Here is a 43,060-nt window from a genome sequence, read left to right on the forward strand (position 1 = left end):
GACCCCACTTCCATGATCGCAACGGCGGACATCGCCGAACTCGTCATGTCGGTCACTCGGCTGTCCGCGCACGCGGTCGTCCCGGAGATCGTCGTCACCCGGCCGGGGGAGCAGCTCCACCGGGCCTGACCGGCGCCACCGGGGCGAAAGTCGCGCCGGCGGGGCCCATCGGCCGGGGCGCCCGACCGACCGATATTGAGCGCAACGGGTCACCGATCGGTCGTTCTGTGGTCAGCCGGCAGCCACCTCATCCCCTGAATCTATATAAACTATGACAGTTAGAGCGGCGTGAACACACGCCCACATTGATGGAGATCGCGCTAGCCGCGATCCGGGTTCACGGCGGCTACGGCTACTCGACGGAGTTCGACGTCGAGCGCTACTTCCGGGACGCACCGCTGATGATCGTCGGCGAGGGCGCCAACGAGATTCAGCGCAACGTCATCGCCGGGCAGCTCATCGCGCGTGATTGCCGGGCGCTCTTACAGCCGGGGACGATCTGGTGCCGGAGCCCGCTGCCGCGGTTCGGTCGGCTCCGGCACCAGGTTCGTCGGCTCGGAAACGACCGGATCAGGACTCGGGTGCAGTGATCTCCCGGCAGAACCGGAACACGGGGGGCGGGTCGAGCTGAAGCCCGACCGGGGTCGACATCGTGCCGGCCGTGATGGCTGCGCCGAGCGTCGCCTGCACAGCCTCGATATCGTCGGCATCGATCTCGTAGATCGCGATGAACGGACCGTCCTCGCCGAGTGACTCGAACCTGCGGGCCGACACGAACCCGTCGATCGCCAAAATCTCCTGCAGATGGCTCTCGTTGTACCACTTGTGGTACCCGGCCGCCTGCTCCGGCGAACTCGGTCGTGATTCGACGTAGAGAATCCCCTTGGGCACTTGCCCGACCTCCTTCTCGATGAACATCTTCTCTGGCTATGAGACAAAACGCTTGATATCACGAATGTTCGACGAACGGAAAAATGCGGGTGAAGTCGAGATCGGGGTCGGTCGTTGCGAACCGTTCCCACATCGATGCGGTGACCGCCCCGGTCGGGCATCCGGCTTCCCCACTCGCGGCCTGCGAAAACGATCTCGCAATCATCAAGATCTATAGATCTCGGATGGAACCGACCTCGTGGCAGCCTTCGTGCTTTTTGTTGCCGAGGCACAGGTGGCTGACACGCAGGCCGGGCCGGAGCACGACGGTGCCGGCGCGTCCTGGCCGCAGATCCGACCCCGAGTACAGCAGTCTCCCTATGGACCCACGCACCAGCGGGGATGAAGGCGTCGAGACGACGACGACAACGGGAGGCCACCATGGGCCACTGCGAGGTTTGCGGCAATGACTACGACATGAGCTTCGAGGTTCACGCCCAGGGCTCAGTACACACGTTCGACAGTTTCGAATGCGCGATCCATTCGATGGCACCGATCTGTGACCACTGCGGAGTGAAGATCTCCGGGCATGGTGCCCAGACCAACGGACAGTTCTTCTGCTGTGCCCACTGCGCCCGGGCGGCAGGCAGAACAGAAATCCGCGACCACGCCTGAAGAATTTCGGAGTCGGGGGCGTGCGACCAGATTCATGATCGCACGCCCCCGATGGGTCCAACCGGCTGTTAGAGCGCCCGGCAACAGGGGCGTGGATCAAGGAGCGCCGGCCCGCACGAGCCGGCGCGGATCTCGTCCCGGAACGACAACGGTCCGGAAGGCGCCATCCCGGTTTCGGGGAACCTCCCGGACCTACCGACGGGGTCGTGTCACGGCGCGAGCAGCGTGGAAACGCTGATCATCCCAGGGACAAGAGAGCACGTTCTGCAGCCCTGCGGTGGTGGAGATCTTCGACTGGCAGACCGCCTCGCCTTCCAGTCGAAGATCCTAAAGACGCCTGGACGTACCAGGGCGCCCCCACCGTCAGCGGCCTTGACACATCGGAAGAACAACTGTTGCCCACACTTGAGACAACCGCCGTACCGACATCCCCCTCGGTCCTAGCCTGATCACATCTCAAGTAGCCGGAGATCCCCGAACAACCAACAACTCGTGAATTCCAGAACTTATCGACCAAAACGGCAGGGCAAGGAGAATCCGATGCATCCGATCGCACCGGCGTGGAGCTATACCTCGCTTCCCACGGATGGGACCCCCTTGAGGAGCGCGCGGACCTCCGCCTCCCGATAGCGGCGGTGGCCGCCAAGGGTGCGTATCGAAGTGAGCTTGCCCGCCTTGGCCCACCTGGTCACGGTCTTCGGGTCAACTCGGAACATGGTTGCCACTTCGGCGGGCGTCAGCAGCGGCTCAGCGTCCGGTGTTCTCGTCGTCATTGTGTTGGCCTCCCGTCACAGAGCGTTGCTCCGTCCCATACAGATCGTGCATCCTTCGGGGGCATTTCGGACATGGCACGTCAGGACCATCTGCTGACTAGTCACACGACGTCCGAAGCGAGCAACCACGCTCAGTTAGTGGTTGCAAACCATCAGCTTGCCGACTCCCGTGCCTGAACCGGTCTCCACCGGTTCAGGACCCGTTCATAGGCCACGACCGCCACATCTGTTCGCCCTAGGCGTAATGCGCTGAGGGCCTCATCAAGGTCTTCGACCGACGTGTCGTCACGCAGAGCGTCGTCATCGAGCAGATCCACGAGTCCGCCGTAGTCGAGTTCGATCCGGCTGTGTGGGTGGAAGTCCGCCAGCCACTGTCTGATCTCGGCCAGACCGTCGACGCCCGGTGAGTCCGGAGCGACGCGACGCAGCATCTCCAATGCCTCCAGCGCCTGTCCGACCCGCCGCTGGGCAAGGCTCAGCGACGTCCGGTAGGACAGCGACCGGTCGGCGCTGTCACCGGTGACCAACAGGCGCTCCGAGGGATCGAACAGGACGAACCACGGTGGCGGCACCATCCAGGTGCAGGTCTGGACGTAGACCTTGAGATCCGGGCGGCGGGTCCGCCAACGGTCGAGCTCGGTCTCGGCCGGGTCCGCGAGCCGTCGCGGGATGAACGCCTCCGCCACCCGATCCGGCAACCCACCGCGAAACTCCATCGCCGCCTGCCACACCCGCAGCTGGGTGTACCAGGGGCAGACGAACATCAGCCCGTCCGCCACCTGGATGAAGGCCGACTCGTCGGCGACGTCCAGCGACGGCCGGATGGTTGCGACGAGGGCCACGACCCGCTCCTGGCGGGCGCCGGCACGGCGGCTCGGAACACGGCCCTTGGCGGCATACCGCTCCCAACGAAGCCGATCGGCCTGCGGGAACGCCGCCAGCGGCTCGTACACCCGCAGATAGGCCGCTGGACTGACCACAGGAGCCACAGACAGATCCTGGCATGCCCGCAGCCTCAGTGGGTTGTCGCGGGCCCGTCAGCGGCATCTGAGCGGCACGGGAGCGGCATGGGAGCGGCCCGCATTGTCGATCTTCACTCGTACCGGTACCGCGACTGGATAGGTTGCGGGCACCGGTCGCGCCCGTCGAAACAGTGTCTGACCCATGCTTCCGCCCGCGTTCCCGGCAGACCACGTACCGGCCAGACCACGTTCCGGCCAGACCACGTACCCGGCGAAGGGAGCCCTCACGGTGCCGTCCGTCTTCACCGTCGGTGCGCAGCACGAACAGGTGGTGTTCTGTGTGGACGCCGCCAGTGGACTGCGTGCGATCATCGCGATCTACTCCACGGCACTCGGCCCGGCCCTCGGCGGGACCAGGTTCCACCCCTACGTCGACGAGGACGCGGCGCTGCTCGACGCCCTGGCGCTGTCCAGGGCAATGGCTTACAAGGCCGCCTGCGCCGGCCTCGACTTCGGCGGCGGCAAAGCTGTGATCATCGGTGATCCGAGCCGGGACAAGTCCGAGCTGCTGCTGCGCGCATACGGACGCTTTGTCGCCTCGCTCGGGGGCCGTTACATCACCGCTTGTGACGTCGGAACCTACGTCGAGGACATGGACGTGGTCGCCCACGAGTCCCGATGGGTCACCGGACGGTCGCCTGCGCAGGGTGGCTCCGGCGATTCCGGCGTCCTGACCGCCTACGGCGTGTTCGAGGGCATGCGTGCCTGCGCCGAGTACCTGTGGGGCACGCCGTCGCTTGTCGGTCGCCGGGTTGCCGTGGCCGGACTCGGGAAGGTCGGCCGGCGTCTGGTCGGTCGGCTGCTCGCCGACGGCGCCGCCGTGGTCGCCGCGGACGTCGACCAGGCCGCGCTCGATCGGGTCCACGCGCAGTATCCCGACGCCGAGCTGCGGACCGATCCCGACGCGCTGATCACCGCCGACGTCGACGTGTACTCGCCGTGCGCGCTGGGCGGAGCGCTCACCGCGGAGGTGGCGAGCGCCCTGCACGCACGGGTCGTCTGTGGCGGAGCTAACAACCAGCTCGCCGATGCCGGCGTGGACGAACGGTTGGCCGCCGCGGGCGTCCTCTACGCACCCGACTTCGTGGTCAACGCCGGCGGTCTGATCCAGGTGGCCGACGAGGTCGAGGGCTACTCGCACGAGCGGGCGCAGGCCGGGGTCAGCCGTATCTTCGCGTCAACGCTGGACGTTCTCGGCCATGCCGAGCAGGCCGGGGTGACCTCCACCGTGGCCGCCACCCAGCTCGCGGAGCGCCGGATGACCGGGATCGGACAACTGCGTAGGATCCTCATCCCATGACTCTAAGCAACCAGCTTGGGATGTCGATCAGTGATCCACGTCACACGTCGTTCATCGCAATCGTCGTGCGGCCCGACAACTGTCGGGTTGGCGTGCCCATGAGCCCGCGATCCCTGTAGTCTCGGGAGGCACGAGATAATGAGAGCACCGGGGCGGGTCCCCGTCGTCATGTTCGAGGGGGTCGAGCCATGGGGCGCGGCCGAGCAAAGGCCAAGCAGACGAAAGTCGCCCGCGAGCTCAAGTACAACTCGCCCAACATGGACCTTGATCGCCTAAAAGCCGATCTGGGTGCCGGTAGCGCGCGAGAAGACACCGCGGACGATCAGCACTCGTCGGATGATTCCAACGAGTACGACTACGCCGACGAGGACGAGGACACCGGTCGGCGGTAAGTGACACAAGCATGGTTGCGGGTCTCCGGATCCCGGGCTCCCATGTGACCGAGGGCAACGCGATGGTGATCTTTATCGCGTTGGCGGCGGCCCAAGGAGCCCATGCGGCTAGGCCCACGCAGGCCGCAGCGGTGGCTGCGCGGGCGTCCTGTGCCGGCGTTCGCGGGATCCGGTGCCGCATCCATGGGCGAGAACCGCCACATGCCTCAGGCCATCAGGCCACGACGTGCTGGCATGGTCGACCCACGTCTCGGTCGCGGACGGTCGCTCTAACGTGGATGTTCGCCGACCATCTCCGCCGGCTGACCAACGCGATCACGATCATCATCCGCATCGCCGACGCCGTCAGCCGGGCTGTTCGCGGGGCCGTCGGCATCGCTACGGACGACCTCGCCGATGATCCACGCTGGTATCCCGCGCGCGGCGAGCAGGTCGAGGGCGGCGCAGGCGTCCTGCGCAGGCAGCACCGCGACCATCCCCACCCCGAGGTTGAACGTCCGTTCCATTTCTACCGCTGGAACACCACCACGCTCGGCGAGCAGGCTGAACACGGGTGGCGGGGTCCACGTGGACCGGTCCAGCCGGGCGGTCAATTCGGCGGGGATCACCCGGGCCAGATTGGCCGCGAGCCCACCACCGGTGATGTGCGCGAACGCGTGGACGTCCACGGCCGCGGCCAGCGCCAGGCAGTCACGGGCGTAGATCCGGGTAGGGACGAGCAGGGCATCACCGAGAGTGGTCCCCAGGCTGTCCTCATGACGGGCCAGGGCGGCGAGACCCGTGGGCGAGACCCCGCCCGGGCCGTCGGGGTCGACCGGGCCGAGCAGCACATGACGCACCAGGGAGTAGCCGTTGGAATGCAGACCGGAGGAGGCCATCGCCACCACCACGTCCCCCGGTCGCACCCGCTGCGGGCCAAGGAGCGCGTCCGTCTCCACCACACCGACACCGGTGGCCGCGAGATCGTAGTCGTCGGGGCCCATGAGCCCGGGATGCTCAGCGGTCTCACCGCCGACAAGGGCGGCGCCGGCCTGTTGGCAGCCGAGCGCGATCCCCGCGACGATTGTGGCGATACGCTCGGGAACAACGACTCCGCAGGCGATGTAGTCGAGCAGGAAAAGCGGTTCGGCGCCGCAGACCACCAGGTCGTCCACGACCATCGCAACCAGGTCGACACCGATGGTGTCATGCCGGCCGACGGCCCGCGCAACAGCAATCTTCGTGCCCACACCGTCGGTCGACGAGGCGAGCAGGGGACGCCGGTAGCGGGTGACGTCGAGCGCGAACAGCCCGGCGAAGCCCCCGAGCGATCCGACGACCTCCGGGCGGGTGGCCCGCGCGACATGCGCGCGCATGAGCGCCACGGCGCGGTCACCGGCGTCGATATCCACGCCCGCGTCCCGGTAGGACACGTTCGTCACAGGCTGATCAGGCGGCGGCGCGCTCACCGTCGCCGTGCCACCGGGCTGGCGCCGTCCATGCCCGCGCCGTCCATGCCCGCGCCGTCCAAGGCAGCGCCGCCCACGAGCGCGGGGTCGTGGCCGGCACCATCCCCGTCCGCGGCGTCTTCCAGCAGGTACTTGCCGAGGTGGTCGGCATGCGGCAACGGCACCGGGTACACCCCGTCGAAACAGGCTCGGCACAGCTGCGCCACCGGCTGGCGGGACGCCGCGACCAGGCCGGCCAGTGACACGTAGGCCAAGGAGTCGGCTCCCAGCGACTCGCGGATCTCATCGACGTGGGCGTTGTGCGCGATCAGTTCGGAGCGGGTGGCGAAGTCGATGCCGTAGAAGCACGGCCAGCGCACCGGCGGCGAGGAGATCCGCACATGTACCTCGGTGGCGCCGGCCTCGCGCAGCATCCGCACCAGGGCGCGTTGGGTGTTACCCCGCACGATCGAGTCGTCGACGACGACAAGGCGGCGGCCGTCGATGACATCACGCAGCGGATTGAGCTTCAGCCGGATCCCACGCTGGCGGATCGTCTGCGACGGTTGGATGAACGTCCGTCCCACATAGGAGTTCTTCACCAGCCCGTCGCCGTACGGGATGTGGCTGGCCTCGGCAAAGCCGACCGCTGCGGGCACGCCCGACTGCGGCACCCCGATCACGAGATCGGCGTCCGCCGGCGCCTCGTGGGCGAGTGTCCGCCCGACCTCGACCCGGGTCGCGTGCACGGAACGGCCCGCGATCGTGGTGTCGGGACGGGCGAGGTAGACGTACTCGAACAGGCATCCGTGCGGTGTCGCTGGCGCAAACCGGTGCGAGCGCGGCCCGTCGGCGTCAATGACGATCAGTTCACCGGGTTCGACCTCGCGGACGAAACCGGCGCCGACGATGTCGAGGGCAGCGGTCTCACTCGCCACGACCCAACCGGTGTCCGGGCCGTCCCCGCCGAGCCGACCCAGCACGAGCGGATGCACACCGTGGGTGTCCCGGGCGGCGTACAGGGTCGAGGTGTCGCAGAACACCAGCGAGAACGCGCCCGCCAGCCGGGGCAGCACGTCCATGGCCGCTTCTTCCAGCGTCAGGCCGGGATGCGCGGCCAACATCGCGGTGATCAGGTCGGAGTCCGTCGTCGCCCGGATCGGGCCCCTGACGGTGTCGGCGAGGTCCGCGGCCAGGGTCGCGGTATTGGTGAGGTTGCCGTTATGACCCAGTGCAACCGCTCCACCGCCGTGCGACGACCGGTAGGACGGCTGGGCATTGTCCCAGGTCGACGATCCGGTGGTCGAGTAACGGGTATGGCCCACGGCCAGGTGCCCGGTCAGGCTCGCCAGGGTCACATCGTCGAAGACCTGGGCGACCAGCCCCAGTTCCTTGAAGACGACGACCGTCCGGCCGTCGGCGACCGCGATACCCGCCGCTTCCTGGCCCCGATGCTGCAACGCGTACAGCCCGTAGTAGGTTAGGTTCGCAACGTCCTCATCCGGAGCCCACACCCCGAACACTCCGCAGGCATCCCGCGGACCTGGATCATCGACGTACTCACGGGCCCAGTCCCCGGCATCACGGCGCTCAGTGGTCGCCGCCGGAAGCCGGCTGTCGCTGCGGGAGACATCCGCTGGTTCGACATGCGCCGTCGGACGGGCAGAGTTGGACATCGAACAGTCACCGACGTCGGGCAACACAGCTCCTTGGGACGTCGTTCACACTGGTCCACAGCCCACGCTAGCAGCGCCAACCCGCCCGACACCTGTCGATCTCCAACTCATGCGGGACACCACGGACAGGTCCCGTCCGGGTAGTCCCTCGAGCACCCGAAGCGCATGCGCCTTACAGCAACGGAAGGTAAGGACGCAGGTCGGCGCGGGAGCCGCTGGCCCGCACGCGACCGTCCGCCACCGCGTCCACCCAGCTCAGGCGGCCCACGGCGACATCGACGAAGGTGACCGGATCGGTTTCGACCACGTTCGGCGGTGTGCCCCGGGTGTGCCGCGGACCGTCGACGACCTGCACCGCCGCGAACGGCGGCACCCGTACCTCGACGCAACGCCCCGGAGCGCGCGCCACGAGTAGACCGGTGAAGGTCCGCACGACGATCCGCACCGCGTCCCGATGCGGATCGACCCCCAGGTCAAGACCGTGGACAACACCGTCCACCGCCAGTGCGACCAGAAGGTCCCCCAGCCGCATCCCACCGGCTGCGGTCATGACCGGACGCGCCGGGTCGACGCCGGCGAGCCCGGCCACGGCGGCGGCGATGCCGTCACCCAACCGCGACCGCAGCCGGCCGCGCTCACCGGCTCCCCACCGCGTATCGGCTCCCCACCGCGTATCGGCTCCCCACCGCGTATCGGCGGCCGTCCCGTTGGGTGCGTCGTCGCGCGGGCCGAGCCCCGCCAACCCGGCCGGCGCCGCCAGGTAGGACTCCACGCTCAGAAGACGTTCCGGACGTGCGTTCGCGGCCGGCGGGGGCGGACCCGCGAGCGCCGCGGCCAGCGCAGCCGCCGACCCGGCGGTGTGGAGGACAAGGTCCGCGGCACTCCAGCCGGGCAGCCTGCTCGGCCGCGCACACTCCTGCGCTGCGAGTACGGCCGCCCGTTCGGCGATCCGCTCCCACTGGCCGACCACCGCCGACACCAGCTTACGATCATCACGACGAGCCGCGGACACCACGGTTCTGAATTATCGGCCGGCGGAAGACGGGCCGACCGGACAGGCCCTAGCTGCACCTGCTCTCCCATCTACCCGGCATTGAAGAGGAGGATGAAGCGATGGACGCGCAGCCGTACGGAAACGTGATCGTGGACGCTGACAGCGGCGACGCCCAGGCCGACCCGCTGGACCACCCGCGCCGCGACGACCGACATGATCAGCTCGCCGTCGGCGAGCTGAACGACCCTTTCGGGACGGCCGCGATCCAACGCCGGGTCCTCGACGCCTGGGCCGCATCCCCCGCGCGGTTCCGCGAGGACGCGAACGCCGAGGAGGACGCCGCCCGCGGCGCGTACCGCGACCGACTCGTCGTTGAACTGCTCCAGAACGCCGTGGACGCGGCCCACGCCGCGGCGGTGCCCTGCCGTGTTCTGATGACGCTGACCAGCAGCGACGACACGGCGACAGAATCTCATGCCGGGATGCTGGAGATCGCCAACACCGGGGCGGGGCTGTCCGCGGCCGGGGTCGAATCACTGTCCACTCTGCGTGCCTCCGCAAAGCGCGACACCGCGGCTCTCGGCCGATTCGGGGTCGGTTTCGCCGCGGTTCTAGCCGTCAGCGACACTCCGTCGATCGTGTCCCGACGGCCGATGGGGCCGTGGGAGGAGCGGGACCACCACAGCGGTGGTGTCGGCTGGTCGAAACAGGCGACCATCGACGCGATCAACACACTCGGTGTGCCCGCCCTCGACGCCGAACTGACCCGCCGCGACGGTGCCGTCCCCGTGCTGCGCCTGCCCTCAACGCTGGCCGACGCGCCACCACCGCCGGAGGGCTACGACACCGTCGTCCGGCTACCGCTGCGTGACGCGGGCGCGATGGCGCTGGCCCGCGCCCTGCTGGCCGGTCTCGACCCGACGCTTCCGCTGGTAATGCCCGGACTGTCCGAGATCACCGTCGTGGTCGACGGTGCTCGCACGACGCTTTCCTGTGTCTGGGTGGACCCCACCCCGGCGGGCCCGGCGGGGCCCGCCGGCCAAAGGGCGCGCGACAATGATCTTTCTGGCGCGCCCGGAGGCCTGAATGGGCATGGCCAGGAGGTCGCGCTGCTGGATGGGCGACGCTGGGTTGGCAGGGTGCGACGCGGGGTGATTCCGCCGGATCTGCTCATCGACCGGCCGGTTGAGGAACGTGCCCGTACCGGATACGAGGCCCGGGCCATGGTCTGCGAGGGCGGCTGGCCCAGCGGCGTGCCCACGCTTGTCCGGGCGCCCCAGCCGACCGACGAGCCGCTGTCGTTGCCGGTTCTGGTCAGTGTGGGTCTGCCGTTGGAACCGTCCCGCCGGCACACTGTCGCGGGTCCGCTTCGAGACTGGCTGGTGGACCGGCTCGCCGAGACGATCGTCGACCTTGCTGTCGACCTCGGCGCCGGCAGCCCGCCGGGACCGGATGCCGAGCCAGGTGTCAGCGCGCTGCCGGGCGCTGACACCAGCTCGGTGGCGCCGGCCGGACCGGACCTGTTCGCACTGATCGCCGCGGGGCAGGATCCGGGCGTCACCCCGGCAGCGCAGGCGCGCGACGCATTCGACCTGCGGGCGCTCGTGGGTACCGGCCATCCGCCGGCTCATTCGCCGCTGGCGGCGCTCGAGCTCGTCCCGACCGGACTGCCGGCCGGTGAGGTCGACGCCAGGTTGCGGGACGCCCTCGCGCGGCTGCTACCGGAGGCACCGATGTTTCCCGGCGGGCACCGCGGATCCGACTGTGTGGTCTGCGACCTCGGTCCGGCAACCGACCAGGTCACGGCGCTGCTCACGGCCCCGGCAGTGCTCCGGGGACTGCGGCCTGCGGGCGCGCGGTCTGACGATCGTCGCGCGCCCTCTGGTCCTCTGGACGACCGGCCCGAGAACGACGAATTTGGCACCGACGAACTGGGAACCGACAAACCGGACACCGACAAACCGAGCGACGACGCGGATGGCGCCGTGGACGGCCTGCTGCCGGCGGCCTACGCCGCACGGCATTGGCGGCCGGCCCTCGACGTGCTGGGAGTAGACCGCCTCGACACCGCCGATGTGGTTGAGATTCTCAGCGAGCTCCGCAGACCGCCGTCGTGGTGGGCACGTGCCTATGCGGCACTCGCGACCGCGCCCGACCGGGACGCCCTCGGCGCCCTGCCCGTTCCGCTGGCCGCATCTGCCCCGGACCGGGACCCGGCACCGGACGCTGGGACCGGCCCCGGACCGGACGACACCCGGCTCGGGGTCCGGATGGTGACCGGCCCGCGTGGTCTGCTGCTTCCCACCACCGATCTGGACGTCCTCGCGTTGGTCAGCTCAGGCCTACCGCTGCGGGTCGCGCATCCCGACGCCTGCGCCGGCGCGGCCCGCGATGTTCTGCGCACCCTCGGTGCGGTCGAGGGAACCCCCGCGAGTGTGCTGCGCGACGGGTCCGTGGCCGACGCCATCGCCGACATCGACCCCGAGGCGGATCCCGACGCGGCACGCGCGCTGGCCAACGCTGTCCTGGCGCTGGCGCGGGACGCCGGCGATATCGCCGGTGAACTGCCCTGGCTCGCAGATCTGCTGCTTCCCGACACCGATGGCGACTTCAGCCCCGCCGGCGAACTGTTGATCGAAGCTGGCCCCCTCGACCGGGTGCTCGCAAGCGACGCACCGTTCAGCGTCCTCGCCGACGACTTCGCGCGGGCATGGCCGGTGGGCGTGCTGGAAGCGGTCGGGGTACTGCGGACCTTCGCCGTGCTGCATGTCACCGACGTGGGCCTCGACCCGGATGAGCCGGTCCTGCTCGACCTGGACGACAGCGACACCTGGGTGGAGGAGTTGACCGCCCGACTCGAGTCCGCACCCGATCAGGCCAGGGCCGGTGGCGAACCGAGCGCACCGCCCACGCTGACGACCTTCTCGGCTGTGCGCGACCTCGAATTCGTCGACCCGTCCCGCTGGCCTGGGGCGCTCGCGGAGCTGGCCCGGCCGCCGCTGCGCGATGTCGTCATGCACTCCGACCGATTGCGCCGGCCGGGGTCCGGCGGCCATGCCCGCGATGCGGATGTGTCGTACACGCGTTGGTGGCTGTCCCGGCACGCGCTGCTTCCGGTCGCCGGATCAACGACCGTGCTCCCCCCGACCGAGCTGGCGCTGCCCGGCGCAGACCCGCTGCTCGACGGGCTGTTCGCCCCGGCTGCCCCGCTGCCGGGGGTGGATGTCGGCCTGCTGCGCCTCCTCGGTTGCAGGCTTACCCTCGCCGACGTCCTGAGCGATCCGGATGCGGTGCTCGACCTGCTCGACCGGCTCGGCGATGCCGATCGGGACGTGCCATGGCCGGCGGCGCGCCTGCTGTACATGGCGGCCGTTGACGCCGCCGCGGCGCTCCCCCGCGCGGAGGTACCCGACCACGATCCGGCGAGGAGCATCGACCCTCCGCTGACCGTCCGCACCCCGAACGGCGTGGTGCGGACATCCGATGCCGTGATCGTGGACGCGCCGGACCTGATGCCGCTGCTCGGGGCCGGTCGCGGTGCCCTGCGGATGCCGCTGGACCGAGCGGCCGAGGCATCCCTCGTACTCGGCGTACCGCTGCTTTCGTCCCTCGGTGACTGTGACGTCGTCTCAACGCCGCCGTCACCGACGGATACGGCGCCGGACGGTACGCCGTATCTGTCGCATGGGCGTCTGCTTGTGGCCGACGTCGACGGTGAACCAACGCCCGTCGCGTGGCGGGTGCTCGGTGGCATCGGGGGGGAGATCCACGTCGACGCGAGTGCCGGAACGAACGCGCTGGCGCGGGCCCTGGCCTGGCATGCCGGCACCTGGGACCGCCGGCACGCCATCGCCGAGGCGTTGCGCGAACCGGCCGGTGACGATCAGCGTCAGGCCGAAGCCGACCTCGACGACTCCTGAGCCGGTGTGTCACGACCCGCATCAACGTTCAGAGCCCGGCACGGAGGCGCCGGCGACGGCGTGCTAGCGACGCAGGCGGTTGCGGCGGCGGGATGTGACCGCGATACCCAGCAGGCCGAGCGCCGCGCCGACGGCCGCGGTCGCGATCCACCACAGGTGGCCGTCCGCCCGCAGGCTGTTCCAGAACGGCAGCAGCACGATCAGGGCGATCAGCCACAGAATCGTACCGACAGTCACTGACGCCACACCGTCATAGGGCAACGGTTCCAGCTCCCGGCGCCCAGCCGGCGGGGTCACGCTCATATCTGCTGACGCTACCCGCCGCTCCGCACGAACTCCCCGGGCCGCGAGCCATCCAGATCATGATCTACACGCCCGAATCATGATCTGCGCGAGTTTGTCGGCCGGTACGCTTTCGGGCCTGAAAAGCGTTCCGGGATCGATCGTGGCTGTACGAGACACACCATAGCCACCAGCGGGTTTGAGCGCAACATCCGGGCTTGCCCCGTGAGCACACAGCGCCGGGTAGCGTTAACATGCGATCGTGACCGAAGATCAGATGGGACCGCTCGCGCCCCTCATCGACTCATGGACGCTGTCCCTACGGGCCGCGGGCAAGTCCCCTAGCACCGTCAGCACCTACCTGATCGGCATTCAGGTGATCAACACACACCTTGCCGCGGCGGGGGTCCTGGCCCTCGGCGACATCACCCCCAACCACATGCGACAGTTCCTCGCCGATCACGCGTCCAGCCGGTCGGCAGGCACAGCAGCCGCCCGCTACACCATCGCGAACATCTTCTTCAAATGGTGCGTGGCTGAAGAGGAGCTGGACGACAACCCGATGGCGCGGGTCGCCCGCCCGCCCGTGCCCGAACAGCCGGTGCCGGTGCCGGCCGCGGACGACCTACGCGCCATCCTCGGCACCTGCTCCGGCCGCGACCTGGCTTCGCGGCGAGACACCGCGGTCATCAGGCTGTGGGCGGACACCGGGATGCGACGGGCCGAACTCGCCGCACTGAAGATCGACGACGTCGATCTACGCGACCAAGTCGCCCTCGTCATGGGCAAAGGTGGTCGCGCGCGGGCGTGCCCATTCGGTGCCAGGACTGCACAGGCACTCGATCGGTACCTCCGTGCCCGCCGACAGCACCCCAAGGCCAGCATCACCGATGCACTGTGGCTTGGCGATCGGGACTACGGCGCTGTGACCGGACAGGCACTGTACAAGATGCTCGTGAGGCGGGCCGCCACCGTCAACATCATCATCACACCGCACAAGCTCAGGCACTTCTTCGCGCACAACTGGCTTGCCGAGGGTGGCACCGAAGGTGACCTGATGCGCCTGGCCGGATGGCGAACCCGCGCCATGGTGGATCGCTACGCCGCATCGACAGCTGACGACCGTGCCCACGCGGCGCACAAACGCCTTTCGCTGGGAGACAAACTGTGAGTCCATGGAAGTCCACATGGACTCATATGGACTCCCCTGGACGCGCCTGGACTTTCAGGGACACGCTGCGAGTGGGCGCGAGAATCCGCGTACAAAGCAACCCCGGAGTAGACGGGCCAGCCAACCGGGGAAAACCCGTTAGCTGGTTAGGAAGCTATGTGCCCCGGGGCGATTCACGGGACGTTTGCGCAGGTCAGAGGCTCGACACGCCGAGCGAGCTATGCGCGCCCGGTGTCCGAGCCATGATTTCCGCTGTCGCGCGCGTTGTGCTAAAAAGGACGAAGCGCAGCGATCGAGTACGAACAGTCGGTCGTTCGTGGGGGGCGTGCTACCGCCAATTCCGGGTGCTACTCGGAGTCGTCAAGTACGTCCGAAGGGACACGCGTCCGTGGCACGTCGAACAACCCTCACACCCGAACAGCGCACCCTTCGCGCGCGTCTCGCGGCCTATGCCAGCCACGTCAATCACGACCCGGCCGAACGCACCCAAGCCGCGCGGAATGCCTCTCCGTCTCAGTTGTCCCACTGGGAGCGCAAGGTTCGGGCCGAACACCCGGATCTCCCCGACGCTGAGGTCACCCGTCGCGGAACGCTGCTGCATCGGCAGTACATGGTTCAGCTGGCGTTCCGATCCTCGCGCGCGGCGTCGCGCAGACGAGCGGGCAAGGCAGGGAAGGGCACCGCCGCGCCGCGTGATGCCTCTTGAACGGCGAAGGGCGCCCCGAAACCAACCGGAGCGCCCCACCACCAGCAACATCACCCGCAAACAAAATAACAGCTGACCGCGAGTCAACAACAGAAACGGGCCGACCGGGTGCGACAACACCCGACCGGCCCTCGATCCGCACACCCTCCAAACAGGGAGCTGGACCTGTGCTCGAGTTTTGCACACCGCCGGAGTCTGCGTACACGGGCAAACCGCCTGACACGCAAGGTGTACCGACCGCCACGACCGCCATCAGAGCGTCCATCCAGGTCACGGACAACGGGACCTACTGCTGGACGGCAGGCGACCCCGAGCTGATCGCGGCAATCAGGCAGATGCCCCGGCGGCAGTGGGACCGCCGCCGGGTCGCGTGGGCCGTGCCGCTCCGGGACACGGTTCAGCTGGTCGAGATGGTCGAGGACTTCGCTGCTGACGTCCGGGTGATCGACGACCGGCGCGGCGGTGCCGCGTGACCGTTGTGGACGGCACCGTTCGATTTCTCCCGCGGGCCGTCGACGAGTGCAGCAATGAGCGTGCGCGGAGCTCTACCCGCGACGCAGCCCGTGAGCTCCACGACGCCGGTCTGTGCCTCATCCCCGTGGCAGCGGACGGCACCAAGCGGCCCGATGTCGCCTGGGCGCCCTTCCTCGCCACCAGATCCACACCCGACCAGCACGACCAGTGGTTCGGTACCGGCCGACCCGTCGGCATCGGCGTCGTCTACGGCAAGGTGTCCGGCAATATTGAGATGATCGAGTTTGAGGGACGGGCCATCGCCGAAGGTGTCCTCGACGAAGTCACCAACGTCATGCACGCATCCGGGCTCGGCGACGTCTGGCAGGCCATCACCACCGGATGGGTCACCCGGTCGCCATCCGGTGGGCTCCACTTCCGCGTCCGCATTGACGGTGACTCGGTACCGGCAAATCTCAAATTGGCCGCCCGACCGGCCCGCGATGATGAGTACACCCCCGACGAGCGTCAGCGCATCGCTGGCAATCCCCACGCGCAGATCAAACGGATCCTCGTCGAAACCCGCGGCGAAGGCGGGTACGGCATCGTGGAGCCGTCCGGCGGCACCGTCCACGCCAGCGGAAAACCGTACATTCGCATCGCTGGCAGTCCGGCCGCCATTCCCACCATTGATTCCAAGCTGATGGACGCCGTTCGGGACATCTGCCGAACGGCCGATCGAATGCCTCGACCGGAGCCGGTCCGGCCGTCCCGCGAACCCCTGCCGCTCCCCAACGGTGACCTGCGTCCGGGCGATGATTACAACCTTAGGGCCGACTGGGCCGAAATCCTCGAACCGCACGGCTGGACGCTCGTCTACCACCGCGACACCCGCTACTGGCGCCGTCCCGGCAAGGATCGCGGGGTGTCGGCGACAACCGGGCATTCACCGACCGGCGACCGACTGTACGTCTTTTCAACGAGCACCGAATTCCAGGCTGAGACGCCCTACACCAAATTCGGCGCATACACGCTCCTTCACCACGGTGGCGACTACGGACACGCGGCAAAGGCCCTGGCCGACCTGGGATACGGCACGCCACGGGAAACCCGCGCTATTCGACGGGTCCCGCCGCACCATTTCCCGGTAGGCGACGGCCGGACCGTCGACACCGCCACCGGAGAAATCATGGCCGGACCGGTGGCAGTCGAGGTGGTCGAGGCAGCGACGGAGGGCAGCACATCGCGCGACATGCCAGGAGTGCTGCCCGATGCATTCTGGGAATCGCACCCCATCCTGCTGCACATCCGCCAGGCTGCGCACTCCCGCGGATGTTCGTCCACCCTCGTGCTGTACGGAATGCTCGCCCGTCTGTCCGGCATGCTGTCGCATCACATCCGCGCCGTGACGGGGATCGGAGGCCCCGCATCCCTCAACTTTTTCGCCGCACTAGTTGGCGAATCCGGTGCCGGAAAGTCGATCGCCGCCGCGCTCGTTCGAGATCTCATGCCCTGCCTCGACGAAGACTTCCGCGACGGAATGCCGCTTGGCAGCGGCGAGGGAATCGCCGAAATTTATATGGGAACCGTGGAAGAGAAGACCGACGAGATCCATACGAAAGGGCCGAAAAAGGGTGAGCCGGTCACCCGGAAGGTCCGCAAGCAGGTCCGACACAACGCATATTTCTACGCCGACGAAGGTCAGTCGTTTACGCAGCTCAGCGAACGCTCCGGGGCCATCCTCGGAGAATCGATCCGTCGGGCCGCAATTGGCGAGACTCTTGGTCAAACCAACGCCACCGAAGAGCGCACCCGGTACATCCCGGCCGGATCTTACAGCTTCGGCCTACTGATCGGGTTCCAGCCGAGTACGGCCAGACCGCTACTGGCAGACAGCAATACAGGCACACCGCAACGGTTTTTTTGGGGATGGGAGAGCGACCCGGCGATGCCGGATATCGCACCGCCGTGGCCTGGTGAGATCGATGCCCACCCTGGACGCAGACGCCCATCCGGGCCTCTCCACATCGACTTCCCCGAACGCATCAAAACGCTCCTGTGGCAGGACCGCGTCGCGCGAGTCCGCAACGAAATCAGGGTGGATCGACTCGACGCCCACGCGGGTCTGATGAAAGTCAAGGCGGCAAGCCTGTTTGCGCTTCTCTTCCATCATCCTGAGGTCACGGAGGCTGACTGGGAGCTCACCGAGATGTTGTGGCAATCCTCTTGTGCCGTCCGTGACTTCCTGCTGCGCCGGGCCGAACAGGAGGCGGAGGCGGAACGCAGTCGGGAGGAAACCGGCAGAGTCCTTCAGGCGCTTCGCATCCGAGAGGCCACCATGGGCGCTGACGTCCGCCTGGAGAGGGTGCTAGCACTCGCGTGCAAGCACGCGGCCAAAGTCGGTGGGATCACCTTCGGAGCGTTGAACAAAGCGGTGGCGAGCAGAGAACGGAAGCTCGTAAAGGACGCAGTCGCGTTGGGAGTGACCCGCGGGTTGCTCGTTGTCGAGGGTGACTCGATCACCGTGTGGACCGGTGGATGACCACGCCCCCACAGAGGTGGACACGGCGAGGTGGACAGAGGTGGACACGGCGAGGTGGACATCTGTCCACCACCCCCCCTGTCGCAAAAAAGTGCACTCTCGTAAAGCATATAAATATGTATAAAAAGGACATGTTACTGCTTTCCTGCGCGTCGCACGAGGGGGGGTGGTGGACAGATGTCCACTTGTCCACCTCGTGTCCACCTCGCCGTGTCCCCGCCTGTCCATCCGCGCGAACGATCTTCTCCAGCTGTCCTGACTACCCCATCGACCGCGAGGAACTAGCACATGCCCGACAAGATCCAGAACGTGACCCATCGAGAAAGGCCACCCGTGAACGCTGTTCATCGCCCAATGATCCACATCTGCCATCGGTGCGGCCGACAACTGACCGACCCGGTCTCCCGGTCGATCGGCATAGGCCCCGGATGCCTCCGCGCCCTGCCGCCGGAAACGCTGCGGCGCCTCGCCGACGTGCTCCAGGACGCCGCGTTCGTGCTCGATACGCGCCGCGCCGCGTGATCACAAACCAATCGAAAGGGGCCACCCCCATGGGCGAGATCACCGACTACGGCTCGATGTACGAGCGCGTATCGGACCCCAGCGCGGACGCCGTCCGGCGCGCAGCTGCGACCGTCGACCGGCTGATCGCGGACCCGTGCGAGCGAGCGGTGGTCCTGGCGATGCTCGGGCTGACGCCTCAGGCGCCTCAGACGGTCGAAACGCCCGGGGTATGCGTATGAGTACCCCGGACGCCTGTTCGTCCGTCATTTCTGAGACGCGACACCGGCGTGAGCCGGTGCAGGCGTCCTGCTCAGGCTGCACCACCCGGTGGACGCCGTCCGGCGCGGCTCACTGCCCGACGTGCCATCTCACGTTCGGATCGATCACGGGGTTCGACTGCCATCGCATCGGGGGTGGGTGTCTCGGTCCCGACGATCTCCGTGCCCGCGGCTACGAGCTGAGCGACACCGGGCTCTGGCGTCGCCCGCGGCCTGCCGAGACCCTGCCGGACGGGGAGGACCGGTGACCGTGGACACCGTTCTGGCCGCCGGGGCGTGGGCGGTGCGAGCGGCAGACCGCATGCACCAGGTTCTTTCTCGTGACCAGGTGCCCGCCTGTACGCATCTGATCAGCGACGCCGTCCGTGCGGATATCGACGCGGATCTTTCCGGTGGTGCCGGCTTGATGCGCATCCCTCCGCCGCGCCTGTGCCCGCGGCATCCGATGGTCCGATGCGTGGATTGCCACGGCGCCCATGTCGCGGCCTTCCATGCGTCGGAGAGGTACCGCCGGTGTGAGCTGTGCCGCGACGTCGGCGCCGCGCTGCGCACCGTGGACGTGGTCCTGACCTCGGTCATCACGATCGTTGACCGTTCGATCCGAGCGAGCATGGGGGGCAGGATCGTTCTTGACCCCGGACTCCGGTTGTGTGTCGATTGCGCGCCACGGATTCCGCAGGATCAGCTAGAAACGATCTACGTCTAGGCCGAATATGATCTACCTACAAGGAGGGTTTGTGATGGATAGCAAAAAGGGAATCGGGACATGCCCTGACGCATGGGCTACAGAGTTTCAACGCCAGACCGATCACCGTAGGGATGTCGATGCTGTGGTCGAGATGGCCGCGCGTTGCGACACTCGGCCGGCAGATGCGCTGACCCGCCGGACCGCCCGAGTGCGAGCGAACCGCGCGACCGTGACGGCATCGGTGACGGCATCAATAAGCCATGACCCCGGGTCGAACGCAAGCGTGATCGCGACGTTGGAGACGCTTGAAGCGTCGACGCGTGAACACGTGTTTACGTTGGTGGCCGGTGGCGCGGTCGGGTCACAGGTTGCTCGCGCCGTCCTGGCGATGAACGTCGCGTCTCGCGACGCGGAGTGCGCCCGGGTCGCCCGGTTCGAGCGCCGTCCTGATCGGGAGATGGCGCGCAGCGACGGTCAACGCGCGGTGGTTGCAGCTGCGACCGCCGGACCACCGCCGCCGGACCACCGTCGGGATGAGTGTTCGTGTCCGAGATGCGCCCGGATGCGAGTCCTGCCGGTGGTGTGAGTCGAAGAAATGAAGCCTCTTCGCGGGCGTCGTTCTGTGCGTTGATCAGTTTCGGTTGCCCAGCCGGAACAGGAACGTCAGGGTATCCCCGACCGTCGACACAGACATCAACCGGGCATCGATCGGGATGTAGGTGGCCACGATCATGAAACGTAGGCCACGAAACGTAGGCCACGATCATGAAACGTGTGCGGCAGGGGCACGCGGCACCGTGATGGAAGATCGGTAAGACTACAGGATAATGACTGTTATCCTGTAGTCATGACAGAGATCGCGGTACGGACGCCAGCCACCCTCGTCATCGCCGACGACACCGACCCCCTGACCCGCCATGCAACCGGGTGGCTACTCGGTCATCGGTCGGCCCACACCCGGACCGCCTACGCCCGTGACCTCCGCGCCTTCGCGGCCTGGTGCGAAGGTCACGACGTCGACGTGATCGCTGCGAGTCGCGCCCACGTCGACGCGTACGCCCGCGAGCTGGAAGAGATCGACGGGCGGACGCCCGCGACCGTCGCCCGCCGACTGTCCGCACTCGGGAGCTTCTACGCCTACCTGGTCGCCGAGGATGTGCTCACTCGGTCGCCGCTGACGCACGTCAAGCGCCCCCGTCTTGGCGACGATTCGCAGACCACCGGGCTCGATCGGGACGAGGTGCGCGCCCTACTCGCCACAGCCGCGACCGACAGTCCGCGTGCACACGCGCTGATCGGGTTGCTCGCCGGGAACGGCCTGCGGATCGGTGAGGCCCTGGCCGCAGACGTCGACGACCTTGATGTCGAGCGCGGACACCGGGTGCTGCGGATCGTGCGCAAAGGCGGGAAGCGGGCCACCGTCCCACTGGCACCCTCGGTCGCCGCCGTGCTCGATGTCTACCTGGACGGACGGGCCGACGGACCCCTGTTCACCACCCGGACGGGTAGGCGGATGGACGAGCCCGCCGTGTTCCGGTTGGTCCGCAGGCTTGCGCGGGATGCGGACATCGCCAGTGCAGGCAAGCTGTCCCCGCACTCACTGCGCCACTCCTTCGTGACGCTGAGTTTGGATGCTGGCGTGTCCCTCCGTGACGTCCAGGACGCCGCCGGACACTCCGACCCGCGGACCACCCGCCGGTACGACCGGGCACGGCACAACCTCGACCGGCATGCCGCCTACCAGCTCGCGGGCTACCTCGCCGGGTAGCACGATCGGGTGTGTGACGTGTGAGTACCCCGATTGCGTGGAGGATGCACCACCCGACGATGTCCTGTGCGCGGGCCATCGGGCGGACGTCGACCGTAGGCGCGAACGGGTCGCGGCGGAGCTTCGGGAACAGGCCCGGATCCGTCGGGCAGTGGAGCGCCGCGGGTGAGCCCACCCGCTCTCAGCCCTGCCCGTCTCCGCCCATGCTGAACCGGAACGCGAGGTTCCCGCCGACTTCCTGACCGACCGAGTCCAGCCGTGCCGCGCTAGGGATGTAGGTGGCCAGGATCCGGATCAGTTCGTCCGGACCGACTCCGGCGCTGACGTGGAGCTCTGCCGTCCCGTCGGTGGCGCTGACGCGCAGACGCGCGCCTCGGACGTCTCGGCTGCCGTGCTCGCCCATCTCTGCCCCCTGGTAGCGCGTGTCAGGTCCGCGCATCCGGGACGGCGCGCGACCGTCCGGGCACGGTAGCGCGTATGCGGATCCGGAGAAAGAGCGCGGACCACGGTTCCGGATCCGCACCCAGCATCCGGAACCGTGGCCAGCACCAACGAGCCGGAGAAGCGGCCTGCGACTCCGGATGACCTCATCGGCTTCGGCGAGTTACGAGAACTGCTTGGCGTCGCCCGGTCGCGAGCCCACACGATCACCCGAGATCGCGACTTCCCCGCACCCTGGTACACCGGCGAGAAAGAGCGCCTCTGGCTACGCGTCGACGTCGAGGCGTGGTTGGACACTCACCGGCCAGGTTGGCGCGGGGACGCCTGACGCGATGATCCAACGGGTAAAGAAATACCCGCTGGATCATCGCAGTCGTCCCGGTGGCTATCTGCCGTGAACCCGATCAAGTAGCGCGAAGTACTCAGGCGTCCCGAACGGCGGGCAGTCGCACGGCGCCTTCTCGCACAACGCGCACCGGACCTGGTGAGCGGGTAGATCTCCGGACGCGTAGGCGTCCAGGTCGGGTGACCACTTCACGCTGATCGGCTTCTTGCTGGTCATGGGTCCTCCAGGTCGGGTTAGCGGGTGGGTGGTAGCTCGTTCTCTTCGTCCGCAGCTGTGGATGCCTCCCACGCCTCACGCCGTGCCTGTTGTGCTGCGGCGTGCGGGCCGGCGCCCTGGTCGCGGAGCTGGCGGGCACGCGCCCTGATCTCGGCTTCGGTTGGGATCTTGGTCATGGTGTGTCCTCCGTGGGGTCGCTGTGGCCCCGATTCGTTGATCGCCTGTGACCTGGTCTAGAGGTCTAGAGCCCAGGTCACAGGCATGATCGCGGTCTAGACCCAGGTCTAGACCTAGACCTCTGCCGCTCTAGAGATCGCGGCGCGGACCGTGTCCCGGGTGACCCCGGTGGCGTTGCCCGGGGTGCCATCAACGGCCGTAGCCCACAGCTGCTTTGTGACCTCGGCACCGGCCGCGCGTAGCGCGCCACCGAGTCGCTGCGTCTGCCACGGGTCGCCGTCCAGCTGGTAGCGCTGGTCGACATCGGCCAGGCGCACGGCCAGGACCGCGAGATGCTCGCTGTCGTCCCGCATCACGGTCAGGACGTCGCCGAGGAAGCGATGGTCCGGACCGTCGTCGGTCGCCTCGACAGCCTCGCCGGCCGCCTGTCCGGTCAACAGACCCGCCGCGAGACGCAGTGCCCGTGCCCGGTCAGCCACCCGCTCCGCCGCCGGCGCGTCCACATAGGCGCTGCGGACAACAATCGGATCATCATCGAGACCGGCTAGCCAACCGATGCCCTTATCTTTGCGGCCGAATTGATACGCCTGGACACCACGGGCGGACATTCCCGTGCCGAGGATCATGTTGTTTTCTACATGACCCGCGACGCGTAGGCAGAACCGCAACCCCATGTTCGCGCTGATGTCTTTCGGCAAGGATTCCGCCGTGGGTCGCTGGGTCGCCAACGCCAGCATGATCCCCAATGCGGGACCGCGCTTGATGATGGCGACACACAACCGGGTGGCTTCGTCCTTGAATTCCTTGTGGGAGAACAATTCCTGGCATTCGTCGATCGACAGCAGGATCGGTGCCAGTCCCGACCCGGGCCGGTGCGCCAACTCTGGGGTGATCTTGTTCTCCGGACACACCGCCTTCGGGAGGCTGCGGATGAGGTCTGCGCGCCGTTCCAGTTCGGCGTAGACCTCTTCCAGGCCGTCCATCGTGGCCCGTAGCGTCGCGTCGTTCGCACCGCTGGCGTACCGGTGCGCGACCTGCTCGCCAGGTGAGGACAGGTCCCCGGTGCCCTTCAGTTCGTAGACGTACAGCACGACGTGCGGGTCCAACGCCGCACCGAGCAACAACACCCGTAGCGCCATCGTCTTCCCGTACCGGGGCATCGCACCGATCAGCACCGAGTCGAAGATCAGCGGAATTGACACCGGCCGTAGCCGCTGATCGGTCCCGAACGGCAACGGCTTGAAGATGTCCGCCTGGCCAGCTTTCAGCAGCGGCCACGCCGGTGCCTTTGCTTTCGCCAGCGTCGTTTGACCGACCCACAGCCGCATACGCCCGGGGTGCTCGTCAGATTCCGGCTCGGGCCATACCGCACCGAGTGGCCGGCGTAGACCGGACGCGAGTTTCTCGCGCTTGTCGGCGACCTCCGCCACCGTTACGCCGTACGGCAGGTCGAACTGTGCCAGCCATCCCGGACCGTCAATGGCGATCGGTGCGACCCATTCCAATCCGGTCGTGGCGATCTTCGTAGCGATCGAGGCGGGTAGGCCGCAGTTCGCCAACGCCCGTTCCACTACGTCGCTGCTGAGCTTGGGTGCACGAGACGACACGGTGGTGGGACTGTCGATGATCGGCCGGTCGCGGCGCCTTCCTACCGCACCGAGGGCCAGGACCCCGGCAACGGTCGTTGCCGTGAACAGGCCCGGTTCGGCGACGTACAGCGCGCTCTGACCAGCAAGGACAGCCGCCAGGCCCACGCCGCCGATTCGTGTCCGGCGCCGTACCCGATCGTCCCGCTGGCGCGACAACGCGAGGTAGGCGGCGGAGTCCTTCGCGTCGAGGATCGCGAGGCGATCGCGGGTCGCACCGTCGCCCGCCCATCGGATCATCGCGCTGGACGCCTTCACGGCGCCGCGGGGTGACCCGGACGCCAACCGGACGCCGTACAGCGGCCCACGCGCCGCATGGAATAGCACCGGGTGCAGCGCCTCGCCCACACTCCAGGCGATCGCCCGGCGCAGTTGGGACAGGTCCCGGACCCATGGGGCGACCACCGGACGCCGGTCGGCTGGCCGCTCCCACACCGGCCGGTCATCGTCGGCCGCTGGACTGTCGACCGGCATCGACGTGTGGTCGTCCGCCTGGTCGTCTACCTCGCGGACTCCGACAGCCGGTGCCTCGACAGTCGGTGCGACAGCCTCGACAACCGCCGGGATGGCCAGGACGTCCGGCACGAACGGTGCCAACGCGTCCAGTGCCACCGGGCCGTGTCCGTTGCCGTTCATCGCCGCGTTCATCGCCGTTCCGCCTTCGGGACGGCAGCGTGCCCGTCAACGGGCATGCTGCGCGGTGCGTGGACCCACTCGACATCCGAGTACGGGCGGGTCGAGTGGTCGACGAACCGGCTGTAGACCCATGCGCCACAGATGGCGCAAACGGCGCGGGTGCTCATGGCCGGTCCTCCGCCCGGGGGACGGCCTTGTGTCCGTCCGCGGGACGGTGCCCCCGGGCGTGCGCCCAGGTCCACTGGCTCAGCCGACCGGCAATGAACCGGTTGTTCATCGGCGCGCCACAGATGGCGCACGTCGGACGGTGGTCGATGGTCATGCCGAGACCTCCCGGCGTAGATCACTGAGATGCCGCCGGATGGTGGCGGGGGCGACCCCGACCAGTGGCGCGAGATCATCGGCCAACTGGCGGGTTGATCTCCCGTCGTCGGCCGGAATCGCGGAGATGAGCTCCGCCACCCGGTGGCGTGAGCCAGTGGTGCGCGCCAGTGGCGCGGGTCGCACCACCGGTGGCTCATCAGTGAGCGGATTCGGTGGCGCGGGTTGAACCACCCGTGGCTCATCCACTACCGGATTCGGTGGCGCGGGGTGCGCCACGGGTGGCGCGGGGTGCGCCACCACCGGCGCGGACAGGTGCCCGCCGATCTCGACCAGGCACACCGACGCGACCACGACCAGGCCGTCCACCGAGATCGGGATCAGGTGCGCGGACGTCGCCGTCTCGCCGTACCGGCTGGCCACTTCGACCATGTGCCAGTACGACACCCACGCCGCGATGGACGAGATGGCCGCCGTGGCGCCACGGCGCACCCACGCCAACTCCGGACGGTGCACCGGCACCCGAGAAATCAGTTCGATGGTCAGCAGCAGGGCGAGTGGAGACCAGGCCGCGATGACCCGACCCGGGATCGAGGGACGCGCGGCAAGGATGTTCGCCGCTACGGATGCCGCGACCCCGAGTGCCAGTACGGCGCGGACCGCCCAACGGATCCGGTGCAGCCGCTCCCCGGTCATGACGCCACCGGCGTCAACGTGACACTGATCCTGATCTCCACCGTGTAGACCCCACCGTCCGGCCCGATCACGCACGGTCCGGCGCCGGTCGGGATCACGTCGTGGTCGCCGGCGTCTCGCCACCCCGACGGCAGGTCGTGCCCGCCGACCCGGATGTCGTCCTCGCCGGCCTGTTCGATCTGCTCTTCGATCTGGCCAGCCGCCCACGCAGCCGACACCACCGGGCCGCTCATGCCGCACCGCCGCGTGCCGCCTCGACAGCGGCGCGGATGAACGCCGCGGCGCGGGTGCAGTCGCTGTCGTCCCAGTTCCAGCCGGTCAGGGCGGCCATCATGCCCGGCCGGTCCAGCCGATCGAGGACCGCCGTGATCAGGTCCGGGTCTACCTCGGCGACAGCAGGCGGCGGGGCGTCCGCGTCCTGCTCCACGTCGTCGTCGTGGCAGTCGAGGTGCTCGGGTCCGTAGCCCCAGTCGTCCGGCTCACCCTCGACCGGGTCGCCACAGGTGATGCAGCGCGGTGCGATCGCGGAGCGGATGGGGCAGGGACACCGTTGGGACTGGATCGAGTGTGCGCACCCAACGAACGAGTGATCGTCCTGAAGGTGTCCGCAGGTACGGCACAGACCATGCTGCCAACGGTCGTCGGGTACGTCGCCTACGGCCAGGGCCAGGACGGCGGCTGGCGCCGTGCGCGGACCGGGGGCAGTCCCGCGGGACGACAGGTCGCCACCGGCTGTGGACGGATGAATCTCCAGCAGGGCGAGGATCCCCACAGCTCCAACGATCAGCGCGAGTAGGTAGGCGCTCACCGGTCCGCCCTCAATTCCGCACGCACGGCCAGCAGGACCATCCGGGCGCCTTCAGCGCGGCACCCTGCCGCGAACCGGACGAGCGGGTCCGCAGCGCAATCTTCGGCAAGAACCTCGTCCGCGCGGATCTTCGCGCCGATGGCCGCGAAGGCCATGAACGCCGGAACGTTGGTCGACTGCCCGAGTTGCACGAGGTCAGGGTGATTGACGAAGGGGTCACCGCTGATGGGGCTCATGCCGCCACCGCCAACACGGGGACCTCGACACGCTGGACGCGCAGGGATGGCGCGCACGGGCGCATGGGGACGTCACCGAGTCCGGCCGCGGCGTAGGTGGCGCGGATCAGCTCCAGGTCCGCGACCAGGCGGGGCGACTCGACACGCTCGACCAGCCAGGCGCCGTACACACCGGCGGGAAGGCGGTCCAGGAACTTGCGGGCACGTCGCTTCGTGCGGTCAGCGGCGCGGGCCTGGTCGCCAGCCTGGTCGAACTCGTCCGCCGCGTGGGCGATCGTCTCCGGGTCGATGGCGTCCAGCTCGTCGGCCGAGAACACGGTTGCCGGGTCCGCGACCAGGCGCGGGACGTCGACAGCTGCGGGCACGGTCGGTGTGTCCCGGCGTGGGAGTGGGCGGACCGGTGGGGTCGGGTCCAGGTGGGCCAGGACCGCCGTAGCCGCGGCGAGGGTCAGGCGGTAGGCGGCTTCGGTGGCGCGGCTTCGAAGTTCGGTGATGATGGGGAGCACGGTTCGGGACCTCCGTTGTCTCGGATCGAGGCCCTGACGTGGAGGTTGAGACTCCCGTCAGGGCCGCTTACCGCGACCGATCCCGATGTAGATCCGTCTCAGTGCCGATAACTTGCACTCCCATGCAGGTCAGCGACCTGCGAGTACCGCTGAGAGCACATAGCTAATCGACCTATAAGGGCCTGATACGCGTACCTGGCGACAAACTCGCGCCGATCTTGTGGTAATTCAGTCCAGCAGGTCGGGCTGTTCCTCGACGATGATCTGGTACAGCGCCTCAAACGACCAGCGGGCGCCCGTCTCGCTGGAGAGCTGGCCGGCGGTGAGCCGGGCCGTCTCGTCGTCGAGAATCCGCAACGTGCCGGCGGCCGAGGCGATGAGCTGTGCCTTGGCCGCGCGTTCCGCGGCGATGAACCAGTAGGCGGCCGATTCCACCGAGGTACCAACCGACAGCAACCCGTGGTTCGCGAGGATCGCGAGTTTGCGCCCACCGAGTGTCTCGGCGATGCGACGTCCCTCGTCCGGGCTGAGCACCACGCCGTTGAAATCTGCGAAGATCACATGATCCTCGAAGAAGGCGCAGGCGTCCTGGCTGATCGGGTGCAGCGGTTCACCGATGGCCGACAGCGCCTTGCCGTACAGGGCGTGCGTGTGTGCGGCGGCGACGACGTCCGGGCGGGCCGCGTGGATCTGGGAGTGGATGGCGAACGCGGCCGTGTTCAGCGGCCCGGTCCCTTCGACGATCTCACCGACGTCGTTGACCAACAGCAGACTGGACACGGTGATCCGCCGGAAGTCGATGCCGAGACGGTTGACCCAGAAGTGGCCGGGCAGCTCCGGGTCACGTGCGGTGATGTGGCCCGGCAGCCCTTCGCCCAGACCCAGCTGACCAAAGATCCGGTAGGCGCCGGCGAGGCGCTGCTTGCGGTACAGGCGTTCCTCGACGACGGTCCGTTCCGCTTCTGGCCGCGGCCAGGGTCCACCGACCGCGGGCGCAACGATGTTCGACTGGTCCCAGCTCGATCGGTCCGACGGGCCCGCTGCCCGGGCGTCCGTGAAGATGCTGATGTTCTCGCCACTGATGTTCTCGCCACTGATGTTGTCCGTGCCGATGTTCTCGGTACTGATGCTCATCGTCTGGTCCTCTCTGCCGAACGAAGTGTGCGTTTAACGGGCCAGCAGGGCAGCGCCGGCCGCGGCGTGGACGGCATCGTCCTGCGGGGTGTGCACGCGTCCACAGAGCACGTTTCGATAATGACGCTCCAACGGGTTCGCGCGGGTCAGGCCGGGATTTCCAATCAATGCGACTGCCGCGCCGACCGCGCGGATCGCCGCATTCGTGACCGTCGACTTCACCGCGTTCGCGCGGGCGGCGGCAGCCGCATCCCCGGCATCAACCCCATTTGCGGTCGTTTCGACCAGCACCCGGGCTGTCGTCAGCGTGACGTCGATCTCGCCGACGGCGGCTTGGAAGCGTGGCAGGCTCGCCAAGGGCTTACCCAGGTTGGACGGCACCCGCTCATGCAGAAAACCGACGAGCCAGTCGCGGGCGGCCTCTGCGACGCCGAGATAGATCGTGGAGATCGCCAGGCCACCCCAGGCGACGATCGAGGGGTCGATCGTCAGGTCGCGCAACGCGCTGACCGGCCTGAGCCCCAACCCGGCGTCGGCGCTCAGACGGACCCGGTCGAAGACCACGTCATGGCTTTCGGTCGCCCGCATCCCGAGGTGGTCCCACGTACGGACGATCTCGATGCCCGCCGCGTCGGCCGGTACCAGGAAGTTTCCCACCCGTGGTTCAGCGGACGCCGGCCCGGCGGGGTCGGCGGCGGGGTCGGTCGCCGCCCACACCAGCATCCAGCGCAGCACCGGCGCACCGGTCGAATAGATCTTGTGACCGGTGAGCTCCCAGCCGTCCCCGGTCCAGCGGGCCGTCGTGGCCGGCAGCCCACCACGTGCGGGGGTACCGAGGTCGGGCTCCACCCGCAGGTGGTTCACCATCGCGCCCTCTTCGACGGTGGCACGCGCGATCCGCGCGTACGCCGGCTCGGGCCATCCCGCGCTGCGGCTCGGACGCGCGTGGGCCAGATAGGTCATGGCGAGGACCAGCGCGGTCGCCGGGTCACCCCGGGCGATCGTGCCGAGCACGTCGACCACGGTCGAAAGATCCGCGTCCTCGCCACCGTAGGCGACCGGAACGGTGAGCCCGACCAGCCCCGCCTCATGCAGCCGCACAAGGTTCGCGGCCGGGAAGGTCCCCGTCCGGTCGTGTTCGGCCGCGGTCGTGGCGAACTCCGCGGCCAGATCGGCCAACAGGTCCTGACGGGGTGGAACAACGGACGCCGATGCGCCGGGACTCGACATGGGTGATCCTCCGGAAGGAGAAGGTGGTCTGCCGGCGTCAGGTGCCGAATTTCTCGATCTCGGCGTTGAACGCCGTACTGAAGTAGTCTGCGACATTCACCTTGGACTTCAGCAACTCCGCCTTGATGAAGACGTCCGCGACATCCTGTGCCGAGGCTATGGTGGCCGGTGAGGCGGGGACGAGCCTGGTCGGCCGCTGGGCTTCGCCGTTGTTGAAGGTTTCCAACGCCTGGGCCACCGGCTGCTTCGTCTGCTCGGCGGTGGTCTTCGCCCAGTCGTCGGGGTGCGCCCGGGACCATGCGTAGGCCTTCTGCTGCCGGCCGAGGAAGTCTGCGATGGCGGCGTGCACGGCCGGGTCCGCGATCGCCTTCGGCGTGGCCTCGTAGGCGTAGTTACCAGAAAGAATCTTCTCGCCGCTACCCAACGTCGTCGCGCCGCGCTGCTTGGCGGTGATGACCGCATTGCCATAGGTGGCCAATGCGTCGACGTTGCCCGACAGAAGCGCGGTGACACCGTCGGGAACGGTGAGTTTCACCGGCTGGATGTCGTTCCAGCCCAGGCCCGCCTGCTCCAGCAGTTTGAAAAGAAAGTAGTGGGCGGTCGTGCTGGCGACGTACCCGACCTTCTTCCCCTTCAGGTCGGCGATGCTCTTCAGTGACGACCCCTTGGGGATGAGCACCTCCTGCAGCAGAGTCGTCGCCTGCATCACCGCGATGACCCTGAAGTTGCCACCACCCGCCGACTGGCTGGCGAAAATGGGCGGGATCTCGCTCGATTGCGCCAGGTCCAGATTCCCGGCGGCCATCGTCTGGAGCTGGAGGCTGCCACTGTCAAACGTGACGTACTCGACCTTGTACGGCGTGTTCGCCAGGCCCGCGCCTTCCAGATAGAGTCGCTGCCGCTGATACCCGGTCTCACCGACTCGCAGCGTCACACCACTGAGATCCGGCGTGCCCGTTGCACTCGCGGCGGCGGCGGTGACAGGCTTCTCCGAGCCCCCACCGCAGGCGGCCACGGCGGCCATCAGGGCGAGCAGGGTAACTACTGTTGAAACGGTACGGAAGCGAATTCCGTATTGTTCAGATGATATTCGCCCAGGTTTCTTATAATTCACTTTTTCGCCCCCGTTTAAGACGTAACGATATAATTCCGGATGCATTCGGTCCATAAATTCGGCTCAATGACACCGGACACTCATCGACGGCCATCGCCGGTGAGCGTCCCGTAGCGACCGTTGTGATAAATCAACGGCAGCGCGTCGTCATCCTCGACGTGGGCCTGTAACACGCGGGCCACCAGCAGACGGTGGTCGCCGGTGACGATCCGATGCTCGAGCCGCGCCCGGATCCAGGCCGTTGTCTCGGCCAGCACCGGCTCACCGGTGGGCAGGCGGGTCCAGCGGGTGGGCGGGGCGAACCGGTCGACGCCCTTGGCCGCGAAGCGCTGTGCGGTGTCGTCCTGGCCGTCGGACAGTAGGTGCACGACCACGGTGTCGGCGCGGAGCAACGCCGGCCAGCTTGACGAAACCGATGACACCGACAGTGATATCAGCGGCGGTTCGAGCGACAGCGACGCAACAGACGTCGCGGTGAAGCCGACCGGCCCGGACGGGCCTTCCAGGGTCACCACCGTGACTCCGGCCGCGTGCCGACGGAAGACCCTTCGGTAGGTGTCGCGATCGACGCCCGCGCCGACTTCATCGTTTCCGGAAGCACCTGCGGGAGGGGCAGCCAGGAGCCGGACGACCGGGGCTTGCGCCACACCGTGCTCGTCCGATCCAGGGTCGGCGGGGTGTCGGGCGGGGTGGCTCATCGCGCGAGCTCCGCTTCCGTGGCGAGCACCGCTTTGGTGGCGAGCACCGCGGCCGAGGCCCGGACCAGCCGGCTGTTCGCCGCGACCCAGCCGTCGACCTCGGCACCGAGGTCGGGCAGCTGGGCCTCGACGATCGAGAATGCCGGCGTGGGAACGGTCGCGCCGAGTTCGGCGAGGACCGGACGCAGGTGCAGCTCGGCGACGGCCTGATGCGCCGGCGCACCTGAAACAATCACCGGCACGGCGACTACTCCGGTCAGGCCACCCGAGGGCAGCAGATCGAGGAACACCTTGAGCAGACCCGTGTAGCTACCCTTGTAGACCGGCGTGGCCACCACGAGCACGCCCGCCGCCCGCGTGGACTCCAGCGCGGTGGCGGCCGAACCATGGGTGTCGGCGAACAGATCCTGGGCGATCAGGGCCAGGTCGATGTCGATGTCGATGTCGATGTCTTCGGGGCGTGCGGTCGGTCGTGCGTCGAAAGCCGGGTCGGCGGCGAGTCCGTGCGAAATCCGTTGGGCGACGGCCCGGGCGACCGCACGCGTCCGGGAGGCTGGACGTGGGTTCCCGGTCAGCACGACGATGCGCGGAAAGGTCTGCGGCATGACCAGCCTCCATGGTTTTGGTGGAGCAGGTGTGACAGGCAGTAACGACCGGTCAGGAAGTCAGCGAGCGGACGAAGTACGGGGCGACATCCAGCCTGTGATCGATCACGCCGGCTTCGGTGTACACATCCGCCGTCTCCTGCAGTTTCTTGATAATTACGTCGTCGATCGGGGGAGATTCCACCGTGCGGCGGTTGGCCACCACCGTGGCCACCGGCTCTGGCAACTTCGTCAACGAGGCGAACAACGCGGCGAAGTCCGCTTTGTTGGTATTGGACCAGTCGAACGCCTTGGTCTGGCGGGCCAGGAAGTCCGCGATGGCTGCGCGCTTGGCGCTATCTCCGGCTGCCTGGTCCGACGCGACGGTGAATCCGAGCCCGGAGCTGATGCCGACCCCGTCGCGGATGATGTGTGCGCCCTTCTGTTCCGCAAGCGCGACGTATGGGTCCCAGGTCGTCCATGCGTCGATCTGCTTGGAGTCGAACGCGGCGCTGGCGGCCTGCGGAGTCAGAAAGGAAATCGTGACGTCGTCCGGGCGCAGCCCCGCTTCCTTGAGGGCACCGAGCAACAGATAGTGCCCGACGCTGCCCTTCGTGGTCGGCGAGACGGTCTTGCCCTTGAGGTCCGCGACGGTGTGGATCGGTGAGTCCTTCGGGACAAGCACCGCGACTGCCCTGGCAGAGGTTCGGGTCACGCCGACGATCTTCAAGGGCGCGCCGGCACCGATCGCGTTGAGGGTGGGTGCATCACCCGCAGGGCCGATGTCCACGGCGTTCGCCCGCAGCGCCTGTAGCAGCGGGGCGGCTGCCGAGAAGTCCGACCATTCGATCTTATACGGAGCGTCCTTCAGAACACCGGCCGCCTCGAGAATCGCCTTGGTCTGACCGACCTGGTCGGCAACGCGAAGAGTCACCCCGGAAAGATCAACCTTGACGCTGGTCACGGCAGCCTTCGGGCTCGCGGAGTCGGACCCTCCACCGCAGGCGGCCAGCAGCGACACGGCCACGAGTGCGGTGACGCCCGCGAGCAGCCGGGGTCTGGGTCTGACATGGATGAACAAGCGTGACATCAGGCAACTCCGAGGCGCGGGTATTTCCCGTCCGGAACCGGTACGGGCTGTGACGGACGGGATAGAAATGATCAGTAGTGGATGACCGGAGCCGAGGAGCGCATCCACGCCCTCCTGATCATCAGGAATTTCAGTCACGGAAAGTCAGACGATCGATGGACAACCAATGGAGCGCCGATGAGGTAGGGGCACGAACACCCTCGCCCGGGGTCACGGGGGAACCTGGGGCGGTCATCGACAGCGGCTGCTCCAGGCCCGGGCGTAATCCACGCAGCGGCGCCGCGTCAGGATCGTCTCAGCAGGCACGAAACAGCACTCTGCGTATTAACACCTTGTTCAGTCAAGTAGTGGGAAAGTAATATGCGTCACACTACATAGCCGGTTGACGCAGGTAGAAGCCGTGTGATTCCGTTGATCTCATGTTGAAGTCGGCGTTTCTTGTTACCCGGGGTCACATCGACCTTCTCCGGGTGAAGTCCGCCGCATGTCCGGCTTACTGACCGACATGTGACGCGGAGCGCCGCACCCACCTGCACAGGTACTCCGCAAGCACGCAGTGTGATCAAAAATCACCCGAATTGACCGGGACAAACATCGGGTCCCGGCGGATCGTCCGCGACACATGCCGCCATCCCGCCCGGATGTCCGATGCCAGCCCCTGCGCCGCCGGCGGCGCACAGGAACAACGATCGCGCCGCCTTTGGCGAACACCAGCCCCTGCGCCGCCGGCGGCGCACAGGAACAACGATCGCGCCGCCTTTGGCGAACACCAGCACCAATCACCGCGGAGAACCTGTGACAACCCAGACACTTCCTGTCCAGAAGGACGCGGCGGCACGCGCGCCCGACCCGACTGCGGCCGACGTCCCGCACGCGCCAGCCACCGGCGCAGCTTCCGCATCCACCCCGACGTTGGTCACGGTCACTCCGTCAGCCGCCGGGCGGCGCGGTGTGCCCCGGTGGATCCGGCGGCCGGTGGGCCCGCTGTTTCTGCTGCTGTTGTGGCAGGTCGCGAGTTGGAGCGGCAGTACGTCCACCGAACTGCTCGCCTCCCCATGGACGGTGGTCACCACTTTCGGCGATCTCGTCAGCAACGGCGATCTTCCAAAAGCGATCGGAGTGTCGCTGCAACGGGTCGGCAGCGGCCTGCTGCTCGGCGGGTCCGTCGGGATCTTCCTGGCGCTGCTGGCCGGTTTGTTCCGGCTCGGTGAGGATCTCATCGACGCGGCGGTACAGATGATCCGAACAGTGCCGTTCATCGGTCTCATCCCGCTGTTCATCATCTGGTTCGGCATCGGTGAGACGCCGAAGATCGCTCTGATCGCCTTCGGTGTCGCCTTCCCGCTCTACCTCAACACCTACGCCGGCATTCGCAACGTCGACTCCAACCTGGTCGAGGCCGCGCGCACGGTCGGGCTGGGCAGGTTGGGCCTGATCCGACACGTCATCCTGCCGGGTGCGCTGCCCAACGTCCTGGTCGGCATCCGCTTCTCCCTGGCCATCGCATGGCTGGCGCTCATCTTCGCCGAACAGGTCAACGCCAACCGGGGCCTCGGCCAGCTCATGAACGACGCCCAGGAGTACCAGCGGACCGACATCATCGTGGTCTGCCTCGTGGTCTACGCCTTCCTCGGGCTCGCCGTCGACGCCTTCGTCCGACTTCTCGAAAGGGTGCTGCTGTCGTGGCGACCAGCCTTCAGCGGAGCGTGAGCACGCTGCTCACTCCCACCGCTCCCGCTCCGCCCCGCACGACAGCACCGGAGGGCACCCCGCTCGCGGTAGGGGTCCGCAACCTACGACGCGCCTTCGGTGCCAACACCGTGATCGAAAGCCTCGACCTGGATGTACCGGCCGGACAGTTCGTCGCGCTGCTCGGCGCGAGTGGCTGCGGGAAGAGCACGCTGCTGCGCATCCTGGCCGACCTCGACACCGAGATCAGCGGAGACGTCCGGGTGGCGTCCCGGCGAGCCGTGGCCTTCCAGGCACCGCGCCTGCTGCCCTGGAAACGCGTATGGCGCAACGTCATCCTCGGCCTGCCCGGACGACCGGACAAGGCCCGCGCGATCGCGGCGCTGGAAGAAGTGGGCCTGGCCCACCGCGCCGAGGCCTGGCCCAAGACGCTGTCCGGCGGCGAGGCACAGCGGGCGTCGCTGGCTCGGGCGTTGGTGCGTGATCCTGAGCTGATGCTGCTGGACGAGCCGTTCGGCGCTCTCGACGCCCTTACCCGGATCAAGGCCCAGAGCCTTGTCGAACAGCTCTGGCAGCGCCACAACCCGGCGATCCTGCTGGTCACGCACGATGTCGAGGAAGCGCTCCTGTTGGCCGACCGTGCGATGATCATGAAAGATGGAGTGATCGCCCACAGCATTGACGTCACCCTGCCCAGACCCCGAAGCGTCACCGACCCGGCCTTCGTCAAACTACGGGCCGAACTGCTCGCCTGGCTCGGGGTCACCCATGACCCGCATCGGGGCACGAACGAGTCATGACCGCCGAGCGTGCACCCGAATTCGGCCCACCCGGGTACGGCCCACCCGGGTACGGCCCACCCGACTTCGGCGATGTGGATCCCTTCCACCGCCGGCTCCACCAGATCACCCAGGCGAACCTGTGCCCGGACACCGCACAGACCGGCGGAATGCTCCGGTTCTCAGCTATCAGCGGCACGACCGTCGGCTCGTCCACACTGTGGATGGGGCAGGTCCACGTCGCACCGGCGACCGCATCCGGCGACCACCACCATGGCGACTCCGAGACGGCGATCTACGTGGTGAGTGGCCACCCGCAGTTCGTCTTCCTCGACCAGAACCTCGATGGGGAACCGGGGCCGGGCACCGGGCGGGAGGTTCGCGTGCGGACCTCACCCGGCGACTTCATCTTCGTGCCGCCGTGGATCCCCCATCGCGAGGAGAACCCCGACCCCGACATCGAGGCCATCGTCGTGATCGCTCGAAGCACCCAGGAAGCGATCGTGGTCAACCTTGCGGGCCTGCAATGGGCCGGACCGGTCCTGACCAACGGCTCGGACGTCGACGGCTGTTCGTAGACCCCTCGCCGCTCGCATTCAGCTCGCACCCAGTTCGCACACCCATCCCCCGCTCGCAAGGAGTTCCACCATGCCCGTCGAGTTCATCGGCCTCATCTCCACCGCCCAAGGCTCGGAGACCCACCAGACATCAGGACCGGCCGTCGACCGCGACTACGTCCGCCGGATCGCGCGAGCGCACGAGGACGCCGGCTTCGACAAGGTGCTCATCGGCTACGGTTCCAGCTCACCTGACAACATCCAGGTAGCCGCCTACGCGGCCGCCAACACCGAGCGGCTGGGCTACCTGATCGCCCACCGGCCGGGTGTGGTCTTCCCGACCGTGGCGGCCCGGTACTTCGCCACCCTCGACCACTTCTCCGCAGGCCGGATCGCCGTCCACATCATCACCGGTGGCAACGACGCTGAGCAACGGCGTGACGGCGACTACCTGACCAAGGACGAACGCTACGACCGTACCGACGAGTACCTCGACATCGTCAGAAAGGCCTGGACGTCGACCGAACCGTTCAGCCATGACGGCCGGTACTACAAGCTGGACGACCACCTGGCCACCGTGCGGCCAGTCCAGCAGCCGCACATCCCGATCTACTTCGGCGGCTCGTCACCGGCGGCCTACCGGGTCGGTGGCAGGCAGGCGAACGTGTTCGCGCTGTGGGGTGAGCCGTTGGCCGAAACCGCCGAGCAGATCGCCGCGGTCAACCAGGCCGCGGCGAAGGCTGGTCGCCCCCGGCCCGGGATCAGCGTGTCGTTCCGGCCGATCCTCGGCCCGACCGAGGAGCTGGCCTGGGAACGGGCACACCACATCCTGACGACCACGCGTGCCAACATCGACGCGCCCAACAGCATCTTCCGTCAGTTCCGCGCGCGCTACAGCCCCGATGTGGCGCCGCAGAACGTCGGGTCACAGCGGTTGCTCGCCGCGGCTGCCGCCGGCGAACTGCACGACCGGGCCCTGTGGACGCCGCTCGCCGCCGCCACCGGCGCCGCCGGCAACTCGACCGCGCTGGTTGGAACGCCCGACACCGTTGCGCAGGCGCTGCTCGACTACGTCGACATCGGCGTGACGACCCTGTTGATCCGTGGCTACGACCCGTACAACGACTCCATTGACTACGGCCGCCACCTCATTCCGCTCGTCCACGAGGAGGTCGCCCGGCGTGAGCGCGGTGAAGCCGCGAACCGCACCGCGATCGAGCCGGTACCCGCGGCACTCGCGGCAAACGGCGCCTCGGCGAGCGCGGGCTGAAAGAAAACACGACCATCAGCGAATTCGAGGGCAAAGTAGCCATTGTCACCGGTGGAGCCCGTGGCCAGGGAGCCGCCGAGCCACGTGCGTTCGCGGCGGCAGGCGCTGCGGTGATAATCGGCGACATCCTCGATGCCGAGGGACAGCACCTGGCCGCCGAGATCGGCGGCCAGGTTACCTATCACCATCTGGATGTCACCGACGAGTCTGCATGGATCGGCGTGGTGGCCGAGTACGAACGGCGTTTCGGTCGACTCGACGTTCTGGTGAACAACGCCGGCATCGTCTCGTTCAACCGGATAGCCGACACCTCGCTCGAGGAGTTTCAACGTGTCGTTGGAACAAATCTCACCGGAGCCTTCCTCGGTATCAAGTCGGCCTGCGGGCTCATGGGGCGGTCCGGCGGCGGCGCGATCGTGAACATCTCGTCGATCAACGGAATACGTGCCGGTGGTCGAACGCATGCCTACACATCCAGTAAATGGGCCCTTCGAGGCCTGACGAAAGCAGCGGCGGTCGATCTCGCAGATCAGAACATCCGGGTGAACGCCATTCTGCCCGGTGTGATCGACACTGCGATGGTGCATGGCGGGGATGCCAGTACAAGCGAGATCGAGGCACGATGGCTGCCCAATCTGCTCGTCAAAAGGCTGGGGGCCGTCGAGGACATCGCGCAGGCCGTTCTCTTCCTTGCCGGTGATCGGGCAGGTTTCATCACCGGAGCCGACCTGGTCGTCGACGGCGGCTGGACCGTTCCGGTACGACCCGGCGAAGGCTGACCGCACGACTGTCCGGCTTCCTTCGGAGAAGCCGCGCGACGACGGGACATGTGACGGACCATCAGCTGCCGACCAGCTACCGACCAGGTCGGCGCTGACCCGCCCACCACGCACCTGAGCGAGGCACCTGAACGAGGCACCTGAACGAGACACGGGGAAGGTCCAACCGCGCTGGAACTTAGCGCCGCTAACAAGGTACCTTGACCTGATGGACAGTGCCACCGAAGCTCAACTCGCGTCGGTCCTCCGCCTGTCCGTGATGCGCCTGTCGCGGCGGTTGCGCCAGGAACGCTCGAACACACTGACTCCCACCCAGATCGCCGCCCTTGCGACACTGAAGCGACATGGCTCCATGACCCTCGGTGAGCTCGCGGCGCACGAACGGGTGCAGCCGCCGTCGATGACCCGGGTGGTCGCCCATCTCGCCGATGCCGGCCTGGTCGCTCGAAGCGCGCATCCCACCGACGGCCGCCAGGTCATCGCCGGGATCACCGCGGCCGGCCTCGACCTGCTTGAAGCCGACCATCGGCGCCACGACGAGTGGCTCGCCGAGCGGCTCGCGTCGCTGAGCCCGGACGAGCTGGCCGCCCTCAGCCGAGCCGCGCCCATCCTCGACACCCTGGCCGGTTCGTGAGGGCCGCGCCGCATCGGACACCCGACGCGGTCAGGGCCGGGGCCGGGGTCGGGGGTCGGGTCGGCCTACAGCTCCACCCAGCCACCGCCAGCCCGGGAGGCGTCGGCGGCGGCGAGCAGCCGGCCGATCGTCAGAAGATCGTGGAAGGTCGCGCCGCGCACCAGACCGGAGTCGTTGAGCTCCGTGACCCGCACGACGTCGTAGGTCGCCTCGACCAGACCGGGACGCGCGCCCGGCACATCGCGCATCAGCAGGTCCCGCGTGCCGTCCGCGTCCTGGCGCAGGACACGACGGCCCTGCACGACCATCCGCCCGTCCGTGCCGCAGATCGTGATCGTGGCGGTGTCCAGTCGGCCGTCGGGTCGTTCGTTGACCAGCACCGTGGCGCCGCTGGACGACAGCAGCGCCAGGGTGACAGGCGCGGCATCGGTGAGGCTCGCGGCAGGCATGGCGGCCGGATGGGCACAAACGGCGATCACGTCTCCACACCACCGCACGACCAGATCCATGATCTCGGCTCGACCGGACGACCCGGCTGGGGCGGCGAACACGGTCACCTGGGTGATGCGGCCGAGTGAGGATGCTGACGCCTGCACGTGCCAGGCGGCCGGCCAGGCACGCCCGTTCATGGCGACGACGTGCGCGAGATCGGACTCCTCGGCGAGATCGGCAACGGCCTGCAACGCCTGCGGGTCAGCGGTCATCGGCCGCGACAGCAGCACGTGCAGCCCCGCTTCAACGGCCCTTCGGGCGATCACGTCGGACCCGGGCGGCGTCATCTCGATGCACACACACTCGATCTCGTCCGACAGCATCGCGACCAGATCCGCATAGGCCCTGGGTGCCTCGGCCTCCGCGGCCCAGGCCAGCGATTCCAGCGGCTCGGGCGCAAGGAGGCCCACGACGTCCACACCCGCGTCGCGCAGGACCGACGCGGTCGTGCGGTCGCTGCCATCGGTCACCAGAACCATCGCACTGGGAAGATCGGGCTGGTGCCGCCGGGCGTCACGGCGGCGCTCCCGCCATTCGCGGGCGCCTGCCGGGTCGCGTGAGGCCACCAGCTCGGGAACCGTTGTCACCCCCCGATAGTGCCCGCCACCGCGGCGACCTGGAGCGTAATTCGTAACTACTCCGTCTCAAACTCTCCACGCGGGGAAGTAAAAGGAAATTTGTCAAAATGATTTCTATCATTTCCCTCTTCGTGGTATGCACGATGAGTTCTGCCGCAGTCGGTTTCCCGGGAGCCGCCGGGCGCGCAGACTCTGCTGGCTATGGCTCGACTGTTCGTGGCTCTGGTTCCACCGACTGACGTTGTCGATCCGCTCCTCGCCGCCGTCAGACGGCTGCGGACCGACCATCGGCAGCTGGCGGCGGAGGTGCGTTGGGCCCCGCCCGAAACCTGGCACATCACGCTCGCCTTCCTCGGCAAGGTCCCGGCCGCCGTCCTTCCTGATCTCACCGAACGGCTCGCCGACGTCGCCCGCAGGCATCCGCCGGCATCGGTGACCATTGCCGGCGGCGGCCGTTTCGGATCACGGGTCCTGTTCGCCGATGTCGACGAGGCACCGCTGGCACCGCTGGCCGCGGCTGTGGCGCGGGAAGCGAAGCTGGCCGGCGTGGTCGGCCTCGACGACACGCGGGCCTGGCGTGGTCACCTGACCCTCGCGACCGTCGCACGATCGCATCCGGGACGCAGGCAGGGCATATCACGATCCGCGCAACCCCCGGACGCGCCGGGGCCGGATCTGCGACCGATGGTGGCAGCACTCGCCGACGTCTCCTGTCGATCCTGGACAGCAGAGATGTTGATCCTGCTGCGGAGTGGTCCGGATCCCGCCAAGCGCTACGAGACAGCGGCCAGCTGGCCGCTGTCCGGTCGTCCGGGGGCCCGGTCCAGATGTTGACGACAGTGGACTCCGCGGTATCTGGTGACTCCGCGGTATCTGGAAATCGCGCACACCGGCCAGTGGAACAACTTTTCCTTGGTCTTCACATGTTTTCAACAATTAGAGCGCCCGGCAATAGGGGTGTGGATCAAGGAGCGGGGCTGGGGCACGTAGATCGCGAGGCGGCGGAGGAAGGCACCGGAGGTGTTGGGTGTCGACCGACGACAACGCGGCGAGGTGCGTGCCCCAGCCCCGCGACGCCGCGTCCCCTATTGCCGGGCACTCTTACTAACCGTGTCATGTTACGGACACGGAGCATTAACACTGAACAGTATGTAACGGGTGTTGCAGGACACGCCGGGCGGACGGTACCGATCGCGGGCGTGTGATGGCGCGAACCGCGAGACTTGGGGGCAACCGTTGCCTACCGCCGAACCGGCCCAAGCAGTCCGGACCCGGACGCCACAGCCAAGGCGCACGCACACCGATGTGATCGCTACAGCGAGAGGAGCCCGGCATGTCCGAGCAGGTCAGTACCCTGACCGTCACCGATAACCGCACCGGTCAGACCTATGAGATCCCGATCGCCGATGGCGCGATCCGTGCCACCGCCCTGCGGTCGATAAAGGTTGACGAAGGCGACTTCGGTCTGATGACCTACGATCCCGCTTTCACCAACACGGCGAGCTGTCGCAGTGCCATCACCTTCATCGACGGCGATGCCGGCATCCTGCGCTACCGCGGATTTCCGATCACGGAGCTGGCGGAGCGGAGCAGCTTCCTCGAGGTCGCCTACCTGCTGCTCGCCGGTGAGCTGCCGACAGGCACGGAGCTGGCGGTGTGGGAGGACGAAATCACCCACCACACCCTCGTCCACGAGTCGATCAAGAAGTTCATCGACGGCTTCCACCACGACGCGCACCCGATGGGCATGCTGTTGTCGACCGTCGGCGCCCTGTCGACGTTCTACCCGGACGCGAAGGAAATAACGGATCCGGGCCTGCGACGCCTGCAGATCGTGCGCCTGATCGCGAAAATCACGACCTTGGCCGCGTTCTCCTACCGGCACTCGATCGGGCTGCCCTACGTCTACCCGGACAACGACCTGTCGTACGCGGGCAACTTCCTGAACATGATGTGGAAGGCCACCGAGCTCAAATACGAGCCGGACGCGAACCTCGAACACGCGCTCGACGTTCTGTTCATCCTGCACGCCGACCACGAGCAGAACTGTTCGACGAACGCGATGCGCGCGGTCGGCAGCTCCCAGGCCGACCCCTTCTCCGCGGCCGCGGCCGCGATCTCCGCACTGTACGGCCCGTTGCACGGTGGCGCCAACGAGCAGGTACTGCGGATGCTCACCGACATCGGTTCGGTGGAGAACATTCCCGCCTTCATCGCGAAGGTGAAGGACGGCAAGAAGAAGCTGATGGGCTTCGGGCATCGGATATACAAGAACTACGATCCACGCGCCCGGATGATCCGGCAGGTGGCCGACGAGGTGTTCAAGGTCACCGGAACGAACCCGCTACTCGACCTGGCCATGGAACTGGAACGGATCGCGCTCGAGGACGAGTACTTCATCAAGCGCAAGCTGTACCCCAACGTCGACTTCTACACCGGCATCATCTACCAGGCCATGGGCTTCCCGGTCGAGATGTTCCCGGTGCTGTTCGCGATCGGGCGGATGCCCGGCTGGCTCGCCCAGTGGGAGGAAGGTCTGCTCGACCCCGAGCAGAAGATCGCCCGGCCACGCCAGCTCTACGTCGGCTACGACGAGCGTCCGTACACGTTGATCGAAGATCGCTCCCCCGACATGGGCGGCGAATCCGACTCGATCGCCGCGCTCGCGGCCCAGGCCGCTCCGACGCGTCCGCGCCGATAGCCCTCCCCTGCCGGAAGGTGACCAGCCCGCTCAGCCCGCTCAGCCCGCCGGATGTCTGGTAGATCCACTACTTGCGGATCTACCAGACATGAGCTAAGAGCGACCGGCAATAGGGGACGCGGCGTCGCGACGCTGGGGCACGCACCTCGCCACGTTGTCGTCGGTCGACACCCACAACCAGGGTGCCTCCCTCCTCCGCCTCGCGATGCACGCACCCCAGCCCCGCTCCTTCATCCACGCCCCTATTGCCGGGCGCTCTAG

46 protein-coding genes and 1 pseudogene are annotated in these 43,060 nt (G+C 67.7%); 22 read left to right on the top strand and 25 right to left on the bottom strand.

What is annotated here, in order from left to right; translation table 11 throughout:
* Window positions 1-302: 302 nt before the first annotated feature.
* Window positions 303-467, top strand: a pseudogene (locus U9983_RS07275) (acyl-CoA dehydrogenase family protein); the annotation flags it as partial.
* Between the two features lie 103 nt (window positions 468-570).
* On the opposite strand, the gene U9983_RS07280 reads toward U9983_RS07275, so the two are convergent.
* Complete coding sequence (locus U9983_RS07280; RefSeq protein WP_322753286.1) at window positions 571-918, bottom strand: DUF4286 family protein; 348 nt, start codon at window positions 916-918, stop codon at window positions 571-573.
* Between the two features lie 393 nt (window positions 919-1,311).
* Between U9983_RS07280 and U9983_RS07285 the strand changes: the two genes are divergently transcribed.
* Window positions 1,312-1,545: a hypothetical protein gene (locus U9983_RS07285; protein ID WP_416210667.1), complete on the top strand. Its 234-nt coding sequence runs from the start codon at window positions 1,312-1,314 to the stop codon at window positions 1,543-1,545.
* Window positions 1,546-2,111: 566 nt separating this feature from the next.
* Here U9983_RS07285 and bldC read toward each other — a convergent pair.
* A complete protein-coding gene (gene bldC / locus U9983_RS07290; protein ID WP_322750297.1) occupies window positions 2,112-2,318 on the bottom strand; it encodes a developmental transcriptional regulator BldC in 207 nt (68 codons plus the stop codon).
* A gap of 152 nt (window positions 2,319-2,470) precedes the next feature.
* Complete coding sequence (locus U9983_RS07295) at window positions 2,471-3,307, bottom strand: hypothetical protein (protein WP_322750296.1); 837 nt, start codon at window positions 3,305-3,307, stop codon at window positions 2,471-2,473.
* A gap of 262 nt (window positions 3,308-3,569) precedes the next feature.
* Here U9983_RS07295 and U9983_RS07300 point away from each other — a divergent pair, with 262 nt between their 5' ends.
* Both U9983_RS07300 and U9983_RS07305 read left to right on the top strand, forming a co-directional pair.
* A complete protein-coding gene (locus U9983_RS07300) occupies window positions 3,570-4,640 on the top strand; it encodes a Glu/Leu/Phe/Val family dehydrogenase (RefSeq protein WP_322753325.1) in 1,071 nt (356 codons plus the stop codon).
* Window positions 4,641-4,828: 188 nt separating this feature from the next.
* Entirely contained in the window at window positions 4,829-5,032 is a 204-nt protein-coding gene (locus tag U9983_RS07305; RefSeq protein WP_322753287.1) for a DUF3073 domain-containing protein, read from the top strand.
* 269 nt (window positions 5,033-5,301) lie between these two features.
* Here U9983_RS07305 and purM read toward each other — a convergent pair whose 3' ends face one another.
* The 3 genes from purM to U9983_RS07320 all read right to left on the bottom strand — a co-directional run bounded on the left by purM (window position 5,302) and on the right by U9983_RS07320 (window position 9,114).
* On the bottom strand, window positions 5,302-6,453 hold the full coding sequence (gene purM, locus U9983_RS07310) for a phosphoribosylformylglycinamidine cyclo-ligase (protein WP_322753288.1): 1,152 nt from the start codon (window positions 6,451-6,453) through the stop codon (window positions 5,302-5,304).
* 23 nt (window positions 6,454-6,476) lie between these two features.
* Complete coding sequence (purF, locus tag U9983_RS07315) at window positions 6,477-8,135, bottom strand: amidophosphoribosyltransferase (RefSeq protein ID WP_322753289.1); 1,659 nt, start codon at window positions 8,133-8,135, stop codon at window positions 6,477-6,479.
* Between the two features lie 172 nt (window positions 8,136-8,307).
* Window positions 8,308-9,114, bottom strand: coding sequence for a sterol carrier family protein (locus tag U9983_RS07320; protein ID WP_322753290.1), 807 nt, complete (start codon window positions 9,112-9,114; stop codon window positions 8,308-8,310).
* Between the two features lie 134 nt (window positions 9,115-9,248).
* Between U9983_RS07320 and U9983_RS07325 the strand changes: the two genes are divergently transcribed.
* Complete coding sequence (locus tag U9983_RS07325) at window positions 9,249-13,049, top strand: sacsin N-terminal ATP-binding-like domain-containing protein (protein ID WP_322753291.1); 3,801 nt, start codon at window positions 9,249-9,251, stop codon at window positions 13,047-13,049.
* 63 nt (window positions 13,050-13,112) lie between these two features.
* Here the strand turns inward: U9983_RS07325 and U9983_RS07330 are convergent, their stop codons facing one another.
* Window positions 13,113-13,352 carry a DUF2530 domain-containing protein gene (locus U9983_RS07330; RefSeq protein WP_322753292.1) on the bottom strand — a complete coding sequence of 80 codons (240 nt, stop codon included), beginning with the start codon at window positions 13,350-13,352 and terminating at the stop codon, window positions 13,113-13,115.
* A 241-nt stretch (window positions 13,353-13,593) separates the two neighbouring features.
* Between U9983_RS07330 and U9983_RS07335 the strand changes: the two genes are divergently transcribed.
* From U9983_RS07335 to U9983_RS07370, 8 genes are all read left to right on the top strand, one after another.
* Window positions 13,594-14,502: a tyrosine-type recombinase/integrase gene (locus U9983_RS07335; protein ID WP_322753293.1), complete on the top strand. Its 909-nt coding sequence runs from the start codon at window positions 13,594-13,596 to the stop codon at window positions 14,500-14,502.
* A 388-nt stretch (window positions 14,503-14,890) separates the two neighbouring features.
* Window positions 14,891-15,208 (top strand): hypothetical protein, encoded by a 318-nt coding sequence (locus U9983_RS07340; protein WP_322753294.1) that lies wholly within the window; start codon window positions 14,891-14,893, stop codon window positions 15,206-15,208.
* 167 nt (window positions 15,209-15,375) lie between these two features.
* Window positions 15,376-15,681, top strand: coding sequence for a hypothetical protein (locus tag U9983_RS07345; protein ID WP_322753295.1), 306 nt, complete (start codon window positions 15,376-15,378; stop codon window positions 15,679-15,681).
* Entirely contained in the window at window positions 15,678-18,203 is a 2,526-nt protein-coding gene (locus tag U9983_RS07350) for a bifunctional DNA primase/polymerase (protein WP_322753296.1), read from the top strand. Before U9983_RS07345 ends, U9983_RS07350 begins: the two co-directional genes overlap by 4 nt.
* Window positions 18,204-18,491: 288 nt before the next feature.
* On the top strand, window positions 18,492-18,725 hold the full coding sequence (locus tag U9983_RS07355; protein ID WP_322753297.1) for a DUF6011 domain-containing protein: 234 nt from the start codon (window positions 18,492-18,494) through the stop codon (window positions 18,723-18,725).
* 29 nt (window positions 18,726-18,754) lie between these two features.
* Window positions 18,755-18,946 carry a hypothetical protein gene (locus U9983_RS07360; RefSeq protein ID WP_322753298.1) on the top strand — a complete coding sequence of 64 codons (192 nt, stop codon included), beginning with the start codon at window positions 18,755-18,757 and terminating at the stop codon, window positions 18,944-18,946.
* 283 nt (window positions 18,947-19,229) lie between these two features.
* Window positions 19,230-19,691 carry a hypothetical protein gene (locus U9983_RS07365; RefSeq protein WP_322753299.1) on the top strand — a complete coding sequence of 154 codons (462 nt, stop codon included), beginning with the start codon at window positions 19,230-19,232 and terminating at the stop codon, window positions 19,689-19,691.
* Between the two features lie 829 nt (window positions 19,692-20,520).
* Complete coding sequence (locus U9983_RS07370; RefSeq protein ID WP_322753300.1) at window positions 20,521-21,441, top strand: tyrosine-type recombinase/integrase; 921 nt, start codon at window positions 20,521-20,523, stop codon at window positions 21,439-21,441.
* A 181-nt stretch (window positions 21,442-21,622) separates the two neighbouring features.
* Here the strand turns inward: U9983_RS07370 and U9983_RS07375 are convergent, their stop codons facing one another.
* Window positions 21,623-21,844, bottom strand: coding sequence for a hypothetical protein (locus tag U9983_RS07375; RefSeq protein WP_322753301.1), 222 nt, complete (start codon window positions 21,842-21,844; stop codon window positions 21,623-21,625).
* A 135-nt stretch (window positions 21,845-21,979) separates the two neighbouring features.
* Here U9983_RS07375 and U9983_RS07380 point away from each other — a divergent pair, with 135 nt between their 5' ends.
* Window positions 21,980-22,210, top strand: a complete 231-nt coding sequence (locus tag U9983_RS07380) for a hypothetical protein (RefSeq protein WP_322753302.1) — start codon at window positions 21,980-21,982, stop codon at window positions 22,208-22,210.
* A gap of 57 nt (window positions 22,211-22,267) precedes the next feature.
* Here U9983_RS07380 and U9983_RS07385 read toward each other — a convergent pair whose 3' ends face one another.
* From U9983_RS07385 to U9983_RS07460, 16 genes are all read right to left on the bottom strand, one after another.
* Window positions 22,268-22,444, bottom strand: a complete 177-nt coding sequence (locus U9983_RS07385; protein WP_322753303.1) for a hypothetical protein — start codon at window positions 22,442-22,444, stop codon at window positions 22,268-22,270.
* A 17-nt stretch (window positions 22,445-22,461) separates the two neighbouring features.
* A complete protein-coding gene (locus U9983_RS07390) occupies window positions 22,462-22,620 on the bottom strand; it encodes a hypothetical protein (protein WP_322753304.1) in 159 nt (52 codons plus the stop codon).
* Window positions 22,621-22,734: 114 nt separating this feature from the next.
* On the bottom strand, window positions 22,735-24,915 hold the full coding sequence (locus U9983_RS07395; RefSeq protein ID WP_322753305.1) for an FtsK/SpoIIIE domain-containing protein: 2,181 nt from the start codon (window positions 24,913-24,915) through the stop codon (window positions 22,735-22,737).
* Window positions 24,912-25,070, bottom strand: a complete 159-nt coding sequence (locus tag U9983_RS07400) for a hypothetical protein (protein WP_322753306.1) — start codon at window positions 25,068-25,070, stop codon at window positions 24,912-24,914. The genes U9983_RS07395 and U9983_RS07400 overlap by 4 nt, the downstream gene beginning before the upstream one ends.
* Window positions 25,067-25,225, bottom strand: coding sequence for a hypothetical protein (locus tag U9983_RS07405; RefSeq protein WP_322753307.1), 159 nt, complete (start codon window positions 25,223-25,225; stop codon window positions 25,067-25,069). Before U9983_RS07405 ends, U9983_RS07400 begins: the two co-directional genes overlap by 4 nt.
* The gene (locus U9983_RS07410) at window positions 25,222-25,920 is read right to left on the bottom strand and encodes a DUF2637 domain-containing protein (protein ID WP_322753308.1); all 699 of its coding nucleotides are present in this window, start codon (window positions 25,918-25,920) and stop codon (window positions 25,222-25,224) included. The genes U9983_RS07405 and U9983_RS07410 overlap by 4 nt, the downstream gene beginning before the upstream one ends.
* On the bottom strand, window positions 25,917-26,153 hold the full coding sequence (locus tag U9983_RS07415; RefSeq protein WP_322753309.1) for a hypothetical protein: 237 nt from the start codon (window positions 26,151-26,153) through the stop codon (window positions 25,917-25,919). The genes U9983_RS07410 and U9983_RS07415 overlap by 4 nt, the downstream gene beginning before the upstream one ends.
* Entirely contained in the window at window positions 26,150-26,728 is a 579-nt protein-coding gene (locus tag U9983_RS07420) for a hypothetical protein (RefSeq protein WP_322753310.1), read from the bottom strand. Before U9983_RS07420 ends, U9983_RS07415 begins: the two co-directional genes overlap by 4 nt.
* Window positions 26,725-26,964 carry a hypothetical protein gene (locus tag U9983_RS07425; protein ID WP_322753311.1) on the bottom strand — a complete coding sequence of 80 codons (240 nt, stop codon included), beginning with the start codon at window positions 26,962-26,964 and terminating at the stop codon, window positions 26,725-26,727. The genes U9983_RS07420 and U9983_RS07425 overlap by 4 nt, the downstream gene beginning before the upstream one ends.
* Window positions 26,961-27,470: a hypothetical protein gene (locus tag U9983_RS07430; RefSeq protein WP_322753312.1), complete on the bottom strand. Its 510-nt coding sequence runs from the start codon at window positions 27,468-27,470 to the stop codon at window positions 26,961-26,963. Before U9983_RS07430 ends, U9983_RS07425 begins: the two co-directional genes overlap by 4 nt.
* Before the next feature lie 228 nt (window positions 27,471-27,698).
* The gene (locus U9983_RS07435; protein WP_322753313.1) at window positions 27,699-28,604 is read right to left on the bottom strand and encodes a class II aldolase/adducin family protein; all 906 of its coding nucleotides are present in this window, start codon (window positions 28,602-28,604) and stop codon (window positions 27,699-27,701) included.
* 33 nt (window positions 28,605-28,637) lie between these two features.
* On the bottom strand, window positions 28,638-29,834 hold the full coding sequence (locus tag U9983_RS07440) for an acyl-CoA dehydrogenase family protein (protein WP_322753314.1): 1,197 nt from the start codon (window positions 29,832-29,834) through the stop codon (window positions 28,638-28,640).
* Window positions 29,835-29,871: 37 nt separating this feature from the next.
* Window positions 29,872-31,002 (bottom strand): ABC transporter substrate-binding protein, encoded by a 1,131-nt coding sequence (locus U9983_RS07445; RefSeq protein ID WP_322753315.1) that lies wholly within the window; start codon window positions 31,000-31,002, stop codon window positions 29,872-29,874.
* 26 nt (window positions 31,003-31,028) lie between these two features.
* A complete protein-coding gene (locus tag U9983_RS07450) occupies window positions 31,029-31,595 on the bottom strand; it encodes a flavin reductase family protein (RefSeq protein ID WP_322753316.1) in 567 nt (188 codons plus the stop codon).
* A 47-nt stretch (window positions 31,596-31,642) separates the two neighbouring features.
* Window positions 31,643-32,251 carry an NADPH-dependent FMN reductase gene (locus tag U9983_RS07455; RefSeq protein ID WP_322753317.1) on the bottom strand — a complete coding sequence of 203 codons (609 nt, stop codon included), beginning with the start codon at window positions 32,249-32,251 and terminating at the stop codon, window positions 31,643-31,645.
* Window positions 32,252-32,303: 52 nt separating this feature from the next.
* Complete coding sequence (locus tag U9983_RS07460) at window positions 32,304-33,320, bottom strand: ABC transporter substrate-binding protein (protein ID WP_322753318.1); 1,017 nt, start codon at window positions 33,318-33,320, stop codon at window positions 32,304-32,306.
* Between the two features lie 795 nt (window positions 33,321-34,115).
* Between U9983_RS07460 and U9983_RS07465 the strand changes: the two genes are divergently transcribed.
* From U9983_RS07465 to U9983_RS07490, 6 genes are all read left to right on the top strand, one after another.
* Complete coding sequence (locus tag U9983_RS07465) at window positions 34,116-35,030, top strand: ABC transporter permease (RefSeq protein WP_322753319.1); 915 nt, start codon at window positions 34,116-34,118, stop codon at window positions 35,028-35,030.
* A complete protein-coding gene (locus tag U9983_RS07470) occupies window positions 35,003-35,809 on the top strand; it encodes an ABC transporter ATP-binding protein (protein ID WP_416211301.1) in 807 nt (268 codons plus the stop codon). The genes U9983_RS07465 and U9983_RS07470 overlap by 28 nt, the downstream gene beginning before the upstream one ends.
* The gene (locus tag U9983_RS07475; protein ID WP_322753320.1) at window positions 35,806-36,366 is read left to right on the top strand and encodes a cupin domain-containing protein; all 561 of its coding nucleotides are present in this window, start codon (window positions 35,806-35,808) and stop codon (window positions 36,364-36,366) included. The genes U9983_RS07470 and U9983_RS07475 overlap by 4 nt, the downstream gene beginning before the upstream one ends.
* Window positions 36,367-36,436: 70 nt before the next feature.
* Window positions 36,437-37,615, top strand: a complete 1,179-nt coding sequence (locus tag U9983_RS07480) for an LLM class flavin-dependent oxidoreductase (RefSeq protein ID WP_322753321.1) — start codon at window positions 36,437-36,439, stop codon at window positions 37,613-37,615.
* A 14-nt stretch (window positions 37,616-37,629) separates the two neighbouring features.
* Window positions 37,630-38,394, top strand: coding sequence for a glucose 1-dehydrogenase (locus U9983_RS07485; RefSeq protein WP_322753327.1), 765 nt, complete (start codon window positions 37,630-37,632; stop codon window positions 38,392-38,394).
* 208 nt (window positions 38,395-38,602) lie between these two features.
* Entirely contained in the window at window positions 38,603-39,028 is a 426-nt protein-coding gene (locus tag U9983_RS07490) for a MarR family transcriptional regulator (protein WP_322750700.1), read from the top strand.
* Between the two features lie 65 nt (window positions 39,029-39,093).
* Here U9983_RS07490 and U9983_RS07495 read toward each other — a convergent pair whose 3' ends face one another.
* Window positions 39,094-40,107 (bottom strand): Gfo/Idh/MocA family oxidoreductase, encoded by a 1,014-nt coding sequence (locus U9983_RS07495; protein ID WP_322753322.1) that lies wholly within the window; start codon window positions 40,105-40,107, stop codon window positions 39,094-39,096.
* A gap of 192 nt (window positions 40,108-40,299) precedes the next feature.
* On the opposite strand from U9983_RS07495, the gene thpR reads away from it, so the two are divergent.
* On the top strand, window positions 40,300-40,932 hold the full coding sequence (gene thpR, locus U9983_RS07500) for an RNA 2',3'-cyclic phosphodiesterase (protein WP_322753323.1): 633 nt from the start codon (window positions 40,300-40,302) through the stop codon (window positions 40,930-40,932).
* 499 nt (window positions 40,933-41,431) lie between these two features.
* A complete protein-coding gene (locus tag U9983_RS07505) occupies window positions 41,432-42,799 on the top strand; it encodes a citrate synthase (protein ID WP_322750703.1) in 1,368 nt (455 codons plus the stop codon).
* Window positions 42,800-43,060 lie beyond the last annotated feature (261 nt).

This window comes from Protofrankia sp. Cas3 (assembly GCF_963555955.1).
Classification (GTDB): Bacteria; Actinomycetota; Actinomycetes; order Frankiales; family Frankiaceae; genus Protofrankia.

What these genes read in the sequence shown, in the direction of transcription:
- U9983_RS07475 (WP_322753320.1), top strand. Translation starts at nt 35,806, where the DNA reads ATGACCGCCGAGCGTGCACCCGAATTCGGCCCACCCGGGTACGGCCCA.
- bldC (WP_322750297.1), bottom strand. Translation starts at nt 2,318, where the DNA reads ATGACGACGAGAACACCGGACGCTGAGCCGCTGCTGACGCCCGCCGAA.
- U9983_RS07490 (WP_322750700.1), top strand. Translation starts at nt 38,603, where the DNA reads ATGGACAGTGCCACCGAAGCTCAACTCGCGTCGGTCCTCCGCCTGTCC.
- U9983_RS07425 (WP_322753311.1), bottom strand. Translation starts at nt 26,964, where the DNA reads ATGAGCCCCATCAGCGGTGACCCCTTCGTCAATCACCCTGACCTCGTG.
- U9983_RS07435 (WP_322753313.1), bottom strand. Translation starts at nt 28,604, where the DNA reads ATGAGCATCAGTACCGAGAACATCGGCACGGACAACATCAGTGGCGAG.
- U9983_RS07360 (WP_322753298.1), top strand. Translation starts at nt 18,755, where the DNA reads ATGGGCGAGATCACCGACTACGGCTCGATGTACGAGCGCGTATCGGAC.
- U9983_RS07505 (WP_322750703.1), top strand. Translation starts at nt 41,432, where the DNA reads ATGTCCGAGCAGGTCAGTACCCTGACCGTCACCGATAACCGCACCGGT.
- U9983_RS07445 (WP_322753315.1), bottom strand. Translation starts at nt 31,002, where the DNA reads ATGGACCGAATGCATCCGGAATTATATCGTTACGTCTTAAACGGGGGC.
- purF (WP_322753289.1), bottom strand. Translation starts at nt 8,135, where the DNA reads ATGTCCAACTCTGCCCGTCCGACGGCGCATGTCGAACCAGCGGATGTC.
- U9983_RS07410 (WP_322753308.1), bottom strand. Translation starts at nt 25,920, where the DNA reads ATGACCGGGGAGCGGCTGCACCGGATCCGTTGGGCGGTCCGCGCCGTA.
- U9983_RS07415 (WP_322753309.1), bottom strand. Translation starts at nt 26,153, where the DNA reads ATGAGCGGCCCGGTGGTGTCGGCTGCGTGGGCGGCTGGCCAGATCGAA.
- U9983_RS07325 (WP_322753291.1), top strand. Translation starts at nt 9,249, where the DNA reads ATGGACGCGCAGCCGTACGGAAACGTGATCGTGGACGCTGACAGCGGC.
- U9983_RS07480 (WP_322753321.1), top strand. Translation starts at nt 36,437, where the DNA reads ATGCCCGTCGAGTTCATCGGCCTCATCTCCACCGCCCAAGGCTCGGAG.
- U9983_RS07330 (WP_322753292.1), bottom strand. Translation starts at nt 13,352, where the DNA reads ATGAGCGTGACCCCGCCGGCTGGGCGCCGGGAGCTGGAACCGTTGCCC.
- U9983_RS07355 (WP_322753297.1), top strand. Translation starts at nt 18,492, where the DNA reads ATGCCCGACAAGATCCAGAACGTGACCCATCGAGAAAGGCCACCCGTG.
- U9983_RS07305 (WP_322753287.1), top strand. Translation starts at nt 4,829, where the DNA reads ATGGGGCGCGGCCGAGCAAAGGCCAAGCAGACGAAAGTCGCCCGCGAG.
- U9983_RS07395 (WP_322753305.1), bottom strand. Translation starts at nt 24,915, where the DNA reads ATGAACGCGGCGATGAACGGCAACGGACACGGCCCGGTGGCACTGGAC.
- U9983_RS07405 (WP_322753307.1), bottom strand. Translation starts at nt 25,225, where the DNA reads ATGACCATCGACCACCGTCCGACGTGCGCCATCTGTGGCGCGCCGATG.
- U9983_RS07400 (WP_322753306.1), bottom strand. Translation starts at nt 25,070, where the DNA reads ATGAGCACCCGCGCCGTTTGCGCCATCTGTGGCGCATGGGTCTACAGC.
- U9983_RS07280 (WP_322753286.1), bottom strand. Translation starts at nt 918, where the DNA reads ATGTTCATCGAGAAGGAGGTCGGGCAAGTGCCCAAGGGGATTCTCTAC.
- U9983_RS07460 (WP_322753318.1), bottom strand. Translation starts at nt 33,320, where the DNA reads ATGTCACGCTTGTTCATCCATGTCAGACCCAGACCCCGGCTGCTCGCG.
- U9983_RS07455 (WP_322753317.1), bottom strand. Translation starts at nt 32,251, where the DNA reads ATGCCGCAGACCTTTCCGCGCATCGTCGTGCTGACCGGGAACCCACGT.
- U9983_RS07375 (WP_322753301.1), bottom strand. Translation starts at nt 21,844, where the DNA reads ATGGGCGAGCACGGCAGCCGAGACGTCCGAGGCGCGCGTCTGCGCGTC.
- U9983_RS07385 (WP_322753303.1), bottom strand. Translation starts at nt 22,444, where the DNA reads ATGACCAGCAAGAAGCCGATCAGCGTGAAGTGGTCACCCGACCTGGAC.
- thpR (WP_322753323.1), top strand. Translation starts at nt 40,300, where the DNA reads ATGGCTCGACTGTTCGTGGCTCTGGTTCCACCGACTGACGTTGTCGAT.
- U9983_RS07440 (WP_322753314.1), bottom strand. Translation starts at nt 29,834, where the DNA reads ATGTCGAGTCCCGGCGCATCGGCGTCCGTTGTTCCACCCCGTCAGGAC.
- U9983_RS07390 (WP_322753304.1), bottom strand. Translation starts at nt 22,620, where the DNA reads ATGACCAAGATCCCAACCGAAGCCGAGATCAGGGCGCGTGCCCGCCAG.
- U9983_RS07370 (WP_322753300.1), top strand. Translation starts at nt 20,521, where the DNA reads ATGACAGAGATCGCGGTACGGACGCCAGCCACCCTCGTCATCGCCGAC.
- U9983_RS07285 (WP_416210667.1), top strand. Translation starts at nt 1,312, where the DNA reads ATGGGCCACTGCGAGGTTTGCGGCAATGACTACGACATGAGCTTCGAG.